The organism is Mesorhizobium sangaii (assembly GCF_014207355.1).
GTDB lineage: Bacteria > Pseudomonadota > Alphaproteobacteria > Rhizobiales > Rhizobiaceae > Mesorhizobium > Mesorhizobium sangaii.
On sequence record NZ_JACHEF010000005.1, the window covers coordinates 337,758 to 394,608 of the forward strand.

Sequence of the window (56,851 nt, forward strand, 5' to 3'; positions counted from 1 at the left end):
ATCATGGCGACGCAAGTCGTCAACCAGGACCCGGCGGTGGCCTTCCTGCTGGCGATGATGCCGGCGGTTCTGATCGGCCTCGTCAACGGCATCGGCGTCGGCGTCTTCCGCGTCCACCCGCTGATCATGACGCTCGGCACCAGCCTGATCGGCACCGGCTGCCTGCAGGTCTACCAGCGCACGGTGATCGCGTCGGGCGCCAGGATCCCCGACTTCCTCGCCTGGCTCGGCACCGGCCTGACATATGGCGTGCCCAACGCCCTGCTGCTGTTCGTGCCGCTGGCCGCGCTCATCGTCTTCACCTTGAGCCGCACCGGCTTCGGCCGCCTGCTCTACGCCGTCGGCGACAATGAGCGCGCGACCCGCCTCTCCGGTGTGCAATACTGGCAGGTCATCACCGCGCTCTACGTCATCTCGAGCGTGCTCGCCGGCATCACCGGCCTACTCTATATCGGCCTGATCAAGGCCCCTTCCTTGTCGCTCGCCGAACCGCTGGTGCTGCCTTCGGTGGCGGCAGCCGTGATCGGCGGCACCTCGATCTTCGGCGGCCGCGGCGGTTACACCGGCACCATCATCGGCGCCCTGATCCTCACCGTGCTGACGACGTTGCTGACCATCCTGCAAATGCCGGAAGGGGCCAGGCGGATCTTGTTCGGGCTGATCGTGCTGTTCGTGACGGCGGCGTATCTGCGGATTGTGGAGGAAAGGTAGGGGGCGGCCGCGAAAACGAACGTCCGCGCCGCGCCGCGTTTCGGCCACAGAGGCAAGAGGCAGCTTTGCGCCGACAACGGTCACTGTCACCGGCATTCTCGAACAGCTATTCTCCGTCCCGAAAGAAGACCTCCCTTCTAGCTTTGGGCGGGCATCGCAAGCCGATGGTCTCAGTATACAGCAGGATGTGAGGCAGTATGTGCGCCGACAGGTCAGCGAGCTTCGATGAATCGAAAGAATCTTGGAAGCTTATTTTCGCTCTAGCAGCTATAGCCGACTTTGTCTCACTCCCTTGGCAAGTAGATTTCGCCCCACGGGCGATTGGCTTAGCCGGCTTTGGTCGCCGCTACAAAGAAATACAGGAGTGACGCCAATCGGAACTCGTGAATTTGTTGCTGGTCCAAGAGGTGAAAAAGGGACGATGGGATCGGCTTAAGCTAGGAAGATTCCAGCTTGCAGCCTGGCTAATTTGCTGACATATTTATCTGTTTCCGAGTTTTGCACTGTGGCAATTGGGGCAAAAAGATGGCCAAGGAATCTGCGAATGCCGCTTCTTCAGCAGTTAAGGCGGAGGGAAATCTGATAGGTAATACAGAGGGAAACGGGTTGAACTTCATGGCGGCGGCCCAAGCTCGCGAGGGCGGAGGCTCCGGCGACGCGGTCGGTGTCGACAAGATACGCGATCTGCTGTTCGGCAACCAGATGCAGGACTATGACCGCCGTTTTTCCAAGCTTGAAGAACGGTTCTTGCAGCGCTTCAAGGATGTCGAATCCGAGGCCAAGCGCAATCTCGAAATGTACGAGTCAAATGCAAAGAAGCAGGTCGAATCGCTTGCGGCGCAATTGCGGAACGAAAAAGACGCGCGAGCCGAGGCCGACAAGGAGATTGACCGGAATCTTCGCGAGCAAAATCAGGCACTTGAAAAGCAGGTGCGCGCATTGTCGGATCAATTGAGCGAACTTGAGCGCGACGTTGCGGATCGGATGAATCGAAATGATCATTCGCTGCGTGAGGAAATCAAGCAAAAGAATGAAACCGTTCAGATGATCATGGAGAAAATGTTCTCCGATCTCAGCAACGTCAAGACCGACCGAAATCTTTTGGCTGGCCTGTTTGTCGAGGTTGCAAAATGTCTGAATCAGGACCCCGTCGGTAACAAGAACAACTCGGAACGCAGCTGGAAAGTGAGTTGATCGGAATTTGACGTCGACCGTCGACCCAGTCAGCCTTCCTCAAAGTACAGCTTCGAACGATACCGAGATTGATCGCGAGGCTCTGGCTAGGCTGTTGGTCGAAATTGCCCGGAACGTTGATCCGGACAATCATGCGCATTTCGACGTTCCAGCCGCCGATCATCGCATGGACACACTTCGCGAGCTGCTGGTCGGCCGCGAAATTTCTGAGCTTTCACGCGTTACGCACCTGCTCGACGAACCTGAGCAGCTTGCGGCCGCAGTGGGGGACGTTCTCCCCAGCGCAGCCGCATCGGCGTCTCATGCGCAACTCGGCGAGGCCTTTGCGCCAGTTGTCGAGCGGGCCGTGCGACGGTCCATCCAGAAGAACCCGCGCACGCTGACAGATATATTGTACCCGGTGTTTCTGCCGGCTATTCGCAAGTCGATCGGCGAGAAGATCGACCAGACCTTTCAGTCGCTGAATGAATCCTTAAGACATATATTTACCTGGCATGGACTTAAGTGGAGACTTGAAGCCTGGAGAACAGGAACGAGCTTCTCAGAAGTTGTCCTTAAGCATTCCCTCGCCTATCAAGTGGAGCATGTCTTTCTCATTAACCGAAATTCCGGGCTTTTGATTACACATGTGGCTGCCGACAACGCAACGAGCGAAGACCCCCAACTAATTTCTTCGATGCTCAGCGCAATTCAAGATTTTGTAAAGGATTCATTTAACGAGAAAGAACAGAGCGGCCTGGACACTATTCGTTTTGGGGAGCTTCGTCTCTGGTCGGAAGTTGGACCGTTTGCGACCTTGGTTGCGGTGATCCGCGGAAATCCGCCAGAGGAATTACATGAAATAATTCGCGATGTACTGCTTCGCATCCACGATCAGAGCTCAGAAGCTCTAGAGCAGTTTGACGGCGACAGTTCGCAGTTGACCGGCGTAGAGGCGCAGCTACGGACCTGTGTTGAACTGAAGCACGAGGATTCAAACGAGGGATTTCCGTGGCTGGTGGTGGCTGCAGTCCTGCTGGTTTTGGTACCGGCAGGCGGTTGGTTCTTTCTTTCCTGGCAAGCCGGGCAGCGCTGGCAGGCCTATGTGTCGCGACTGGAGACCCAGCCGGGCATCATCGTTGCCGAACATCAGATGCGCGGCGGCCAATTCTATATCGCCGGCCTGAGGGACCCGCTTGCCACCGACCCGCAGTCGCTGTTGTCCGGAACGCAGGTCGATCCCGCTCGCGTTCATTCGCAGTGGCAATTCTATCAGAGCCTCGAGCCGGAGTTCGTGTTGAAGCGGCTGACCGCGTCGCTGGCGCCGCCGGATACAGTACGACTTTCGATCGTCAACGGTCGCATCGTTGCCGAGGGTGAGGCTCCCGACACCTGGATAGATCGGGCGCGAGCCGCTGCCCAACAACTTTCGGCAGGCGGACCGGAATTCGATATCTCCAAGGTTCGTGATGTGAGCCCCGAAGCACGTGCGGCGGAGCACTGGCAGGCCTATGTGTCGCGACTGGGGACCCAGCCGGGCATCATCGTTGCAGAACAAAAGATACGAGATGGTCAATTCTATGTTGCCGGCCTGAGAGATCCGCTTGCCGCCGACCCGCAAGCTCTGCTGTCTGGAACTGAGGTCGATCCCGCTCGCGTTCATTCGCAGTGGCAATTCTATCAGAGCCTCGAGCCGGAGTTCGTGGTGAAGCGGCTGACGGCGTCGCTGGCTCCGCCGGATACAGTACGGCTTTCGATCGTCAATGATCGCATCGTTGCCGAGGGTGAAGCTTCCGACACCTGGATCAGCCGGGCGCAGGCCGCCGCCCAGCAGCTTTCGGCAGGCGGGCCGGTCTTCGATATCTCCAGGGTCCGCGATGTAAGCCCCGAAGCACGCGAGGCGGAGCGCTGGCAGGCCTATGTGTCGCGGCTGGAGACCCAGCCGGGCATCATCGTTTCAGAACAAAAGATCCGTGGCGGCCAATTCTATATTGCCGGCCTGAGAGACCCGCTTGGCGCCGACCCGCAGTCGCTGTTGTCCGGAGCGCAGATCGATCCCGCCCGGGTTCATTCGCAATGGCAATTCTATCAGAGCCTTGAGCCGGAGTTCGTGGTGAAGCGGCTGACGGCGTCGCTGTATCCCCCGGATACAGTACGATTTTCGATCGTCAATAATCGCATCGTTGCCGAGGGTGAGGCTCCCGACACTTGGATAGATAAGGCGCGCGCAGCGGCCCGACAGCTTTCGGCAGGTGGACCGGAATTCGACATCTCCAAGGTTCGTGATGTGAGCCCCGAAGCACGCGCGGCAGAGCACTGGCAGTATTATGTGTCGCGACTTGAGGCCCAACCGGGAATCATCGTCGCCCAACAAACGGAGAGGGGCGGACATTTCTACATTTCCGGCCTGAGAGACCCGCTTGCCGCCGACCCGCAAGCTCTGCTGTCCGGAACGGAGGTTGATCCTGCCCGCGTTCATTCACAGTGGCAATTCTATCAGAGCCTTGATCCGAAGTTCGTGGTGAAGCGGCTGACGGCGTCGCTGACCCCGCCGAAATCGGTTCAGGTTTCGATCGTCCAAGGTCGCATCGTTGTCGTGGGTGAAGCTCCTGCCGCCTGGATCACCCGGGCGCAGGCCGCCTCCGAGCAACTTTCGGCGGACGGAGTGGTTCTGGATGTCTCGCAGCTGCGTGAGCTGAACCTTGCAGAACTTAATTATTTGAGAGAAGCCATCCAGACGACCGATATCTTCTTCTCTTCCGGCAAAGTCGTGCCCGGACCAGAGCAGGTGCCGGTTCTCGACAGGTTGGCGGATCAAATAAAGGAATTCGCCCAGAATGCCCGCAAATCAGGCGTAACAGCGCGGTTCATGTTAACCGGGCATTCGGACGCCACTGGCCGTGAGACGGCGAACGCGTCGATCAGCGCCGCCCGCGCCGAGACAGTTCGCGCGCTTCTCAACAAGCGCGGCGTCCCTCCGGAACTGCTGCTGGTTCGGGGCGCGGGCACGTTTGAGCCGTTGGTGCCTGAAAATATTCAAACTGGGAGCTCCACCAATCGCCGGGTTTCGGTTACGGTAAACCTGGACTAGGGCGGGGCCCACGATGTTGCAAAAAAAGATCTGCATGTTGGGCGGGTTCGCTGTCGGAAAGACGAGCCTGGTGCGCAGGTTCGTGCAAAGCATCTTTTCGGAAACTTACTTGACCACGGTGGGAGTGAAAATCGACAAGAAGAGTGTCGTACTCCCGGATAAAACCGTGGATCTGATTTTGTGGGATTTGGCCGGCGAAGACGATATCGGCTCATTCCGCGTCAGCTATGTGCGAGGTGCGACCGGGCTCGTGCTTGTCGTCGATGGAACCCGCGCCGCCACTCTTGCCGTGGCGCTCACGCTGCGCGAGCGGGTCGAGGCCGAATTCGGGCCTATGCCGTTCGTGTTGCTGTTCAACAAATCCGATCTGGCCGATCGGTGGGCAATACCGGATAGTGACATTGACGGACTGAGGCAACTTGGATGGCAAATCTATCTGACAAGCGCGCTTTCGGGTGAATGTGTCGATGATGCGTTTCGTCAGCTTGCTTCGATGGTCACTGAATAGACCATGCATGGATTGCCAAGAGAAGTCAGAAGCTGGATTTTCAACTTCTTCTATCGTGAGCACTCTGTCGCATATCTGAAAATTGACGCAGAGCTTTGCATAGCTGCGAAGGGCGGCAATCTTAAACATTACGGGCTCTCATCACTTCGCACTGGTAAGCCTGTTGCCGATCAGCTTGAATTCATGGAAGGCTTGCTGCCTTGTCCGGAGCTTCCCTTTCACATGGCCATGGTCGAACTGCCCGGCGGGCGTGTCGCGGACCTTCATCTTTTTGCTGACAATGACTGCGTGTGGCTGCTCTTTCTTGACGCCACGGCCGAACGCGACAACAGGCAGCGACTTCAACAGAAGGCTTATGAAATGACGCTCCTGCAAGAGAGAGAGCGTCAACTCAACGAGAAATTACGATCGACGAACGAGGCGCTGAGGGAGAGCCAGGAGGGATTGTCGCGCGAATACCAGCGCGCCGAAACCCTGCTCCTCAACATTCTTCCGGCGTCGATCGCAGAGCGGCTAAAGGCGCACGAACAGATTGCGGACAACCACGCAGAGGTGAGTGTGCTTTTTGCCGACATCGTCGGTTTTACGGAAAGAGCGCGCAGCGTCGGAGCCGTGACGACGCTCGCTATCTTGAATTACTTCTTCAAGGTGGCGGATCAGCTCTCGGAACGATATGGCTGCGAAAAGATCAAGACGATCGGCGATTGTGTGATGGTGGTCGCCGGCCTGCCCGCCGCGCGATCCGATCATGCGGAAGCCCTCGCGCACTATGCACTTGAACTGCGCGAGGCGGGTATGCGCGAACGCTTCGCAGGAGTGCCGCTAAGACTGAGAATTGGCATTCACTCCGGACCGATCGTCGCCGGCGTCATAGGCAAAAAGCGGTTTGCCTATGACCTGTGGGGCGACACCGTCAATCTCGCCTCACGGATTCAAACGTCCGCCGAGCCCGATGAAATCCGTATTTCGGATGCAACTCACACACTGCTCGGACCAGATTTCGCTTGCGACCCACTCGAGGAAACGGAATTGCGTGGCACAGGTCGCGTGCGCATGTGGCGGCTGCGGGCCTGATTTGCCGCTTGTCCTGGGCGATCTCGTATTGTCCAAGCGCCAAGCCCACCCAGAAGACCACGCTTGGCGAACCACAAGAATGACAGTCACGGGCGTCTTTCCTGCAAGCTTAAGTCGGGTTGCCGTCAACTAGAACGGGGCCGCTCCCATATCTGAGAGCGATAAGGTAGACTGCAGCATCGGAAGACGGCGATGCACCATTCGTTTGGACAATTCGAACTTGATGAAGCTGCCCGCAGACTGTCCCTGGAGGGCGTCGGGCAGAAAATCCAGCCACTTGTCTTTGACTTGCTCGTGTATCTGGTTCGCAACGCAGGCAGAGTTGTCCCCAAAGAGGAGTTGATGGACGCGCTTTGGCCGGATGTCATTGTGACAGAAGCTTCGCTTCAGCGGGTGGTTAGCCTTACACGCAAGGCGCTTGCAGCAGGCGGATTGCAGGACGCGATACACAGCTACGTCCGCCACGGCTATCGCTTCGCTATCGATGAGCCAGGATTGGGATACGTGCGGCCTGCCACGTTCGGTGGGGACGACAACCTTGCGCAGGCCCGCAGACTAGCGGCGGCACGCGATTGGAGCGCGGCTGCAAAGCTCTTCGCAGGTCTTGCGGATCTTGAAGCGCTCTCTCCGGCGGATATCGATCTTTGGGCCTTGGTGGTTGAATGCGGAGGGCGACCGACCGAGGCGATCCCTGTGCTGACCCGCGCCGTTGCTGCTCATATCGAAGCTGGAGATTCGGCGCGCGCTGCCAGATCCGCTGTGACACTTGCCAAGATCCAGGCCGAACGGGGAGCGGCTGCCGTTGCTGAGGGATGGCTGGAACGTGCTGCTTCGCTTCTTTCTCAGGCTAAAGACGCGAGTACGGAATCGTATCTGCTGTGGATGAAGTCGCGTCTCGCATCCTCAGGCGGCCGCCCTGAGGAAGCGCTTCGATTGGCTTCAGCCGCCCACTCGATAGCTGAACATTGCGACGACCCTGGCCTGCGAGCCCTGACCCTGACCTACAAGGGATTTTACAATCTGGCGCTTGGCAAGATCGAGGAGGGCAACGAGCAGCAAAACCATGCGGCGGCGATCGCATTGTCCAGTCAGGTGGACCCGATCACCGGTAGCTTGGTCTATTGCAATATCCTCTGGAGCTGCAGGACTTTCGCCGATTGGTCTCGTGCTCGCCAGTGGAGCGAAGGTTTTGAAAGCTGGTGTACCGCAAGCTTTGCCCAAACATCAGGAGCCTGTGACCTTCATCGTGCCGAAGTGGTTGCGGCGCAACAGATTTTGCCTGAGGCCCTGGCTTGCATAAATGAGGCGCTTCCTAAACTTTCTGCAGAGGAATCTTGGTCGCTTGGCGAGGGCTTTCGGGTCCGTGGCGATATCTTCGCCATGATCGGCGATCTCGCGTCGGCGCGAGCTGACTACGATCAGGCCTATGCACTCGGCTGGGACGCCGAACCGGGCAATGCCTTGCTATTGTTCGAAACCGGCGACTTGGAAGGTGCGCTCGCTGCAATTGACCGTGCCTTACAAGGGACGTCATGGTTCCATCTTCAGCGGCGTGGAAACCTGTTGGTCAATGCAGCCTGCATTGCAGCACGCGGCGGACGCTCGAACCAGGCATCAATCTATCTCGCCGAAATCGATGCACAGCCACAACGCTGGCGACAACCGGCGACACAGGCGCTGATAGCCGAAACAAAGGCTGCACTGTGCAAGCCAGACGACCCGAACAAAAATCGCCTTCTGCTGTTGGCCCGGCAACTCTGGACTAGCGCCGGCGTCGATTATCATGCGGCGAGGATTCGCCTGCAGTTGGCAAGAGCTCTGCTCGGCTCGGGCGACGTCAGCGGCGCGAAAGTAGAGATCACAGCGGCAGAAAGATCGGCTCGTAACCTGGGATCGCAGCGCCTAGACCAAGAAGCCGCACTGCTTCGCCACAGCCTTTTGCCCCGTAACCAATCGCTCATCGATGGTCCCAAGCAAGAGCTCTTCACCTGAACGCCGCTCGCTTGCCTGCTGCAATGAGCTGCGGTCTTGCCGGCCGAGCCAGGGCGAAGATCAGCCAAGGATAAGCTTGAGATAAGGACGGTCAGTCCCCTCAGGAGGTAGTTTTTCCCTGTCATGCAGACACGCATGGCAATCAGCAGCGCCGATGAGTTGGCGCGATAGCGAAAGGGAAAATCATGAACCTCTATGTCATCCGTCGCCCTAGCGCATGGGCATCTCTGCAGGAACTCGAAGCCGCCGGCGCGAAATCAGCAAAGGTCGCCAAGGAACAGATGCCGGGCCAGGTCCGCTGGATCCGCAGTTACGTGGTGCATGAACCCGATGGGCGCATCGGCACCTTCTGCATCTACGAAGCGAAAGACGGCGAGGCCATCCGGGACCACGCCAAGCGCGTCGGTATGCCGGGGGAGGAATTCTACCCGGTGGCCGACACCGTCATCCTTCAAAATGATCCGATTTCGACAGCGGCCGCCTGACGGAGTCCAGTTGCTGCCTCACGTCATCAGCGTGGGGCAGCATCACGCAACCAATAGGCAATGAACAAACGGCGCTTGGAGGCGGCCTACCCGCATATCAGCGCCGCGAATCCCACCGAATGGAGAAAACGATGTTTCACTACCTCAAGCATGTTTCGATTGGGCTGAAGGTCCGCAGAACCGAGAGGGCTTTGCGCGCTCTGCCCGACCATATCCTGAAAGACATAGGCCTTCGACGCGATGCAATCTCGTATGCCGTTCGAGAGCATCTGAAGCACGATCGCATTTGAACGCCCGCAACAGATGGAATTGGAAAATGGAAATTCTTATAAACATGGCGAACATCGTGTATGTGGTCGCTTACTTCACGTTGGATATTTTGCGGCTGCGTATGCTGACGACTGCAGCAGCAATCTGTCTCGCCGTGTATTTCTACAGCCAGCCGGCGCCGCTCATGAACGTGGTCGGCTGGAATGTCCTCTTTGTGCTTCTGAACCTCATCCAGATCGGCCGCATCTTGGCGTCTCGCTACGCTAAGGTGCGGTCATACTCCCGCCAGGAAAATGCCAGCGGGCGTATGCGAAATGGAGGCTTTTGAACGACATCGGCGCTCGAAACCGAGACATCAAGTATGAAGCACATCGTTCCGGACAGGTGTGATCAGCGTCTGCCGGCGACTATTAGCACTGGCGCAAATTCGCGACAGGCCGGAAACCTGACGCTGCCCCCCTCACACGGCCAGGCTCCCCTGCTCCGCCTCCTCGGCATTGGGGTCGCCCGGGGCCGTTGCCCAGGCGAGTTCGACCAGCGTCACCGTGCGGCGGCCTACCCCGTCGAGCTGGCAGACGATGAGGCCCTGCTCCTCGATATAGGTGAGGAGACGCCGGGCTCGGCGCAACGAGTGGGAGCCATAGGCGCGGGCGATCGCGGCGTCGCTCGGGCAAGGCCAGCCCTCCTTCGCCGCCCTGGCGATCATCATGAACACGCCCTGCATGTCATCGGGCAGCAGCGAGGCGCGCACCGAGACGTCCTGCCAGGCATCATCCCCTGCTGCCATGTCGGAGCCGAGGCCGGCGCGGGCGCGCGTCAGCATGCGGCGGAACTCCGGCAGATCGGGCACGACCGAGGCCAGGCCCTCGATGCGGCAGCGCACCACGAACTCCTGATAAAGCACGCCGATGACACGGAAGCCCGCGTCGGGCTGCGCCAGAATGGCGCGCAGCACACGATCCACACGCTCGCGGCGCTCAGCCAGATCCTCGGCGCTGACTTGCGGCTCCACCGGCTCGGGGCGGATTTCGAGTGCCGCCGACTTCGCCGCCATCAGTTGATCGAGCAAGTCCGGCGACGACCGGCGCTGCGGCCGCACGGTCTCGGGCGGCGGCGCTGCCAGAATGATGGCGCGTGCGTCCTCAAGCGCTGATTCCGGCAGCGGCATCAGGCGCGGCGTGCCGTTGCGCGGACTGGTGTCGGTCGGGCCGATGCGCAGGCCGAGCGGCCGGCGTGACAGCGCCGGGCCAAGCGCCATGAACTGGCCGCGTTCCAGGTCGCGAAACGCCTCCGCCTGGCGTCGCTCCATGCCCAAAAGGTCGGCGGCGCGTGCCATGTCGATATCGAGGAAGGTGCGGCCCATGAGGAAATTGGACGCCTCGGCGGCGACATTCTTGGCGAGCTTGGCCAGCCGCTGGGTGGCGATGATGCCGGCAAGCCCGCGTTTGCGGCCACGGCACATCAAATTGGTCATCGCGCCAAGCGAGAGTTTGCGAGCCTCGTCCGAAACCTCGCCGGCCACCGCCGGTGCGAACAGCTGCGCTTCGTCCACCACCACCAGCATCGGATACCAGTGGTCGCGGGCGACCTCGAACAGCCCGCCGAGGAAGGCGGCGGCCCGCCGCATCTGGTTTTCGGCGTCGAGCCCCTCGAGATTGAGCACGGTGGAGACGCGATGGATGCGGGCCCGCTCGCCGGCGCTCTGCAAGCCGCGCTCGGTATGCTCCTCGGCATCGATCACCAGATGGCCGAAACGGTCGCCCAGCGACACGAAGTCGCCTTCTGGGTCTATGACGGTCTGCTGCACCCAGGGGGCGCTCTGCTCCAGCAGCCGCCGCAAGAGATGCGATTTGCCGGAACCCGAATTGCCCTGCACCAAAAGGCGCGTCGCCAGCAGCTCCTCGAGATCGAGCGTCGCCGCGGCGCCTGCGGTCGTGTGTCCCATCTCGATCGCAACGGTCATCTCGACTCAGGCGCTCCTTTCGCAGACGGGCTTATCAACCCGATCACAGCCCGTCGAGCGCGCATGGCCGCCCGCGCCGTGTTGCGCACAGGCCAAGGACCGTCTCCGGATCATCGACAACAAGGGAACCCTGTGGATAGTAACCACCTGTTCACCATGTGCCGGCGTTCCGATTGAAGACGCGCCGCATCCGCTTAGCCTGACCTTGCATTGCGTCCCCAACGTGGTGCGTCCCAACCGCCCCCTGGCGACCGACGTTTTCAAGTTCCCTCTCGCAGTATATGTCGGTCGCCAACCCCGCCTGATCCCGCCAAGTTCCGACATCGTCGAGACTCGCCCGCTGGCGCAAACTTTGGGTTGACCGCCCCGGAGCGCGAGGCGACACTTCCCGGACGCTAGAAGTGCGAGGAGGAAAGCGATGGACGAGCCCGAACGGTGGCGCCACATGTCGACGGCGCCGAGGGATGGCAGCCGCATCCTGGTCACGGTTCGCCCGTCCGAACAGGGGCCGGCGGAAGTCGACCTCGCCTATTGGTCGCGCGCCGATCAGTTCGCCAGCGAAGGCTGGCGTGCGTCGGACTCCTCGCCGGGGCGCGTTGTCGAATACGCCGAACCGGAACTGAAATGCTGGATGCCGCTGCCGACAGCCAATCTCAGCCGCGCTTCCATGCCGGCCCCCTGGGAGGGCGACGACGCCCAGCAGCTCGACGGCTCGGGGATATAAGACGCGGAACCCTAGCCCAATCCCCCATCAAGCGAAGTCTTGCAGGTTGGCTTCCCGGAGCTTGGCGCCTGCCAGCAGGGCTTCGAGCACCTGCTTCTTGAGATTGAGGCACTGCGAGCGGGCTAGTTTGACGATGCCGGAAACGTCGCTTGCCTCGCAGGCATGAACAAGGTCCTTCTGCTGACCGATGATCAGCTGCGTGAAGTCGCGCGACCTGAATCCGAGGTGGAGAGCCCTCTCCGACTGGTCGAGTATCTGCCCCAGCAGCTGCGCCAGGCGTGAATTTCCGGATAGCTCCGCCAAGGCAAGACGGAAGGCGCGGTCCGCCGCCAGGAATGCAACGTGGCTGCGCAGCGTCTCAGGTTTCAGCACTTTCCTCGCCGCTTGCCTGACATCTTCGAGCCCCCGCTCGGTGAGGCCCGACGCAGCCACCCTGAACACTTCCGGCTCGATCAGGCCGCGGACATCGAAGATCTCGGTGACATCGCGCAGCGTCAGTGGCGTTATGACATAGCCACGGCGCGGCTCGCTCCTGACCAGCCCTTCCTGCATCAGCCGGGTCAGCGCCGCGCGGATCGTCGCCTTTCTGATCAAATATCGATCGCCAATCTGCTTTTCCGTCAGGGTTTCACCGGGGCGCAGCACGCAGGCGATGATGTCGCTCTTCACCTGCTCATACGCCTGCTCGCTGCGCAGCAGGTCGGCGGTCGACGGCGCCGCGGCCGTGCCGGTGGACAGTGCCCGTTTCGGCGATGCGGCAGTCAAATCACGAGGAGTCATGCTTGTTCCGTTCTGCCGATCCGGTTGACGCGGCCATCGACTTTGAGTAGCCTTGAGCATCTCAGATAGGTCATTTGATCATCTCAAAAGGGATAACTGGCAATGGCTGTTCCGGTTGGCTCGCCTCTCTACGCCGCTGTCGATGATATCGTCAACGCCGCCGGCAGTCCCGATCCACTCGCACGAATAAGGGCGGTGTTGGGCGACCATACGAACCGTCTTCACGCATTGGGGGTGCTCGCTCATGAAGAAGAAGACGACGAGGTGCTTCTGCATGCAAGTCGGAATTTGACGATCTATCACATCACGCTGTCGCCCGGCCTGCAGTACCCGCCGCACAACCATTTGATGGACGCGTTGATCGGCGTCTACAGGGGTGGCGAGACGAACTTCATCTATCCCGATGCCGCCAGCAAGCTCGATGCTCCGCAACGGCAGGACGCCACCGTGCTGCACCTGCCCCCGCATACCGTGCACTCGGTCGCCAACCCCGGCAGCGCACGGTCGGGCGCGCTTCATGTCTATCTTGGCGATCTCCCGGCGACCCATCGACAACTCTGGGATCTGGAAAGCAATCAAGCCGAGCCCTTTGACAACGATCGCTATCTGGCCGGCGCCCAGCCCATCGAGCGGTCTTGAGGTAGGCGCGCCCTGTCCCTTGCGGGAGAGGGAGAGCTTCCCCCTTAGAACAGGAACGACGCCGTGGCGGGATTTGGGCCGGTGCGGCCGTTTGGCGAATCTATGCCCCGGATCGTCTGCAGGTCCTGCGCATCCAGTTCGAAATCGAAGACGTCGAAATTGGCGGCGATGCGATCCCTGCGGATCGACTTTGGAATGACGATCAGCCCTTCCTGAAGGTGCCAGCGGATGATCGTCTGCGCCGCGGACTTGTCATGCTTCCTGGCAATGCCCGCGATGGTCGGGTCGCCCAGCAGCCGGCCGCTGCCCAGCGGGCTCCAGCTTTCAATGCGAATGTCGTGGCTGGCATGAAAATCCCTGACGCCGCGCTGCTGGAACTGGGGATGCAGCTCGATCTGGTTGACCACTGGCGTCACGCCGGTCTCGCCGATGATCCGCTGCAGATGGTCCTGGTTGAAATTCGAAACGCCGATCGACTTGATGCGGCCGGCCTGCCTGAGTTCGACCAGCGTCTTCCACGCTTCGACATATTTGTCCTGGCCGGGCACCGGCCAGTGGATCAGGAACAGGTCGAGCTGTTCGATGCCGAGCTTCTCCATCGTCTCGTCGAAGGCGCGCAGCGCCGCATCGCGCCGGTGCGCGCCGTTGCGCAGCTTGGAGGTGATGAACAGCTCGCTTCTCGGCACGCCGGCGCCGCGGATCGCCTCTCCGACCCCCTCCTCGTTCTGGTAGCCCTCGGCGGTGTCGATCAGACGATAGCCGGCCTCGATCCCCCAACCCACCACCTGGGCGGTGATATCCTGGTCGACTTGCCACACGCCAAGGCCGAGTTGGGGAATGGCGGAGCCGTCGTTCAACGGGATCTGTTCAGGCATGGCTGGTCCTTTGCAAGATATGATCCGGGCGGTCCGCCCGGCGCATGCCCTATCTAGGTTCGACAGGGAGCAACGACCCGTCGACAGCGGTCAAATTCGCCGGACGCGAGCTCATCTCGGTCGGCGCACCGCCCTCACCACCCCGGCCGATACGCTGCCGCAGAACAGGCGTTCGCCGCCATCGGATTCCAGCCCCGAGACGCCCATGCCGGCCGGCATGTCGAGCTTCTCCAAAACCTTGCCGGTTTGCGGGTCGACGCGGCGCAGGTCGCTCTGCTCGCCTTCCCAGGTGGCGTGCCACAGTTCGCCGTCGACCCAGGTCACCCCGGTGACGAAGCGGTTGGATTCGATGGTGCGCAGGACTGCCCCGGTCTCGGGGTCGATCTGGTGGATCTTGCGCTCCCGGTACTGGCCCACCCAGAGCGTTCCTTCGGCCCAGGTGAGCCCGGAGTCGCGCCCGCCGCCGGGAGCCGGAATGGAGGCCAGAACCTTGCCGGTGTCGGGGTCGATCTTCTGGATGCGATCCCCGGCAAGCTGGAAGAAATGCCGGCCGTCATAGGCGGTGCCAGCGTGCGCGGCGACATCGATCGAGCGCAGCGCCTGCCCGCTCTCCGGATCGAAGGCGTTCAGTTTCTCACCGGAGGCAAACCAGACGTTGCGCCCGTCAAAACTTACCCCGTGCACGGTGTCGACGCCCGGAAAGGGTCCGTATTCGCGCAGGATTTCGGCCGCTGAATGTTTCATGTCGTTATCCTCACTGAGATGATCGGGCATTTTCGGGGATCATGCTCTAACCGTTTGGCAGCGGGGCCGGGAGTAACAAGGTCGTCGTGAATCCGGCCACCGGTGGCGTCATCCAGCGGCGCGCCCGGCCGTGCCCGAACGACTGCACCTTGCCGGCCTCGCCGAGTTGCTCCAGCGCCCGCTGCACGCTGCGCTGGCCGGTACCAAGCGCCAGCGCCAGTGCCGAACTCGCCCAGGATTCACCATCGGCAAGCAAGGCCAGCACCGCCGCGTGCCGCTCCTCGATCGGCCGTGCCAGCACCACCACCTCGGACGCATGGCGCGGCGCCAGCGCAAAGCCTTGGCTGGTGGCATTGATGTCGGCAAGCCTGCGCAGTTCGGCGCGCAGCCGGCCGATTTCGACCCGCAATCGCGCCCGATGCGATTCATCGGCGTGCCTGCCGCCAAAAGCCTGAGCGATGAGCGTCGCCCGCGACACGTCCGCCGGCCATGCTTCGGCCAGCGTGCGCGCCAGCGCAAACAGCACCGGGCGCGTTGCCAGCGAGACCATGGTTTCCTGTTGGCGCACGAGATAGCGCAAGGCATCGACGACCAACGCCGGCGATGCCTGCAGAGCCTCGACCTCCTCGAGCAGCAAGGGGCGCTGCTGGCCACGCGCGATCAGCCGCGCCGCCGGCGCGTCCAGCGCCAGGAAGGCGTTGTCGACCTCGGCTATCAGCCCCGGGATGCCGGCCCGGCGAGCGGCGTGGCGCGCCCACTCCAACGCGGTGCGCGCAGCCCTTGTCTTCAGGCGCCGCATCGCGATGCCGGCGACGGCCAGTTCGTGCGCGGCTCTCGAGGCTGGCGGAAGCGGCGCCGGATCGAGCCCGGCCAGCACGTCTTCAGCCTCATCGAGGCGACCAATCAACAGCAGGCGCCGCACCTTGAGGTGGCCGGCATGCGCGGCGTTCAGCCGATCGCCATGCCTTTCCAGCGTCGCTCGCGCCGCGTCCAGCGCCTTGGCGGGCCAGCCGAGGTCCCGCGAGACCAGTGCGATCTCCGCCTCGGCGACGACGCATCTGGCGCGCGCCACCGCCTCTTTCGGGCCGAAGGCGCGTGCGGCCCGCTGCAGCAGCGCCTTGGCGCGGTCGAGGTCGCCGAGCTGCGCCATCGCAATGCCGCGCAACGCCAGCGCCGGCGCGTCCTCGCGCAAGGCGACACGGTCCAGCGCGCCGAGCGGATTGCCCGCGGCCAGCGCCAATGCCGCTGCCGTGATCAGCGAGTCCATTCAAATCCCGTCACACTTGTAACTCCCACCGCTGCACTCCACACCCTAACTTAAGTCATGACCGCCCCCCAGCAAGCCGTATCGGCAACAGGCAGCATACCAGGGAAAACGGCAATGACTTGGATGATGACCTAGCCATCAGGACTGGCTGAAGGCGCCGCGGCCACCGTTGACGCCAATATCGGCATTCACTAGCCTGAGCATCTCAGGCAAAGATATTAAGCTTCTCACAAGGGACAAACAGAAATGCCTGACTCCGACGATCTGCCACTCCACGCGACGAACGACACGGTCGAGCGCGCAGGACGCCACCCCTGCTGCGGCGGGCCTGTCCATTCAAATCCCGTCACACTTGTAACTCCCACCGCGGCACTTCATCGCCCTACCCTGCCTCACGATCCGCAAGCAACGACACGCCGCCACGGCGCGACAGACTGACAAAGGAGACGAGCCATGACCAAGCACACAGCAATGAAGACCCCACCAATCGTTTCACAGCAGGCGTGGGAAGCCGCGCGCGAAGAGCTGCTGGTGAAGGAGAAGGCGACGCTGCGCGCCAAGGACGCGCTGGCCGCCGAGCGCCGGCGTATGCCGTGGATGGAAGTGGACAAGGCCTATGTGTTCGAGGGGCCGAATGGCAAGGCGAGCCTGCTCGATTTGTTCGAAGGCCGCCGCCAGTTGATCGTCTACCGCGCCTTCTTCGAGCCGGGGGTCCATGGCTGGCCGGATCATGCTTGCCGCGGCTGTTCGCTGGGTGCCGACCAGGTCGGCCATCTCGCCCACCTCAACGCCCGCAACACCACGCTTGCCTACGCCTCGCGCGCACCGCAGGCCGACATTGCGCGGCTGAAGAAGCGGATGGGCTGGGAGATGCCCTGGTACACCATCACCGACAGCTTCGACAAAGACTTCGGCGTCGACGAATGGCACGGCCACAACGTCTTCATCCATGACGGCGACCGTGTGTTCCGCACCTATTTCATCAACAGCCGCGGCGACGAGGCGATGGGCACCGTGTGGAGCTACCTCGACGCAACGCCGCTCGGCCGCCAGGAGATCTGGGAAGACTCGCCCGAAGGCTATCCGCAGACCCCGCTCTACAGCTGGTGGAACTGGCACGACAATTACGACGCCGCGCCCGACCAGAAATGGGCCGAAGTGTCGGCTGCCGGCGAAGCGGCATTCAGGGACAAGCAATAGGGCATTGGCGAGAGCGCTCGGCGGCGCTTGTCCAGCTTGGGTTCCTCGCCTCCACAAAGTGCGGGAGAGGTGGCTCGGCGAAGCCGAGACGGAGAGGGGGACTGCGCCCTACGAAAGCCCCCTCTCCGGCCGCTTCGCGGCCACCTCTCCCCCGCCTTTGGCAGGGGCGAGGAACCCAAGACCTGGTGGGCACAGCCATCAAGGGAAAAGGACCATGAGCGATATCCATACCCGCGCCAACGGCGCAATCACTGAAAATACCAATGCGGCCACCCTCGGCATCGCCGACTGGCTGTGCCTTGCCGCCGCACCGACCTTCGCCCTGATGGCGCTCTTCGCCTGCATTCAGAATGGCGACGTGGCCATGCTGTGCATGGCAGCGAACGCCTCGCCGCTGACCAGCATGGCGGTGATGTATCTCCTGATGAGTGCCTTCCATCTGGCGCCCTGGCTGAGGGTGATGTCCGGCCGGCCGGTCCGCCAATGAGGCTGGTCAGGCTGAGAGCGCCGGGTGGCTTGGACAACCTCGAACTGGTCGAGGAAGACCGTCCCAAGCCAACGTCGGGTGACGTGCTGGTCAGGATCCGGGCCTGCTCGCTGAACCTGCGAGACGATTTCGTCGTGCAAGGCAAGATGCCGTTCGCCGACGGCCGCGTTCCGCTGTCCGATGGCGCGGGCGAGGTGATCGAAGTCGGCGACGATGTCGATGCGTTCAAGGCTGGAGACAGCGTCGTCAGCACCTTCTACCCCTGGTGGCTGGGCGGTGACATGACGCCTGCCACCAGGCGCGACATCCCGGGAGAAAGTTTCGACGGCTTTGCCAGCGAGTATGTGTGCATGCCGGCGCGCGCCTTCACCAAGGCACCATTGGGCTACACGCATGTCGAGGCGGCAACGCTCACCTGCACCGGCGTCACCGCCTGGCGCGGCCTGGTTGTGTGCGGCAAGGTGAAACCCGGCGACACCGTGCTTGTGCTCGGCACGGGCAGCGTATCGCTGTTCGCATTGCGATTTGCCAAAGCCGCCGGCGCCAGGGTCATCGCCACGTCTTCCGACGAGCAGAAGCTGGAAAGGCTCACACGCCTCGGAGCCGACGCCGTCATCAACTACAAGGCCGTGCCGGACTGGGGCCAGAAAGCCAGGGATTTGACGGACGGACGCGGCGTCGATCACGTGATCGAGGTCGGCGGCCCCGCCACGCTCACGCAGTCGATAGCGGCCTGCCGGACGGGCGGCCACATCGCCCTGATCGGCGTCCTCACCGGCTTTGCGGCTGATGTCTCGATCCCGGCCTTGTTTTCGAACCAGATCCGCATCAGCGGGATTTCGATTGGCAGCAGGGCGGACCAGGAGGATATGATCCGCGCGATAGAGGTCAACCATCTGAAGCCCGTCATCGACCGCCGTTTTCCCCTTGAGGACATCGCTCCCGCCTTCACGCACTACGAATCCCAACAGCATTTCGGCAAGGTCTGCCTCGAACTTTGAGCGGCCAGAAGGCGGCAACCCCGCAACCCAACCGCGCCGATCATCCATCAGCAACAGCTAATTGACAGCCCGGAAGAAACGGCGCTGACTGGCTGAACAGGTGGATCGCACATCAGGCGGGCGATATCGGCCGCCGGCTTCACCTTGGGGAGGATGCCATGCCAACCGTCATTGGCCATCACAACATCACGAAGGACAGCAAGCACTGGCTCAGTTCACCCAAGCGCAAGGAAGTTTTCGGCGCCCTTGGGATCACCAACATCCGCACGTTCGTCGATCCGCAGAATCCGAAACGCGTGGCGGTGATGATGGACGTTCCGGACATGGACGCGCTTGCTGCGATGATGCAGAGCCAGAAAGCCGCTGACGCGATGGCCTACGATGGTGTGGTGCCGGAATCGCTGGTGATCTTGGTCGAAGCCAAGGGCTAACTCCCTGACCTAGTGCAGGTGCCTGAGCCTGTCGGGATTACGCACCACATAGATTGCCGCGATCTTTCCGTCCTCGATGTCGAGTGCGGTCGTCTGCAGTTCGCCATCGGCTTCCAGCGTGATGAAGCCGGGCAGTCCAGGCGCCTCGCGCCACGCCGACAGCAGGTAGATGCGCTGCTCGGTTTCGCCGTCCTCGCGCGCAAACACCGTGTGCATGTTGAGGCAGTTGGCGCAGCCGTTGATCTGGGATGCACGGATCTTCACAAGCTCGGCCAGGCTGGGCTCGAGGCTGGAGGAAATGGCGAAGGATGCGCGCTGCCATTCCTTCATCAGCGAGGGGGCAGCGGCGAAGAGATCAAGTTTTGCGGTCATGATTGGCTTCCTTCTGTTGGTGCCGACATCATGACGAGTTGGGATATCCGCCAATGTGACATTCACGCCAGGTTTTTATGTGTCGCCTGCCGTCGCGAGCGGTCGCGCCGGCACCTGGTGTCGGGCATCGGTGACGCTTGCCTAGGTCGCGATATCGTTGACCGGCAGCAATGGCTTGGGGAGGTCAACCTCCCCAAGCCCGGTGCGCAGCTCGATCTCGATGTCGCGACAGATTTGCGAGATCGGAACATCGTTGGCGTTGCCCTCGAAAGGGTTGGCACTGCTCTCGCCGACCTGGTCGAGAGACATATATGCCCACCCCAGAAGCGTGCTGAACGGGATCGTGAGCCAGATCGCGATCGGGCCGAGTGCGCCGCCCAATTTGCCCATCTCGGCAAAGACTGGAACGACGCCAAATGGCAGCAAGGTGCAAAAGATCATGACGAACAAGGAACTGACTATGGCGTATTGCCGGGGATATGGATTGTTCTTGATGCGGTCGCACCGGGCCTGCTGATCATGGAAGTCGCGGATCAGCTTGACGAGTTCGACATAGATCTGGGGAGGGATTTTGGCCTCCTTGAACAACGCATTGACCTGGACCGATTGCATTTCGAGCAGGACTATCGCCGGACGAGGCGACTTCAGGACGTCGTCGGCTTGTTCGCCCAACAGCGGACGCAGTTCGTCGGCGATCAAGCCCGCATCCTCCTGGATATTGTAACGCCGCCGGAATTCGACATTGGCCGCCCGCCCCATGGATTCCCACGGCATCGGCCGCCGCAGGGCGAACCGCAGGGCCGTCAACCAGGCGAGATGGCGGTAGATGAGTTGCCTAGCTGTCGGCACGTCGTTGAAGTCCCTGCAGAAATTGGACCACAACCGGCTGCTGGCTGTAATTTGCGCGAAGGCTTGCAGCGCTTCACTGCTGCGGGTGAATACCTGTGAATTCTTGAACCCGGCAACGAGTGACACGGTGGTGCCGAGCACGAGTACGACCGACCATGGCACCGAAAACCCGGCGATGCCCGGCAGACGGTAGGCCGCCACGGCCAATGCGCTCACCACCACCATGTAGATGACACTGCCCCGCGACCAGAGAGCGAAATCTACCACCTTGTAGGAACGGCCTACATACATCGGATGCCTCGGAAAGCGTGAACGACAAGCGAATCAAGCCATGACGCCTAGCATACCGTTTGCGCACCATGAATGGCCGTCTTGGTATGAAGCCGAAGGTTGCGGGCCGATTTCCTGGTCGTCCTAACCTTCGTCTGGTGTCGCCGAACCTCAACCTGCCAACGAAACAAACCAGCGCGAGCGGGCCTGTAGCCCGCAAGCTCTACAACGGTACTTTGAACAAGCTCGTCGTCCGGATACGCCTCATTGAGCAGCACTTCCAGGCTGTTGGCGGCGGCCAGGCTGGTGTCTTCTCCGCTGACGAACCTTGTCGGCACCAAGATGAGGCTGTCCACGCGGTCAACTCTTCCTCGCCCCGAACCGCAATCCGTCCATCAGCAGCGAGACCAGCCGGCGTGAGCGGTCGCGCCATTGCGGGGTGTCGGGGGCCGAGTAGATGCCCGAAAGCGCATGCAGCACGTCGGAAGCGTCGACGTCGCCGCGGATGGTGCCTTCGGCCACCGCCGCCTCGACCAGTTGGCGCAAGGCCTGCGAGACCCGGCCCGACGTGTCGGAAAACAGCGTCGAATTGGTGGTCAGCAGGATGCGCAGGCTGGTCGCCAGGCCGCGCTTGGTGGCGATATAGTCGACGAAGCGCTGCATCCACTGTTCCAGCGCGACATCGGACGGGTATTTTCCGGCGAGTTCGCCGGCAGCCGCGCACAGCGCCTCCGCCTCGCGCCGGTAGACCACTTCGACCAGATGCTCGCGGGTCGGGAAATGCCGGTAAAGCGTGCCGATGCCGACGCCGGCGCGGCGCGCGATCTCCTCCAGTGATGCGTCGATGCCGCGCTCGGCAAAGACGGCGGCCGCTACCTCGACCAGCCTATCACGGTTGCGCTGCGCATCGGCGCGCAGCGGCTTGGCCTCTTCAGCCTTCTCTTCAGCGATGGCGGACGGCTCGGCGGCCAATTTTTTTCTCCACGGTGTGGCGGGGGCTTGAACCCGGCCGGGTCAGCCCCCACGTAATAAACGGAGGCGCCTCCGTTTTAGTGGAGCACCTTTATCATATAATAAGGGGAAACGGTATGTCACGTGCTGAAAGTTGCTTCCCCCGACCGCTGGGAGGTCGGTGAAGACCGATGAGTGCAATCTCCCCATACGGGGGGATTAGCCAAGCTGACCGCAAGGTGACCTTGCTCTTCCCCGGCAAGGCACCAAATCATCCCCATCCGCGTCAAGCAGACTGGAGCCAGACGCCCATGACCAGCCTTCCCCTCACTCTCACCATCAACGGACACCGACACGAACTGGAGGTCGATCCACGCGTCACACTGCTTGATCTGCTGCGCGAGCGGCTTGAACTCACCGGCACCAAGAAGGGCTGCGACCGCGGCCAGTGCGGTGCTTGCACGGTGCTGGTCGACGGCAAGCGCATCAACTCCTGCCTGGCGCTGGCTGTCAGCCATGACGGCGCCAAGGTCTTGACCATCGAAGGTGTCTCCCATGGTGAAGACCTGCATCCGGTGCAGGCCGCCTTCATTGCCCATGACGGCTTCCAATGCGGTTTCTGCACGCCGGGTCAGATCATGAGCACGCTCGGTCTGATCGCCGAGGCACAGGCAGGCGACGATCCCGAGCGCATCCGCGAGGGCATGAGCGGCAATCTCTGCCGTTGCGCTGCCTATGGCGGCATCGTCGAGGCCGTCCTGGAAGCCCAGGAGCAGCTTGCCAAAGCCGACCGGAGGACCGCGGCATGAAGAACTTCGATTATATCAGGCCCACCACCATTCCCGACGCTCTTGCGGCAGCGGCCGAGCCGGGTTCGGCCTACCTCGCCGGCGGCACCAACCTGCTCGACCTGATGAAGGGCGGCGTCACCAGCCCCGACCGTGTCGTCGACATCTCGCGCCTGCCGGAACTCAACCGCATTGAGCGGCTGGCCGATGGCGGACTGCGCATCGGTGCGCTGGTGCGCAATGCCGACCTCGCTCACGATCCCGAGTTCGCGAGATCCTATCCGGCGGTGGCGGAGGCCTTGCTGTCGGGCGCCTCGGCTCAGCTTCGCAATGCCGCCACCGTCGGCGGCAATCTGCTGCAGCGCACGCGCTGCAGCTATTTCTACGACACCGCCAGCGCCTGCAACAAGCGCGAGCCGGGCGCTGGCTGCGACGCGCTGGGTGGCGAGAACCGGCTGCACGCCGTGCTCGGCTGGAGCGACGCCTGCATCGCCACGCATCCGTCGGACTTCTGCGTGCCGCTGGTGGCGCTCGACGCCGTGGTCGAGATCGAGGGCAAAAAGGGCCGGCGCCATGTGACGCTGGAGGAATTCCACCGGCTGCCCGGCCAAACGCCGCAGCGGGAGAATGGGCTGGAGCCCGGCGACCTGATCGTTGGGGTGCGCCTACCGGCGGAGGCCGCCTCCTTCTCCGCCAATGCCCGCTATCTCAAGGTACGCGAACGCACCTCCTATGCCTTCGCTGTTGTCTCGGCCGCCGCTGCCCTTGTCGTCGAAGGCGGCAAGATCCGCCAGGCGCGGTTGGCGCTGGGCGGGGTAGCGGCCAAGCCATGGCGAGCGCGTTCGGCGGAAGCGGTGCTGCTTGGCGCCGATGCCGACGAGACGAGCTTCGTCCGCGCGGCGGACGCGGCATTGGCCGATGCCAGTCCCTCCGGCGACAATGCGTTCAAGATCGAACTCACACGCCGCATCGTGGTCAGGGCGCTGATGTCTGCCCTGGCGGGAACGCCTGGACGGCTGCCAGCCCTTCCTGCCTCCCCATTTTCCTCCATTCCCGGAGTGCGCCATGACGCTTGAACTCAGCCTCAATCAACAACCCGCCCATCTCCGGCAGGGCTCCAGCATCGGCCAGCCGCTGACCCGCCGCGATGGTTTTCTCAAGGTCACCGGTGCCGCCCGTTACGCCGCCGACAATCATCCGCCCGGCATGCTCTACGCAGTACTGGCCGTCAGCAGCATCGCGCGCGGCCGCGTTGCTTTACTGGATGTCGAGGCGGCCAAGGCGCACGCGGGCGTGGTCGAGGTGATGACGCCCGAGAACAGGCCGCCGCTCGCCACCGATCCGGACGCCAAGAACAATCCCTTCATGTTCCGGCTCGACCTGTTGCAGAACGACCATATCCGCTACCCGAACCAGACCATCGCCGTGGTGATCGCCGAAACGCTGGAGGCGGCGACCGAGGGGGCGGCACTGCTATCGCCGCGCTATGAAGCGCAGCCGGCGCGCGTTGGCCTCGACGGCGCCGAAAGCTTTGTGCCGGGCGGTGTCGGCATCGGCAGTCCCGCGGTGCACCACAAGGGCGATGTCGAGGCCGGTCTCAAGTCGGCGGCGACGCGGATCGAGGCGACCTACGAGACGCCGGCCCAATACCACAACGCCATGGAGCCGCATGCGATTGTCGCCGCCTGGGATGGCGACAGTCTGTCGATCGACACGCCGAGCCAGGGCCTTGCCATGGCACAGGGCCGCATAGCTGGCCTGTTCGGCATCGCGCCGGAAAATATCCACATCCGCAGCCCTTTCCTGGGTGGCGGCTTCGGTTCCAAGGGCATGATCTCCGGGCCGCAGGTGCTAGGCATTCTGGCGGCGCGTCTCGTCGGTCGTCCGGTCAAGCTGGTGCTACGGCGCGAGCAGATGTACGGGCCCGTCGGCCATCGCGCCCCAACGCGCCAGACTTTGCGCATGGGCATGGACAGCGAAGGGCGGCTGACCGCGATCGGCCATCACGCCAGGACCGCATCGAGCACGTTCGACGATTTCTTCGAACCGGCCGCCGATGCCTCGCACACGCTCTATGCCAGCCCGGCCATCGCCACCTCGCACGAGGCGGTGCGGCTGGACACCGGCACGCCGCTGTTCATGCGCGCCCCGGGTGAAGCCACCGGCTCGATCGCGCTGGAGAGCGCCATCGATGAGGCGGCCGCTGCCTGCGGCATGGACCCGCTGGAGTTTCGGCAGCGCAATTATGCCGAGGTCGAGCCGATGACTGGCAAGCCGTTTTCGTCCAAGGCGCTGCGCGAATGCTACACGCAGGCATCGGAGCGGTTCGGCTGGCAGCGCCGTCCGCTCCAGCCACGCCAGATGCCGGACAAGGACGGCTTTCTGACCGGCTGGGGCATCGGCACGGCGACCTTTCCGGCGATCATGTTCCAGGCTGAGGCGCGTGCGGTGCTGAGGGCCGACGGTAGCGGCCTGATGGAGACGGGCGCGCAGGACATGGGGCAAGGCGCCTGGACTGCCTTCGCCCAGATCGCCGCCGACGGGCTGGGGCTCGACATCGACCAGGTCGATTTCAGGGCCGGCAGCTCCGACCTGCCCAACGCAGGCATTGCCGGCGGCTCCGGCCATACGGCGACAGCCGGCATGGCGATCCACAATGCCGGAGCCGCCGTCATCACCAGGCTCGCCGATCTCGCCACCCGCCATGAAGCCTCGCCGCTGTTCGGCGCCGGCAACGAGGGCGTGCTGGCGCGTGGCGGCCGTCTCTACCGGCGCGACGACGAAAGCCGCAGCGAAAGCTATGGCGAGATCCTGGCCCGCGCCGGGCTCGCCGAGATCGATGGCCGTGGTACGGGAACCCCGGACTCGGCCTCACGGGAGGCCTATGCCATGCACGCGCATGGCGCTGTGTTCGCCGAAGTGAAGGTCGATCCCGATTTCGGCCAGATCCGCGTCACCCGCCTGGTCGGTGCCTTTGCCGCCGGGCGGGTCATCAATCCGCGGCTGGTGCGCAGCCAGTATTATGGCGGCATGATCTGGGGCGTCTCCTTCGCCCTGCATGAGGAAGCCGTCACCGACCGACGCTCGGGCCGTATCCAGAATGCCAACCTCGCCGAATACCATATACCGGTGAATGCCGACGTGCCGTCGGTCGCGGCGCTGCTGGTCCACGAGGACGACCCTTACGTCAACGCGCTCGGCATCAAGGGCGTTGGCGAAATCGGCATCACCGGCACGGCTGGCGCGGTCGCCAATGCGGTCTGGCATGCAACAGGCGTGCGCCCCCGGCGCTTTCCGATCCGGATCGAGGACCTGTTGGGATGACGAGTGATCCGTAAAGCGGACAGAAAGCCAGTTGCCTGGCTTTCCAAACGACGAATGCCCGGAGCGAAAGCAAAGGGACGGACAGGTGGGAGATCCGGTAGGTCTGCCGGCTGTCCTTGCCTGCCCAACATCAGCTCAATCGACTCCGCGTCAAGCAACTGGAGCCAGACGCCCATGACCAAAACGACAATTCCCGTCCATCTCGACATCAACGGCGATCGCCACACCCTGCAGCTCGAGCCGCGCGTCACGCTGCTTGACGCCTTGCGCGACCGGCTCGGCCTGACCGGCACCAAGAAGGGCTGCGACCACGGCCAGTGCGGCGCCTGCACCGTGCATGTCGACGGCGAGCGCGTGCTGGCCTGCCTGACGCTGGCCGCGCAGGCCGAGGGCCGCACCGTCACCACCATCGAGGGGCTTGCACGGGAGGGCGAACTGCATCCCGTGCAGGCTGCCTTCCTCGAGCAGGATGCCTTCCAGTGCGGCTATTGCACGCCCGGCCAGATCATGTCGGCGGTCGCCTGCATCCGCGAGGGCCATGCCGGCTCCGACGAAGAAATCCGCGAATACATGGCCGGCAATCTCTGCCGCTGCGGCGCCTATCCGCACATTGTCGCCGCGGTCCGCCAGGCCGCCCTGGAGGTCCAGTCATGAGAGATTTTTCCTATCTGCGTGCCGGCTCGGTCGAGGCGGCGCGCCAGGCCGCCGCCCTGCCCGGCACCATGATTCTCGCCGGCGGCACCACGCTGATCGATCTCGCCAAATGCGGCGTCGCCGAGCCCGACAGCCTGGTCGACATCACCCATCTCAAGGGGCTGGACAAGATCGAAGTCAGCGCGCGTGGCGCCACCATCGGCGCACTGGCCAAAATGGGCCATGTCGCCGACCACGCCGACATCAAGCGCCACTTCCCCGCCGTCTCCGAAGCCTTGTGGCAAGCGGCGTCGGCGCAAATCCGCAACATGGCGACCATCGGCGGCAATCTGATGCAGCGCACGCGCTGCCCCTACTTCCGCGATCCGGCGAATTTCCCGGCCTGCAACAAGCGTGAACCCGGCAGCGGCTGTTCGGCCATCGGCGGCGTCACCCGCGGACACGCCGTGCTCGGCACCAGCGACGCCTGCATCGCCATGTATCCGGGCGACCTCGCAACTGCCCTGATCGCCTTCGACGCGATCGTCCATCTCGGCGAGCGGCAGGTTTCGGTCGACGACTTCTTTCTCTTGCCCGGCGCTACGCCCGACAAGGAACACGCGATCGAACCGGGCGAGATGATCACCGCGATCGAGATTCCCGACTCCGCGGCGGCTCGGCGTTCGACCTATCTGAAGATCCGCGACCGGCAATCCTATGAATTCGCCGCGGCAAGTGCTGCTGTCGGCATCGAGTTCGAGGCTGACGGGCGCACCATCCGGGATTTGCGGGTGGCGCTGGGCGGCGTCGCGACTAAACCGTGGCGGGCGCGGGCAGTGGAAGAGGCGCTGAAAGGCAAGGTGCTGGAACCGGACGCCGTCCGCGCCGCCAGCCTGCTCGCCGTCGAAGGCGCCGTCGACAACGGCGCCAATCACTACAAGATCGAACTGGCGCCGCGCGTCGTCGCCCGCGCCATCCTAAAAATGGGAGAAACGGCATGACCGTTCACAACATGAGACATGGTGATGCGTCCGATGGCGGCGCCGACGCTATTGGCGGCCGGCTGTCGCGCGTCGACGGCCCGGCCAAGATCACCGGCTCCGCGAAATACGCCGTCGAACAACAGCTCGAAGGGCTCGCCTACGCCGTGCTGGTCGAAAGCACGGTTGCATCGGGCAAGGTGCGCCGGATCGACACCGCCGAGGCCGAGGCAGCGCCCGGCGTGCTCAAGGTGTTGACACCAGACACCATCATCAGCCTCAGGACTGCTTCGGACTGGTTCGGCACGCCGCCGCCCGACAAGCCCTATTGCCCGCTGGCGCGCGACATCACTTTCTCAGGCCAGCATGTCGCGGCGGTCGTGGCGGAAACCTTCGAGCAGGCGGTTGCGGCCGCTGCACTGGTCAAGGTCAGCTATGACGAGACCCCCTCCATTGTCGACCTCAGCGACTCCAAGGCCGGTGACGGCATCCCGATAGACGCCATGACCAAGGAATGGGGCGACGCCCAGGCGGCTTTCGCCTCGGCCCCGGTCCGCATCTGCGCCGCCTACAACACGCCCCGCGAATACCAGGCGCCTATGGAGCCGCATGGCCTGATCGCGCACTGGGAAGGCGACAAGCTCACCGTATGGGAGCCGAGCCAGTGGCTGGACGGCATGGCGCGCACCTATGCCGAGTGGTTCGACGTGCCGTTCGAGAATGTGCGCCTGGTCTCGCCCTATATTGGCGGCGGCTTCGGCTCCAAGGCGCTGGCGCTCAGCCATGGCGCGGTGGCGGCAAGTGCCGCCAGGATGCTCGGCCGGCCGGTGAGGCTGGTGATGACGCGGCCGCAGACCTTCACCGGCTACGGCGGGCGCGCGGCGACACGGCAGACGGTGACGATCGGCGCCGATGGTGAAGGAATAATTCAGTCGATCGTGCATCGCGGCATCAACGAGACGTCCATGGACGGCATGTGGGTCGAGCCGCTCGGATCGGTCACCTCGATCATGTACGCGACGCCGAATTTCTCCTCGAAGCAGAATGTCGTGCGGGTGAATTCGGTGGTGCCGGGCGCCATGCGCGCGCCGGGCGAAAACCCCTCGGCCTTCGGCATCGAGAGCACCATCGACGAACTCGCTTATGAGGTCGGCATCGATCCGCTGGAGATCCGCCTGAGAAACTATGCCGAGCAGGATCCGCACGCCAAAAAAGCCTGGTCGACCAGGCAGTTGCGCGAGGCCTTTGCTGTAGGCGCAGAGCGCTTCGGCTGGGCAAGGCGGACACCAGAGCCGCGCTCGATGCGCGACGGCAACCAGCTGATCGGCTGGGGTGTCGCCGCGGGCACATATCCGGTGCGGCGGGCCTATGGCGAGGCGATCGTGCGCATTCTCGCCGACGGCTCGGTCGAGGTCGAAAGCTCCTCGATCGACATGGGCCAAGGCACTTACACGATCCTGGCGCAGACCGCCGCCGAGACGGTCGGAGTGCCGGCCGACAATGTCGTGGTGAAGCTCGGCGACTCGCGCTTCCCCCGCGCCGGCGTCGCCGGCGGGTCGCGGCTGGCCGGCGTGATGACCGGCGCCGTCTATAAGGCGGCGACCTCGGCGCTCGATCAGCTCGTCGGGCTGGCGATCAGCGATCCGCGCTCGCCGTTCCACGCGCTGCAAGCCAACACACTGGTGGTCGCCAATGGCCGCATCTCATCGCCGCGCGGTGACGGTCCCGATCTCTCCATAGCCAAACTGCTGACCAGCGTCGGCCGCGACCACATCGAGGCAACCGGCGACACCATGCCGGCCAATTCGACGGCGCAGGATCGCTACAAGAACTACACCACCATCGCCATGGCGTTGCCGCATACGGAGGGCGACTATTCCCGCCACAGCTGGTGCGCGCATTTCATCGAGGTGCGCGTAGACGAGGATTTCGGCACGGTGCGCGTGTCGCGCGTGGTGTCGGCGCTGGATTCGGGCCGGCTCTACAACCCCAAGCTCGCCGAAAGCCAATGGAAGGGCGGCATCATCATGGGCATCGGCCAGGCGCTGCTCGAGGAAGGCATCGTCGACCGCCGCCATGGCCGCATCGTCAACAACAACCTCGCCGACTATCTGGTGCCGACCAATGCCGACATTCCCGACATCGAGGTGATCTCGGTCGGCATTCCCGACCTGCATTCCTCGGTGCTCGGCGGCAAGGGTGTCGGTGAGCTCGCCATTGTCGGCGTGGCACCCGCGATCGCCAACGCAGTCTTCCACGCCACTGGAAAACGGGTGCGCGACCTGCCGATCACGCTGGAGAAGCTGATCTAGGGGGGAGCGAGTAATCTCCCCCCTTGCGGGGGAGATGTCGCCGAAGGCGACAGAGGGGGTCGTCTCGCGTAAAGCGCTAACCTCCGATCGTCGCAAGAAGGCCGCACCCAGTCGAACCGACCCTCTCTGCCCTGCCGACCATCTCCCCCTCAAGGGGGGAGATCACGCTCTCATCGGTTTCCTCACCACTCCAACCCGAACACCAGCTTGCCAAAGTGCAGGCCGCCGGCGGCCATGTGGGCGTAGGCTTCGGCTGCCTCGTTTGGCGAAAACACCTTGTCGACGACCGGCTCGATCCCAGCTGCACCGATGGCGCGGGCGGCATCGCGAAGGTCGAACACCGACCCGGTGTTGTTGCCGACCACCCTCAGCGCCTTGATGATGATCGGCAGCAGATTGACCGTGGCCTCGGCGCCGGTGACGAAGCCGATGGTGAAGAGTGTGCCGCCCGGCGCGGTGGCGTTGATGGCGCGGGCGAAGGTGGCGGTGCCGCCGGTCTCGACGACGAGATCGGCGCCGAGGCCGCCGGTCAGTTCCAGCACCTTGCCGTCCCAGTCGGGCGTCGCGCGGTAGTTGATGAGATGATCGGCGCCGAGTGCCTTGGCCCGCTCCAGCTTCTCGTCCGACGACGAGGTGATGATGACGGTGGCACCGGCGGCTTTCGCAAGCTGCAGGGTGAAGATCGAGACCCCGCCGGTGCCGAGCAGCACCACGACCGAGCCCGGCCCGACATCGGCGGCGCGGATGGCGTTCCAGGCGGTGGTGCCGGCGATCGGCAGCGTCGAGGCCGCCTCAAAGGAGAGATGCGCCGGCACCGACACGACCGAATTGGCCGGCAGCGCAACATATTCGGCCAGCGACCCCGGCAGCGTGATGCCGCGCATCTGCGTCATCTCGTAAGGCCGCGGCCGGCCCCCGATCCAGCGCGGCTTGGCGTGGGCGACGACGCGATCGCCGACGGCCAGTCTCGTAACCCCCTCGCCCAGCGCGACGATCTCGCCGGCGCCGTCGGCGACTGGGATGAGTGGAAAGCTCGGTCCGGGATAATTGCCGCTCGCCACCGCGACATCGACGAAATTGAGGCTCGCCGCACGCTGGCGGATCAGCACCTCGCCACGCTGCGGTTCGGGGGTGGCAATGGTGGCGGCGCGGAAGGCGTCCAGCCTGGGCTGGCTCAGTTCGATGGCTTTCATGGTTCACTCCGGTGGGTCGATTGATGGGTTGAGTGAACCTAGCTGCTGCGTTATCTCTGGATAATCCTTAGCTTTCACATTTGAGTACTGCGAATTATGCAACAATCCCACAAACCCGTGGCCCTTGCCGAAATGGCGGCCTTCGCGGCGATCGCCGAGGCGCGCTCCTTCACCAGGGCGGCGGCACGTGTCGGGCGCGACGCGACCATCCTGTCGCGGCGCCTGCAATCGCTGGAGGAGCGGCTGGGTGTCAGGCTGCTCCATCGCACGACACGCAGCGTGTCGCTGACCGAAGCGGGTGCCGAATTCCTAGTGCGCGTGCGCGCCATCCTCGCCTCCGTCGACGAGGCCGAGGCCGCCGCGTCGGCACATGCCGGCGGCCGCCCGCGAGGCCTGCTCAGGCTGGCGCTCCCCGGCACGTTCGGGCGCATGTGGATCGGGCCGCTGCTGCCTCAATTCCTTGCCGAATTTCCCGATGTCCGCATCGAGGCCGAATTCTCCAACCGCTTCGCCGATCTGGTCGCCGAGAATTTCGACGTCGCGGTGCGGCTCGGCACGCTGGAGGATTCGCGCCTGGTGGCGCGCAAGGTGGCGACGCGGCGCCGGCTGCTCTGCGCCGCTCCCTCCTATCTTGCCCGAAGGGGCAGGCCGGAGACACCGCAGGCGCTGCTCGAACATTCCTGCCTCGGCTTCAGCGGCTTCCAGACTTTTCCGGCCTGGGAGATGACCGACCGCGAGGGCCGGCACGTGCGCGTCGAGGTTTCCGGGCCGTTGGTCTCCGACGATGCCGAGGTCCTGGTCGAGGCCGCCGTGCAAGGCGTCGGCCTGATGATGAGCACCGACTGGCTGGTCGGCCGCGAGCTCGCCGACGGTCGGCTGGTGCCGATCCTGGAGGACTGGACGCTGGCCGACGAAGGCGCGGTCTATGTCGTCACGCCCTCAGCCAAGGGACAAGCCGCCAAGACCCGCGCCTTCGCCGACTGGATCGGCCAGCGCTTCGCGCCGGAGCCGCCCTGGCGGAGTTGAGGCCGCCGGTCTCCCCCCTTGAGGGGGAGATGGCCGGCAGGCCAGAGGGGGTCGTCTCGCGTCGAGCGCTGGCCTCCTCTGTCGACGATAAGGGGTCGCGTCAGGACGCACCCACCCCCTCTGTCGCCTTCGGCGACATCTCCCCTCAAGGGGGGGAGATCACACGCTCCTCCCCTACTTCCCCTGCTGCTTCATGAACTGGCTGAGCAGATCCACCGGCAGCGGGAACACAACCGTGGACGAGCGCTCGCCGGCGATGTCGTGCAGGGCCTCGAAATAGCGCAGTTGCATGGCTTGCGGCTCGGCGGCCAGCATCTTGCCCGCCTCGACCAGCTTGGCCGCCGCCTGCTGCTCGCCATCGGCGTTGATCACCTTGGCGCGGCGCAGCCGCTCGGCCTCGGCCTGCTTGGCGATGGCGCGGATCATGCTCTCGTTCAGGTCGACATGCTTGATCTCGACATTGGAGACCTTGATGCCCCAGGCATCGGTGCGCTGGTCGAGGATCTCCTGGATATCGCTGTTGAGCTTGTCGCGCTCGGCCAGCATTTCGTCGAGCTCATGCTTGCCGAGCACCGAGCGCAGCGTGGTCTGCGCCAGTTGATTGGTGGCGGCCATGAAGTCCTCGACCTGGATGATCGCCCGTTCGGCGTCGACGATGCGGAAATAGAGCACCGCGTTGACTTTCACCGAGACGTTGTCGCGCGAAATCACGTCCTGCGGCGGCACATCCTGCACCACCACCCGCAGATCGACCTTGACCATCTGCTGGATGAAGGGGACGAGGATGATGAGACCGGGACCCTTGACCCCGGTGAAGCGGCCGAGCGTGAAGACCACACCGCGCTGATATTCCCTGAGGATGCGAATGGCCGCGGACAGGAACATGACCACCACCAGCGCAAGCAACAGATAGGCCACGTAACCGATGCTCATTTTTTTGCTCCATTCCTCTCGGCGTCGCGCCGCCGCACCGTCAGCACGAGATCGCTGATGTCGGTCACCTCGACGCTGTCGCCGGGTGCGATGGGTTCGTCGGCCTTCGCCCGCCAGCGCTCGCCCTGGGCCAGTACATGGCCCTCGCTGCCCTGCCAGTCGAGAATCTGGGCCGACAGTCCGCGCATCGCCTCACCGCCGACACGCGGCAGGCTCTTACGCGCCGCCCAGACATAGGTGCCCGTCAGCAGCGCCAGCCCAAGCGTCAGCGCGGCGGCGGGACCGATGACGGCCCATGACACGGCGAAGCCCGGACCTTGGGTCTTGAGCAGCACGGTGGCGCCAAGCAGAAAGGCGGCCACGCCGCCGAGTCCAAGCACCACGGTGGGATTGAAGGCCTCGACGACGAGGAAGGCGACGCCAAGCAGCATCAGGGCGAGGCCGGCATAATTGATCGGCAGGAGATTGAGTGCGTAGAGCCCAAGCACGAGGCAGATGGTCCCGATGACGCCGGGCGCCACCGCGCCGGGGCTGGTGAACTCGAAGATGATGGCGTAGACGCCGACCAGCATCAGGATGATGGCAACGTTCGGATCGGTGATGACGGAGAGAAGCTGGATGAACCAGCCGGGTTCCAGCGTCTCGACCGGCAGCCCTTTGGTCGCCAGAACCACTTTCCTGCCGGCTACATCGACGGTCCGCCCATCGGCCAGCCGCAACAACTCGGTGGTGTCGTGGGCGACGAAGTCGATCACATGTTCCTGCAGCGCCGCGTTGGCCGAAAGGCTCGCCGCTTCGCGCACGGCTTTCTCGCCCCAGTCGCCATTGCGCCCGCGCAGTTCCGCCAGCGAGCGGATCAAGGCAACCGCGTCATTGGTCACCTTGGCCATCATCGCGTCGCCTGCCGGCCGCCCGGTGGCGTCCTTCTGATCGCTCTTATTGTTCTGGTCGCCCTTGTCCTTGTCGCCGCCGGGAAGCGACGGCAGCCCGCCCATCTCGACCGGCGTCGCGGCGCCCAGATTGGTGCCGGGCGCCATCGCCGCGACATGGGTGGCATAGAGGATATAGGTGCCGGCGCTGGCGGCATGGCCACCGGCCGGCGCGACATAGCCGATGACTGGCACCGGTGAAGCGAGGATATCGGCGATCATCTCGCGCATCGACGTGACCAGCCCGCCGGGCGTATCGAGCTGAAGGACGAGGACTTCGGCGCCCCGCTTGGCGGCTACGTCAAGCGCTTCCTCGAGTTGCCTGGTGCTTGCCGGCCCGATGGCGCCGTCAATGGCGACGCTCAGCGCAACCTTCTCGCTCCCGGCCGAAGAGAAGGGAGAGAAGACAGCTGCGGCGACGAAGGCCGCGGCAAGAAGGGCCACCCGCGCGAAGGTCACGCTCAAAGCTCCGTAAAATCAATATGGGTTGTATTTTGGCGAAGTCCAAGAGGAGCGACGCCGGCGATTGCGAACGCGGCTGAGCGCAATCTCTTGTCGAGGAGCTATTCCGGAGATGGCACCGGCGGCCGCGACGTCAGCGCGGTGCCGAAGGCGGCGGCAATGACGGCGGCGATGCCGGCCAGTTGCGTAGGGGTCAGGCTTTCGTGCAGGAATAGGAAACCGGCCAGCGCGCCCAGCCCGGGCTCGAGGCAGGTCAGCGTGCCGTAGATGCGAGCCGGCATCCGGGTCAGCGCCACCATCTCCAGCCAGAACGGCAGCGCGCTTGAAAACAGGCCGACGAGCAGCGCGCTGGTCAGGATCGATGGCGTGAGCAGCGCGGTTCCCGCCTGTGCCACGCCGAAGGGCAGCACCAGCACGGCTGCGATCGCCATGCCATAGTGGTGCGCGAGCCGAGTTCAGCACCCGCCTTCTGGGCGAGCACGATGTAGAGCGCCCAGAAGCCGCCGGCCGCCAGCGCCAGCATCACCCCGGTCGGATCAAGCGGCTGCAGCGAATGGACGAACGGCGACAACAGCACGATGCCGGCCACCGCCAGCGCGATCCAGGCAAAGTCGCTGGCACGCCGCGAGGTCAACGTCGCCACCAGCAATGGACCGGAAAATTCCAACGCCACCGCGATGCCGAGCGGAATGGTGGCGAGTGCAGCGTAAAACAGAAGGTTGAGCGCGCACAGCGTCACGCCATAGGCGATCAGCCACGGTATGGTGGCGCGCGACGGCCGCATCTGCCACGGCCGCAGCACGGCGATCAACATCAGCGCGCCGACGACGAGCCGCAGCGTCGTCGTGCCCTGCGCCCCGATCAGGGGGAACAGACCCTTGGCGAAGGTGGCGCCGATCTGGATCGACACCATGGCGCCCATCAGCGCGGCGATCGGCAAGGGCGCCGCTTCGCGGCGGGCAACCGGCGTCGATGTCACTTCGGTCGTCCTCCCTTGGCGCCCGGATCAGGCAGCATGGATGGGGAATACGGGCAACCGGCCTGTCCTGTCGTGAGGCAGGGCGGACTGTCGGCTGGGGCAAGGCCAAGCGGTTCGAAGGTCAGCCGGGCTCTTCCGCCATCCATGCCACCGGTTCAGCGTCACCCTGCTAGGCGGCGGCCGCAACCGAGCGCTTGAACAGGATGGTGACCCTCGTGCCCTTGCTTGCGCTCGACTTCACGTCGAACTCCGCCTTGGCGTTCTCGGTCAGCGAGTGGGCAATCAGCGCGCCGAGCTTGCCGCGCTTGGGCCAAGTCTCGCCTTCCGGCAGACCGATGCCGTCATCGGCGATGACGACGCTACAGCCATCGCCATCAACGATGCTGTGCAGCGTGATCGTGCCGCCGTCGCGTCCCTGGAAGGCATGCTTGAGCGCATTGGTCAAAAGCTCATTCACCACCAGCCCGGTCGGCATGGCCACGTTGATCGATACCGGATAGGTGTCGACCTTCATGTCGAGGCGGATGCCCTCGACCGCATGCGAGTTCATCACCGCCGACGCGATTTGGCTGAGATAGACGCCGAGATCGACCTCATCATTGTGATCGTCGTGATCGTCGCCAGACAGCGTCTGGTAGAGGATCGCCAGCGCGTCGACGCGCCCCGCCAGCCTCTCGAAACGCTTCTGGTCCGGCTCGGCCGCGTTGCGGGTTTCGAGGCGGATCAGCGCGGTGATCATCTGCAGATTGTTCTTCACCCGGTGCTGGAGTTCACGCAGCAGCGTGTCCTTCTCGCGGATGTGCTCGTCGATCGAGCGCGCATCCTCTGTTTCGCCATGGGCCGAAACATCCACCAGTGCCACCAGCCGGAAGCAGACCTTGCCATCGTCATCCTGGATGAGGTTGGAGTAGACGTCGACGATCGCAGGGGCTTCTTTCCGCTCCAGCCGGAACGTGCCGACGAAATCGGTCTCCTCGACGATGGCCTCAAAGAGTGCCCGGCCCTTCTGCTGGTGCAGGCCGGTGCCGGAAAGCGCGGCCCAGCGCTCCCGGGCGAGCCTCGCCGCCTTGAGGCCGGACAATTTCTCGAATTCCGGATTGGCATACACAACGCGCTCCTTCGAGCCCAGATCCGAGACGGCAATGGCAATCGGTACCTGGTCGAGGAACTTCTTGAATTGTTCGCTTTCCAGCGCACTGGCAAGGTCCGGCGTTTCGAGCAACTGCCCGACCGCTTCGCCCTTCTGTGTATCGGATGTCATCTGCAGCACCTGTGCTGTGCGTGGGGGGCATCAATACCAGCGATGCGATCACCCCGCCACCGCCAAAGCTCGAGGCGGCATTTTCACGCGCCGCGTCGCCACGCACATTGAGTGGCGTTCTCGGAATTGGCGTAGCCGCTCCCGGCGGTGCGGGTGAGTTCGGCGGTCTGCCCCCGCGATGCGGCCGAGCGCCGGGCGAGCGCGATGCGGGCCTGATAGCCGCGCGCCTGGTGACCACGTAAAGGCCCGCAGCCATGCTGCATCGCGCAAAACTCAATGCTTCTAATTCATACGCTGCGGAGCTGGAGCAAATTTATATAGTGAAAATATAGACTTCCGAGTTTCGCGGACGATTTAAGAAAAACTCTAGACTTTCCTATTTCCAAGCTGAGATTCTCTCCAATCAACCCAAACGGGCGGATTCGGACAGCTTAACGACGGGGTTGAACTTCTGGAGAAAATCGCCAAAAAGGCCAGGCACCGGCCGGTTTTTATCAATATTTCGCGCTCGCTCACACAAGTATTTCGGCTTGGTAAATTTTTTGTGTTGCGCTGCACAATGCGGTAACCGAACCATCCTCTGGGGGACTCATTTAACGACTGGACATAGGCCGTGAAGGATTCCCTGGCTTGACCGACTTTAGCTGCCCGTCCGTCGATTTCGAGCCCGGCCTGAGCGGACTCGCAAAGCGTGGGTTTGATGCTGCCGGCCCCGTGGCGGGTCTCGTTCGCCTTGGCCTGCCGTTCGAAAAAACCGCCTTGCGGCTTTATCGCGGACATCACGCCGGCGGACGCCGCTGATGGGAAACACCCGCGACATCCAACTGGATGCCTTGAGGGCCATCGCCGTGACGATGGTTCTGTACTCCCATTTCTTCGCGGCCGGAGGATCATCCTTCTGGGGCCATATCGGCGTGCGGTTGTTTTTCGTGCTGAGCGGCTTCCTGATCACGCGCCTGCTGCTGGAAGCGCGTTCGGCCGCAGAATTTGAAACCGGCGCCGCGTTGCGAGCCTTCTACATCAGGCGGGCGCTGCGGATATTTCCTCCCTATTTCGCCGTCCTGGGTTTCGTTTGGCTGTTTGACCTGGAACAGGCCAGGGCATCGCTGATCTGGCACGCGCTTTATCTGTCGAATTTCTGGTATGCGCTGCGTAATGACTGGACGCCCTGGGTGCTGTGCCATTTCTGGAGCCTGAGCATCGAGGAGCAGTTCTATGTCGCCTGGCCACTGATCGTCCTGCTGGTTCCGCGCCGGCGCTTCGAGCCGATCTGCATCGGCATCATCCTGCTGTCGCTGGCCTATCGCTTCTACTGGCCGGTCACCGCCACTCCGGCGCTGGCACGCGACCTGCTGCCGCCGGCATCCATGGATGCGCTGGCGTCGGGTGCGCTGCTTGCCTGCTGGCGGTCCAGGAGCGCCAGCCTGCCGCAATGGATGCGGCTGGGCTGGCCTGCCTTCGCGGCCGCATTCCTGATGATCGAATGGTTTGTCCCGGCGCCTCCCGATCCGACACTGGAATGGGCCCGCTGGCTGCTGCTGCAAGTCCTGCCGCTGGTGCCGTTGATGGCCATCGTCGCCGCCTGTTCGAGCGGCCTTGGAGGCACAATCGGCAAGCTTGCCGAACTGCCGCCGCTGCTCGCTCTCGGTCGCATCAGCTACGGTGTTTATCTCTATCATCCGATATTGTTGTCGCTCGCCGTCAAGTCGCAGCCCTGGATTCCGCTCAACGTCTCGGAGCAAGGGCCAGGGCGGTTGCTGGTTGCGAGCGCCGCCACGATTGTCGTGGCCTCGATTTCCTGGGTGGTTTTCGAAAGGCCGCTCAACCGCCTGAAGCGCCACTTTCCCTATGTGGCGCGCACCAATGCCGCGCCGACACGCGCCGACCGCGCCGACCGCGCCGACCGCGCCGGCTGGGTCGCGAGGGCGCCCGGCCGATCGCCCGATGGCCCGGCACCATCGCTCGACCTCCAGCGAACGGATGCGAGACCATGACCGCTGCGCCTCTCGTCTCGGTCCTGCTGCCGATCTACAATGCCGGGCCCTATCTCGCCGCCGCGCTGGGAAGCATCCTGCGGCAGGACTACTGCCGCGTGGAGGTCATCGCCATCGATGACGGGTCGACCGACAATTCGCTCCAAATCCTCGAGCGATACCGGCAAGCCGATAGCCGCATCTCGATCATCTCGCGCGAAAACCGCGGCCTCGTGGCGACGCTCAACGAAGGGCTGCAGAAAGCCCAGGGCGAGTTGGTCGCGCGGATGGACGCGGACGACGTCGCCTACCCCTGGCGCTTGTCGCGCCAGGTGGCGCTGTTCGAGGGGCGGCCCGAACTCGGCTTCTGCGGCGCCGGCGTCGACATGTTGATCCGCGGCCGCATCGCCAGGGGCAAGCCCGATCCGGTGTTCCAGTTCGGCCGCATTCCCATTTTGGCGATGTTCTTCACCATCTTCATGCACCCGACGGTCGTCTACAACAGGAAGGTCGTCGAAGACGGCGATCTCCACTACGACAAGACCTACAGGCACGCCGAGGATTTCGACCTTTTCAGGCGGCTGGCCGGCCGCTACCCGGCAGCCATGATGCCCGAAAACCTGGTCGTCTACCGCATCCATCAGGCAAGCGTGACCAGCCGGCACAGCAAGGAGATGCGCAGGACGCATTTGCGGATCGTGGCGGAGAATCTCGAGCGCGAGGGCCTCGCGGAAACCACGCGGGACCTGCGCGACATCGGCGATGCGGTCAGCCTCGACACGGTTACCCATGCGGCCAACTTCATCGTCGCGCTGGAGGAGGAGATTTGCTCGCTGCCGGCCGAGACGCGGCCAAGCTTCGAGGCCGGCGCGCTGAACCTGTTCTATTTCCTCTACCAGCTCGTCGCCGACGAAAAGCAGCCCTCGCTGACGCATGAATTGCTGACGCGGACCGCGAAATGGAACGTCATCCGGCGCCGCGAGAAATATGCGCTGCGGCCGGGCTCCTGGGCGCCCTGGCTCAGCCTTGCCTCGCTGTCGGCCGGCAGGCAGGCGGACGCCCTGGCATACTTCTTCAAATCCGCGCCCGCCGAGACGGTCCTGGCGCCTTATCAGTTGAGTTAGAGGATGACCGTCAAAGCCCACCAACCGCTGCAGCGCGATCGATCGACGGAGCTTGGCACCGTCCCGGCCAATCCCCGCCCGGAACGATCGGCACCGGAAGTCAGCTTCATCATCTGCACGCGCAACCGCGTCGCCGTGCTCGAAGCCTGCATCACGTCGGTGCAGGCCGCGTGCCGCGCCCATGCCGACTTCGGCGCCGAACTGGTGGTCGTCGACAACGGTTCGAGCGACCGCACGGCGGAACGCCTGGCCAGCATCGCCGCCATGTCGGACATTCCATTCACGCCCGTTTACGAAGCCCGACCTGGATTGGCGACTGCCCGCAACGCCGGGTTGAAGCGCGCGCGGGGCCGTGTGCTGGTCTTTGTCGATGATGACTGCGCGGTCCATTGCGACTACCTGCGCGATCTGGAGCGACACTATGCATCCGGGGAACACTGGCTGATCCGGGGCGGCCGTGTCGAACTTGGCGATCCCAGGGATTTGCCGTTCACGATCAAGCGCTCGCGGGTACGCGAGCGGCTGACGCCGGATGTCCATCCCGGCGGTTTCGTGCTGGGCTGCAACATGACGATGCACCGCGATGTCGCGGCCCGTATCGGCAATTTCGACGAGCGCTTCGGCGCCGGCGGGCCGTTGCGGTCGGCGGAGGATACCGACTATCTCGTGCGCGCGGTGCTGCTCGGCATCGCGGTCGAGTATGTGCCGGACATGACGATATTCCATCATCACGGCAGGCGGGATCGCAAATCCATCGAAAAGCTCCACCGCGACTACAGCCTGGGCAATGGCGGGCTGTGCCTGAAACATGTTCGTCATGCGCCCTGGCTGCTTCGCCATTTCTACTGGGCCACCAGAGCCGCGTTGCGGGAATTGTCGGGCGGGCCGGCGTTCGATCGTGAACTCAACCTGTCGCACTGGCCGATCGTCGGCATGAATTTGCTCGGCGCCGCCAGATTCGCGGTTCTCATGCTGGCGAGACGGGCGCAGGGTGCGCCGGTGCGACAAGATCAACAGGCAAATGCCGAAGCGAGTTGAACCGCAATAATGCCATTGCTACCGCCCAGCCTGCCGATGCTGTTCCGGACGTTCGGAAAGAAGCAACTGCGCCTGCTTCCGGCCGTGGTGGTCCTCGGCCTGGTCGGCGCCGTCCTCGAAGGTTTCGGCATCGGCCTGATCATCCCGTTGCTGGGCATTATCATGGGACACGGCGATGCAGCGGGAATGGGCGGCTTCTCGGCTGTCCTCCAGCACGTCGGGTCGGGCCTGAGCGAGCGCGACCGGCTTATGGTCATTTCGATCGCCATCCTCGGTTCGATCGTCCTGAAGAACATTTTCGCCTTCGCCAACACGCTGCTGACGACCTTCATCTATGGCAAGGCAAGCCATTCGATCCGCAGCGCCTTGTCGGAGCGGCTGTTGCGGGTCGGCTACCCATTCTTCCTGCGGCAGAGTCCGGGGCGGCTGCTCAACATCATCTCCAACGAATCCTGGCGGGCGTCGGATGCGATCCAGATCGTGCTGTCGGCCATCGTCAGCGCATCGGCCGCCATCATCCTGCTGGCTTTCCTGCTGCTGCTTTCGTGGCGCATGACGCTGTTGGTCACGCTGGGACTGGCCGCCGTCCAGATCGCGCACGCCATTCTGTCGGCCAATCTGAAAGGGCCTAGCCGCAGCGTCGCCTCGCGCAACTCGCACCTCGCCTCGCAGATGCTCCATCTGGTGCATGCCGGACGCCTGATCCGCATCTTCGGACAGGAGAGCCGGGAGAAGGCGATATTCGATACGGCGTCCGATGCGGTCCGCCGCGCTTCCTTCGTCCTGCTTGTCCGCCAGGGAGCGTTGCCGCCGCTGACAGAGGTTCTCCACGCCGCGCTGTTTCTGGCGGTGGTGATCGGCGCCTGGCTGGCGCAGGTGAATTTCCCGCTGATCATCGCGTTTGTCATCCTGCTCTATAGGCTGCAGCCGCATATGCGGGCCCTGCAGGGGTCGTGGAGCCAGTTGCAAGGCCTGAGCGGATCGCTCGAAGAGGTGATATGGATGCTGGATCCATCCGGCAAGCCTCCACCGCCGCAAGGCGACGGGCCGTTCCATGGCTTGCGCCAGGGCATCAAGTTCGATGACGTGACCTTCACCTATTCCGGCACGGACCGGCGTGAAGTGGTGCTGCATTCGGCGACTTTCGAAATCCGCGGCGGCCGCTCGACAGCACTGATCGGCCGCTCGGGCGCAGGCAAGACGACGATCGTCAATCTCCTGTGCCGCTTCGTGGAACCGGACACCGGCAGGATACTCGTCGATGGATCACCGCTTGACGGGATCGACGCCAGCCAGTGGCGCCAGCACATCGCACTGGCCAGCCAGGAGCTGGAGCTGGTCGATGGCACCATTTTTGAAAACATCACCTACGGGCAGGACGCGGCCACGGCCGCCGAAGCCGAGCGTGCCGCGAGACTGGCCGAGGCGCATGAATTCATCGAACGGCTCCCGCTCGGTTACGACACGCTCGTCGGCTACAGGGGTGTCAACCTCTCGGCTGGACAGCGGCAGCGGATCGCACTGGCCAGGGCCCTGGTGCGCGATCCCGATCTCCTGATCCTGGACGAGGCCACCAATGCCGTGGATGGGCTATCGGAGGCAGCCATCGTCGAGACGCTGAAGTCGAGAGCCGGCCGCCGCACGACCATCGTCATCAGCCACCATCACAGCACCATCTCGTTCTGCGACGACGTGGTGATCTTGAGCGGCGGCAGGGTGAAAAAGCAGGCGCCTTTTGGCGCCCTGGCATCGCTCACCATGGACGAGCTCTACCAGCACGAGCAACTCGCCGCCCCAGGCCGAGCGGGAGCGAAGCGACGTCGCGGCGAGCCCGCGAAGTAGGCTACGGCGTCGCGCGCAGGTTCCTGCGGGCGCGCCGCCTGCCCGTTGCACGTGCTTTCTCCGCCACCACGCCGGTGATCTCGACCACGGTGCCCTCGCGCGGTCTGCCGATGGTGGCCTTGTGGAGCCGCTCGTAGGGCAGCAACTCCTTGATCCGGGCATTGAGCGACACGATTTCGGCCCTGAGGTCCTCGCATTCCTGCCTCTGGACATCGAGCTGTATCTGTTCAGACGCCTGTTGCAGCATAAGCTGTGAGAGATTGGCGTTCACTTTCGAAAGGCTCGCCTTGTCGCTTTCGTTCTCATCGGTGAGTGCGGTCAATTTTTCGTCGGCGATCTTCTTTTCGGCCAGCGTGTCGTTCAATTCAGTCTTGAGCCTGGCGATCTCGCTGGCGGCCTCGCTGTTCTCGTTCGAGGCCCACTCCAGCCGCGATTGCAGGTCCTGGATCTCCGAGCGCAATCCGCGCATTTCCGTCTGGCTGCGAGCCAGCTCGGCCTCCCTGTCGCCTTCCACCATGCCGGCCGCTTCGGACATGTCCGACAGCTTCGCCTGTGCGGCCTCAAGTGCCTTCTGGAGCCGCACCTCCTCCTTCTCGCTCTTGGCCAGCGCGGCCAGCAGTTCGGCAAGCCGCGCGGCTTCGCTGGCATGGATCGCCGAGAGCTCGTCGAGCCGGTGGCGCGCCTGGGATTCCCGCTTCAGCGCCTTGTCGAGTTCCATCGACAGGCTGACATGCTTATCCCGCAGCATCTTGCTCTCGCGCAGGCGCCTGTTGGCCTCGACGGTCCTGGCGGTCAGCCGCTTGGCGATGTCGCCGAAGTCCGCGTCGCGTTTTGCGCTCGCATTGGCCGCCTCCACGAGTTCCAGCCTTGTCGCGGCAAGCGTCGCGCGAAGTGCGTCCCTGTCCTGGACCAGGCTTGTCTCGCGCTGTTGCAGCACTTCGCAGGTGCTTTCACGCTCGCGCAGCTTTCGCCCCGCGTCGTGCAGCTTTTCCGACAGTGTTCTTTGTTCGGCGAGGAGGCCGGCATTGGCCAGCTCCAGCTCGTTGGCGCGAAGAATGTCGCCGTGCAGGATGTTGAGGTATTCGCGCGTCAAATGGTGTGAGGTCGCGATCTCCGACAGCTTGCCGGTGATCTCCTCCATATAGTCCCTGGCGTCATGGAACAGCCCTTCGAAGGCGCCCAACGCTGCCAGTCGGGTCTGGGCGTGGGAGGTCAGCCGCGGCCCGGTTTCGGAACTGTCCGTGTTGCCCGCACCGTCTGCATTCTCCGCACCATCCGCGTTTGCCGCATTGGCCTCGGCTGGCGGGTCGTCGGGTGCCGCCGTGGAATCCGGGACCTCGTCGCTCTTTGGCGGCGCCTCGTCCTCGGCGTTGAGACTAGCGTCCAGCGCATCCGCCAGATCGATCTGCAATTCCTGTAGCGCGTTATCTACGTCTTCAGCACGCTTGATCAAGCCCTTGAAGTTCATGCCCGAACTCCCCTACCCATACCCAACCCAGTACTTAACGAATTGCTAACATATCCTTACATCCGCAATTTGCGCAGGGGAAGCCCCCGTTGGCGGGAGGTAGGTTCGGACATTTGGGGGTGTGTGCCGCGAGCAACCAATGCCGCGGCCGTGGAGAACTCTACCTCAAAAAGGGGTCTCAGCTGCTTTTCGGGGCTGGTACCAACTGGATCGGGGGTCGCTCTCCGGGCGCATTACCCAGCGCGACGGCGACCCGGTCGCGCCCCTTGCCCTTGGCATCGTAGAGCGCGTGATCCGCGGCATTCGTCAACTCGGCCCAGCCCACGCCATGCTCGGGGTAGGCGGCGACCCCGAACGAGGCAGTAACGGTGCCCAGCGTTCGGCCGCGATGCGTCAGATGAAGCTTCCTGATCGCCTGGCGCAGCGCTTCCGCCCGCTCGGCACCTTCTTCGACCGAGCTTCCCGGCATGACAAGGGCAAACTCCTCGCCGCCGTAGCGCGACACGACATCGCTATCCCTGGCATGCTCGATCAATGTGGCGGCGACCTGCTTCAGGACAAGGTCGCCGGCTTCGTGGCCGAACGTATCGTTGAACTGTTTGAAATGATCGACATCGAGCATGATGATCACCAGCGGCTGGCCTGAGCGCTCCATCCGGCGCAGTTCGCGGCTGCCCGTCTCCTCGAGATATCGCCGGTTGAAGAGACCGGTGTTCGGATCGCGGATCGACTGCTGCCGCAGCGTCTCGCGCAGGCGCAGATTTGCCAGCGCCAGCGCCAGCGTGTCGACAACGCCGCGCAGGATCTGCTGTCTTTCAGCCAGCCATTGCGGCTTCTCGGCCGCGTTCGGCTCGCACAGATGAAGGATGCCCAGCGTTTCGCCTTGCGCCGCCAGAGGCATGCAGACATAGCCCTTCTTACCGTTCTCGGTGATGTGCGCGCAGCGCGGCGTGAGCATGCCGGGCCCAGTGACATGTTCCTGGCCACGCCTGAGCGCCCAGCAGTCTTCCGGCGCGAATTGCGTGGCACTCGAGCGGATGTCGCCCCAATGCGCCATCTCCTCCACCAGATTGCGCGACGCGCTGGTCAGGTGGACGGTTCCGCTCAAGCCACCGAGGAACTCGGCCATGGCGGCGCCGACCACCGAGAACGCTTCCGGGAAGGTGACGCAGGCCTGGAGCAGTTCGCCAAGCTTGACCAGACGGGTCGTGGTTTCGGACTTCTCGTGCAGTTCGCGGTTGAGCAGCGCCAGTTGGTCGGCACGCTCGTTCACAACCACTTCGGCTCGACGCAACTCGCTGATGTCGCTCAGCGTCAGCACGAGGCCGCCGTCGGACCGGCTGAGCGGACTGCAACTGGCGATGACTGGCACATACGTGCCATCCGATTTGGTCAGGCGCACTTCGCTCTGGTGCTGGCGGCCCGTGGTCAAGGCCTGCTCGACGGGAGACCTTCCCCCGGCGAACTCGGCTCCCCTCGGATCCCGCATCGTCATGACCGAGGCCCAGTCCTGCCCGACGATCCTGTCGGCGCGCCGCCCGATCATCGCCGCCGCCGCGGGATTGACGCTGGCAATCTTGCCGTCGCTGTCCAGCACGGCGATGCCTTCGGCCGCCGTCTGGACGATGTCCTCGATGTGGGCCCGCGCGGAGGCAAGCTCGTCCGCCATGGTGTTGAAGCCCCGCGCCAACTGCCCGAACTCATCCTTGCGGCTATGGCTGATGCGCGTCATGACCTCGCCTTTTGCCAGCGATTCCATGCCTCTCATCATGTCCGAAAGGCCGGCGCCGAAACGGCTGAGCAGCCCCCAGGCGAATGCCGCCGCAACCAGCACGGCGGCTGCCGCACCGAGGCCGACCAGCCAAAGCATGCTGTTGGTGCGCTGTTCGGCGGCGCGCAGCAAGGGATCGTATTCCAGAAGCACGGCGCCGACGATCGTATCCTTGGGATGTTCGATCGCAACGGCCAGTATTTCATTGGCTTCATGCGCATCGCTGAACTTGCGCGGGATCCCATCCACCAAAGTCTGGCCGACTTCGTTGCCGAGATCGTGATCGAACTTCTCGCCGACCTTGTGGTCTTCGTCGGCGGCATGGGCCAGCAGGATCTTGTTGCGGTCGACGACCAGGAAATCCCTGAGCGAGCGATGGTGCTGCAGCTCCAGGAATTCGCGCAACGCCTCGGGCCGCTCGAACAGCGAAGGTGAGCCGTCGGATGATTTGAAGACGATCGTGTCGGCCAATTCCCGGGCGACATTGGTCGCTTCGGTCAAACCCAGCGACTTGGTCGCGGCCATCTGTGTAACGATCGCGAGGCCGCCAACCAGCCCGATCAAGGCCGCGGCGCTCGTCATGCTAAGGATGATCAGGCTCTTGATGCGCACGTCATGGCTCCGCCGAAAACGACGGCATCTTGCATGTCAAATCGAGCCAGCATCGCATTCCAGGCTTTTATTACCAAATGCTTATCATCGTCCTAACGATGCCAGGCGCGGCCGTTCCAGACGCCGAGGGAGCGGCTAGGCTCCCCACCTCCCCCTTGTGGGGAGGTCGGACCGCAGGTCCGGGTGGGGGTGCTTGGCGCAGCCGCCCGCCCCGATGCGCTTTGCGGATCGACCCTCCCCACAATTTGCGGATCGACCCTCCCCACAAGGGGGGGGTAAAATCAGCCCGCCATCGCCAGCGGCACGGCGCTCTTGTTGGGGATCTGGATGTCGATTTCCAGCGTCGACATGGTCTCGCCGCGGTCCATCGAGACCTGCAGGTAGTCCTGGTCGATCTGCACATGCTTGGCGATGACGGCCATGATCTCCTCGCGCAGGATGGAGACGAGGTCGGGCTGGCTGCGGTTGCGGCGCTCATAGGCGAGCAGCACTTGCAGCCGCTCGCGCGCCACCGGCGCACTGGAGCGCCGCTTGAAGATGTCGAGCAGGTTCATGCCGCCCTCCTTCCCAAAAGACGATCGAGAAAACCCTTGCGTTCGAACGGCACGACGACCGGCAAGTTCTCGCCCTCGAGCCGCCTGGCGGCGTCGATATAGGCCTTGGCGGCCGCGTTGAGCGGCTCCGACAGCGTCACCGGCGAACCGAGGTTGGAGGCCCTCAGCACATCCTGGCTCTCGGGGATGATGCCGAGCAGTGGCGTCGACAGGATTTCCAGCACGTCGTCGATGGAGAGCATTTCGCCGCGCGAGGCGCGCGCCGCGTCATAGCGCGTGACCAGCACATGCTTGGCGATCTGCTCGCCCTGCTCCGCCCTCAAGGTACGGGCATCGAGCAGGCCGATGATGCGATCGGAATCGCGCACCGAGCTCACTTCCGGATTGGTGACGATGACCGCCTCGTCGGCAAAGCGCATGGCGAGCTGTGCGCCGCGCTCGATGCCGGCCGGGCTGTCGCAGAACACATAGTCGAACACCGAGCGCAGCTTGTCGATGACTTCGCCGACGCCGTCCTCGGTCAGCGCATCCTTGTCGCGCGTCTGCGAGGCCGGCAGCAGGAACAGCGTCTCCACCCGCTTGTCGCGGATCAGCGCCTGCGAAAGCTTGGCCGAGCCCTGGATGACGTTGACGAGGTCGAACACCACGCGCCGCTCGGCGCCCATGATCAGGTCGAGGTTGCGCAGGCCGACGTCGAAATCGACCAGGGCCACCTTCTTGCCGGTCTTGGCGACCGCCGCCCCGAGCGCTGCCGTCGAGGTCGTCTTGCCGACGCCCCCCTTGCCCGAGGTGACCACCACTACCTTGCCCATGAAAATGCCTCCGTTGTTGTTATGTCGTTGGTCGAGCGGCCCTGCCGGCCGCAACAAATGTCAGCTGAGCGGCGCGACGCGCAGCCCGTCCCCGTCGAGAAATGCCTGCACCGGCTTGCCGCGCGAAACGCCTTCCATCTCCTCGGCGGTGACATACCAGCCGTCCACCGCCAGAAGCTCGGCCTCGTTGCGGCGGCAGAAGATGCGCGCCCCCTTGTTGCCGAGCGCACCCGCCGAAGCGCGCCCGCGCAGCGTGCCGTAGACATGGATCGAACCCGCCGCGATGATCTCCGAGCCGGACGCGACCGAGCCGAGCACGATGACATCGCCATGCGGATGCACGATCGCCTGGCCGGAACGGATCGGCGACTTGATCATCAGCGTGCCCGAAGCCTCCTGCCCAACCTGCGGCTCGCTCTCGCCTGCTTTGCTTGCGCCAACCTTGTCGGCCTGCGCGCGCCCCACATCCGTGCGTCCGGCACCCGCGCGTTCCGCGTCCGCACGAATCTCTGGCGCCATGCCCTCGGCCTTCTCGTCCGCCCTCGCCTTGCGGCCGGGCAGCAAACCATCGGTCGTCGCCTCCTTGGCGCCGACCAGCACCGGCGGCAATTCGGCGCCGAGCGCGGCCCCTTCGAGCTCGATGGCATAGATGCGGATGCCGCGCGTGGCGAGTTCCGCCACAAGCGCCGCGATCTCGTCCGCCCCGGGCTTCAGCGTGTTCAGATCGAGCAGCACCGGGCGGCCGCTGAAATAACCGGGCGAGTTGCCGATCCAGTGGTCCAGCCCCTCCAGCCAGGCCGCCAAAGGCGCCTCCGGTGTCAGCGTGAAGGCGACGAACGAGCGGGCGCGAAAGCGAATGGATTTGGCCTCGAGGGGAGCGGCAAAAGTCACTGGCGGCGAATCCTTACTGATAGGTAAACGCTAGCGAGTGAATGGTTAACGAATGGTTAATGGTTAATGTGAGGGGGTGGGGAAGCGTCGTCGGGGAAGGTGGTTTGTGTGGTTTCCTGACAGGCCCTGACGGGAGTTCGAAAACCTGCTGAACGTCAGAAGGAACCTTTAGCCGCGCTGAATTGAATGGCTGGTGTTCGGCGAGAAGCCGACGACCTCGCAGAATGAAAGACCGTGAAGCTTCATAAAACATTCGCCACGCAGATGTCTAACCGAAGATCACGGGGCGAAATCCCAACTCAAACCCTAGTTGAAAGTGGTCTTCCTTGTCGTATCGAAGTCGTAACAAATGATAACCACCGAAAGGAGTTCAGGCATGGCGAAACCCGATGTTTTCATAATTGAAAGCCTTGATCCCGACGACGAGGGAAATGGCCGCTTTGAGGGCAGTATCCTCTCAAATTTTCTGCGGCTGCACGGAAAGAGGCTGAAATACCGCTACGTCCGCACGCGTGAAGAGTTTAAGGAGGCGTTGAAAGCCTACAGGCGCTCGAATTACCGCTATCTTCACATCTCGGCCCACGGAGAAGCTGAGGGCCTAACTCTAACCAACCAAGAAGATATCGACTTTGACGAGCTAGCAATTATGCTCAAGCCCTGCCTGAAGAACCGCCGCCTGTTCCTTTCCGTTTGTTCGATGGTACATGACGATTTCGCAGAAGAGATCATCTTGAAGACGGGGTGTTACTCCGTGGTCGGCCCTACTACCGACATCTACTTTCGCGATGCAGTCGTGTTTTGGATTGCTGCCTACCATTTGATTTTCAAGGTCGATAGGTATCGGATCGTCAGCCGAACCCTTAAGACTGAGTTAGGTAGGGTTCGCGACCTCTTTAATCTCGATATTGCATACTACTCGAAATCGAAAACTCGTCCTCAAGGTTTCACCAAGGACCTGCTCGCTCACTAGCCGTCTCCCGTCGATTCTTTTATCAACTTGTCTACACAGCGCTGTTGCTGATCGAGAACTGAAGGCTCGCTTTGGATCTTTCTCGCGGGCGCGAGCGTGAAGCGACTAACGTCCCGGCCCCTGCGCTGGCACCTATCAATGATTGCGCGCTAAGCTTTCAGTTCGGAGGGAACATGCGAATCATAAAGGCGCGAATAAAGGGATTTCAGTCATTTCACGACTCTGGTGATCTAGAATTCGCCGACAGCATGAATATCGTCATTGGTCAAAACAACGCCGGCAAGAGTGCGCTCCTGCGCGCTCTTCTACCAGCGCTTCCCGACGATCGGCATCGCACCCCAGAAAAATGGGAACGATTTAGACTCTCACAGCCCCAAGTGAATTTTACCATTGCCGCCAATGGAAGCGAAATTCAAGATTGGATATTGCAATCCGGATCGCCTCAAAATTTTCCGGTGAAGATTTTGAAAGGTGGACGACCCTTTCCCGATTTCAGGGATATTTTTGGAGCGAAGGATGTCTTTCTATCAGTTTGGAGGCACCCCGGCGAAAACAATTTTTTCTCAAACTACCCTTCTCACAACTTATTTGAACACAAGATCGGCGATCAACAAGCATGCATTACAGTAATTCCTAGAAATGGCGAGTTGAACCTAGATTCATCACCGACGAGCTCAGCCAGCGACACTCTACCAAGTCTGCTTTTTCAGGCATGGCAGCGTGACATGTTCTATTTCGCGCCCGAGCGCATGACTATCGGTGAAGCTGGCGCTGGCTACGGGGCTCGCCTCCAACCTGACGCAGGCAATTTGCCAAATGTACTCCACACACTGAGTAGCGAGCGCGGAGATGTTTTTCGGCAACTGGTCGATCATCTCCGCGAAGTATTTCCAACCGTCGGCAACCTCAGCGTCAGAACCAAACCCGACAACCACCAATTTGAAGTGCGCGTTTGGCCGACTGAGGCAATGGAACGCGTAGAACTAAGTTTTCCATTGAACTCCAGTGGCACTGGGGTATCTCAAGTCATCGCCCTGCTGGCAGCAATCATGACGATCGACAAGGCGGTGATCATCATAGATGAGATCAACAGTTTTTTGCATCCAGCGGCAGTTAAGGCGCTGCTTCGTATTCTGCAGACACGATACGCTCATCATCAATACATTATCTCTACACATGCGCCGGAGGTTATTGGTTTTAGCAACCCGAGTACGATCCACCTCGTGAAGCGGGAGGGGTATGAATCGTCGGTTGAGCGACTGAACCTTGATGAGGTCGGAAAATTCCGAGAGGTCGCAGAGCACTTGGGTGTCTCAATGGCCGATGTGTTCGCCGCTGAACGAGTTGTATGGGTTGAGGGCCCAACGGAAGAGCTCTGTTTTCCTTATCTGTATCAACAGCTCGTTGGACCGCTGCCTCGTGGGACAATTATCACGTCGGTCGCCGCAACCGGTGATTTTAACAGCAACAGGCGCGATCCCGCGATCGTCTACGAGGTCTACCGCCGCCTTAGCTCGGCGGCTGCAACGTTGGTCGTTTCAGTTGTTTTCAGCTTCGATACGGAGAAGCTGACCGACGAAGAAAAGGCCAAAATGACGCGAGATTCTAGCGGTTTACTCCGCTTCCTACCTAGGCGCCATTTGGAGTGCTATTTGATCGACCCGGCAGCAATCGCTGCGTTCATCATCAGCAAGGATTCTACAACTGTTGAACGCGTTACCCCGGAGGCTGTTGAAGCCGCGTTGAAATGGAAGGCTGGAGAGCGTCCGCTTCTGGTCCCGGAATGGAAGAATGATATTAGAGATACCGGGTGGCTCGCCCGCGTCGACGCCGCCAATCTCGTCACAAGCGTTTGCGGGGCCCTTTCCGAGCACCGGGCACCTTTCGCCAAGAAGAATGACTCGCTCTTTCTCCTAAAGCACATTCTCGAAAATGCGCCCGAGCGACTGGCGCCGCTGCGCGAATATGTTCACAGCTTGGTCTCTGCAGCAGCAGCAGTTTGAACAATACTTGAATAGCGGGCACTCTTCGAACGGAAATCCGTGGCTTGTGAGCATTCATTCGATTCCCAGCAAGGAGGACCTTTGTGTTCCCTAAACCGCCTTTCTCGTTTAAGCTTAACTCGCACTCTTACACGGCTGGAGAAAGATTTGTCTGCCAACTCGCTGTGCCATCAGATGTTCCAATATCCCGCGTCAAAAATATAAGTTTAGATTTCTTTCGCCTGGATAGACTTCGCAACCAATTTGCATTCGGCTTCGGTTCCGCTCCGCGGGAAACAGGCGGATTGTTAGAGTTGGAGCAGAATTTCCCTGCCGACATGATACCTGGATTCTATAGTGTTGGGCGAGCAATACTGTCGCTTGTGCCCCTGGACGATAATGGCGCCGATCAGAACGTTGTCATAGAATTTCCACAGGTAACCATAGAGGTGCGAGAGAGCATCCAACTGCCGGTTACCGCCGAACTCGTCGAGAAAGAGGTCGCAGCCATCGGCATGCGTCGAGCCCTGCTAGCAAAGAAACCTCACTTGGTTGCCCCGGTGACAAAACGAGAAGAAGGATCGCGCTTCTTAGTTCGGGTGTTCGCCGTTGGCTGCCTCGTCCATGCGCCTCAGCAACTGGAAGGATTTTCAATTCTTCCACTTGGTCTGGGACTGTCCCATCGTAATATGTGGGAGATTGTAAATGGTTTCCTCGAGAGCGATGGTCAGCAACCGTTGGCCTTTGTAGAACAAACGGAACAATCTTTTATGGATTCGACTCCGATTTTTGTTGTGACCTACGAAGAAGTCGTTGCCACTGATATTGACGCTGCTAGCGAATATTGCGTAAAGCACTCGCAGAATATTTTCAGAATTCTCGGGATAGACCGAGGGCAAAAACCTCGTGCCTTCGCTTACGTGATAGGCCAGTACGACACTTCAAATTGGTGGCATTGGTTCGCTTTCCCCGGCTATCAGGGAAATTGGCTAAGCGAATTCAATCCGGTAGAAACCTCAAATCAAATAGAGAGATTGTTACCTCGACTTGAAGCAAATCCGTTCTCAAGACTCATTATTAGTACCTACGGCGATGCTACGGGAGAACAGGAATATGGTTTTGCGCTACTTCGTTTCTGGACCGTGATGGAGTTAGTCGCAGAACACACTGTAGCTGGCGGCACGCCATTAGCAAACCCTGACGGCTCTACCATCTTAAATGGCAAAGGTAATCCAGAAACAACCTCAAGCAAGCACGGGCGTGTTTACGTGTATATTCTTTCTAATGGATTATATTCTTTCACAGGTCACTATATAGAAGATGGTATACAAAAGACCGTATTTATTGGCGATGTCACAAGCCTGAATGCAAGCACGGCAAACGAGGTGATTTCTTTGTGGGATATGGTTCGTGCTGTTTATGCAATAAGAAACTCTATCGCCCACGAAGGCCAGTTCGATCCAGCGAAAGCGCAGACGGGTGACAAATACCAACAGCTGGCCGCTCGCCTTACGACGCGTCTTCAAGGTCCTGATCCGCTACAGTTTATTAAATGGCAGGCGCGGTATGCAATTGGGCGTGAGGCCTAAGGAATCGGCTATGCCGGTGTAGCGACCGACTCGCTTCATGGCTTTTGCCCCTATTGATTAGCCTTGGAGCCTCGATCATCTCCTCCCTCAGCGCCGCCTGCCCTACCGTGACTTGAAGCTCGCCGCACCAAGGCCTCCACTGGGTTCCGGCATTTCTTCCTACCAGGGCCGTCCCCCTCACTGCCGCTTAAAATACTGCACCCACCCGCTTGTGCTTCTCCGCAGCCTCCCGCGTCTCAAACGTCCTAGGTTCCTGCGCTTGCCGGTCTTTTCGTCCCTCTTGCACGAATAGAGGCGGTATTTCCGTGCTTGAGTTTCCGGATCATCTGTCTCTCCCTGATCGATCAGGATTTCCGCTTGCCCTTGATGTCCCGCGCGTGCTCGATTGCCCCGCGGCCCAGCCTGTCGATCAGCTCCTGCGCCTGTTCGCCCGATATTCCTGTACGGCAGCGGCATCCCGCGCGAGATCGCCGTGGCCCAGGGTTTTACGCCGAGGCGGTCCGTCATTGCCGGCCCCTCCAGCCCCTCACCCCGCGTCAATGGCAGCAAACGTCGCCACTGATCGACATTCGCATCGCGGCCGCTGCCTTGCTTGGTGTCGGGGCAGGTTTGTCGTGCTAGGATCGCCGGTCGGCACCCTGCTGCCCCAGCGCAACGCGGCTGCAAGTGCCGGTTCGAACGTATGCCGCCAGGCTGGCGGCGCGAGATTTTCTTGCCGCGGATTTTTGCAGGAGCAAGGGGACATCGATGAGCGCAAGGGACCGATTTTTCCGTAGCCTGGTGGCTGGCGTGTTTGCCGGTGTCTTCTGGATGGATGCCGCGCTGGCGCAGGGCGCTGGGTGTGCGTTCGCGCCGGTGGCCGGTACGTCCCGACAGATTGTGAGATGTCAGGAAGGCCTGACCATCATTGTCGAAGGTGGCGCTCGTTTCACGCTGGTGGACCGCGACCGAAACGGCAAGGTCGATGCGGTCAGGCTGCGGCGCAAGGCGCTGCTGCTCGATGCTCCGGCCGGCTCGATCCCGGCTGGCTTCGCGGTTGTCACCCCGCAGGCGATCGCCGCGGCGCGCGGTACCAAATGGGCAGTCGACGTCGGCCGGGGCAAGACGTCTGTCTTCGTCCTCAGGGGTCGCGTCGCCGTGAACCGGCCGGCGTCCAGAGCCGGCGTGGTCCTGGCGCCGGGCGACGGCGTCGACGTCGAGGCCGGAACAGGGCCGCTGACCGTCAAGCGCTGGCCCGCCAAGCGCGTTTCCGCCTTGCTGGCCCGTTTCGGCCAGTGAGCCGCAGTGAGCCGGCGAGCGCTCCCGACGCTGATCGCGCTCATCCTGGCGGGTCTCTGGGGCGCCGGCCTGGGCTTCGCGCACTGGCGCGGCAATCTGTGGTTTCTCGATCGCGTCGAAGCGACGATGACCGATCTTCGAACGCTTGTTCGAGGAACCGCAAAGCCGCCGGAGCTGATCACCATCGTCGCGATAGACGATGAGGCGGTGCGGCACGAGGGTGCATATCCCCTCAGCCGCGCCACGCTTGCCCGGCTTGTCGATACGATCGCGCGCCTTGGACCGAAAGCCATCGCGCTCGACCTGCTGCTGGTCGATCCCGGGGAAAAAGACAACGATGAGGCGCTCGCGCGTTCGCTGAGCGGGAGTGCGAGCGTCATCGCTGCCGCGGCGGTCTATCCCGGAGGTGAACAATGGGCGGTGGCCGAGGGCGACGGACCCATCGCCGGCGTGCCGAATGCCGAGCGGTTTCTGTGGCCGCTCAAAGCATTCTCGGATGCCGCAGCCGTCGGCGTCGTCAACGTGACCACCGACAAGACGGGAACGCCCCGCTTCGTGCCGTTGCTGTTTCGGGCCGGAGATCGGCTGGAAACGTCTTTCCCCTTGCGTGTTGCCGCCATGGCAGCAGGAGGGGATCCAGAAATCGCAGCCGATCATCTATCGCTGGGCGGACGCTCAATCCGGACCGACATTGGTCACATCCTGCCTCTGACGTTTTATGGCCCCCGCGGCACGATCCGCACGATCAGCGCGGCTACCGTGCTGGAGGGCCAACTCGATCCCCGCACGATACTGGATCGAATCGTGGTGATCGGAGCCACTGCAACCGGCACCGGCGATGTCTACCCGACACCGTTCGATCCCATCCTCCCGGGCGTCGAAGTCATGTCGACGGCGATTGCCCATCTGATGGCCGGCGACGCAGTCGTGCGGGACCAGTATGTCCGGCTTGCCGATGCCGGCTTTGCGGTGGTGCTGCCAATGGTCCTTGTCGGGCTGTTGGCATGGCGGCGAAACGCCGGCGGCCTCGCCGCGATCGCCGGCGTGGTCCTGATCTGGCTGGTGGTCAACATGACCGCTTTCCTGCACCACATCTGGCTGAGCGCCGCGCTGCCGATGACCGCCGCCATTCCGCCGGCCATCCTGTTCGGCGCCGCGCAGCTTTGGCTGGGCAGGAGCCGGGCCCAATTTTTCGCAACGCAGAGCCAATTGCTTCAACGCGTTGAGGCCCCCGGCATGGGCGAGTGGCTGGCCAGGCATGGCGACTTCCTCTCGGAACCCATCCGGACAGACGCCGCCATCCTGTTCATCGACCTGTCCGGCTTCACCGGACTGAGTGAAACATTGGGACCGGTCGCCACGCGCGAACTCCTGAACAGTTTTCATGCGTTGGTCGGCGAAGAAGTGACGAACTGCGGTGGCGTCGTCACCAGTTTCATGGGCGACGGAGCCATGATCCTGTTCGGCCTGCCGGAACCGGCGGCGAATGACGCCTTCAATGCCGCCCGCTGTTGCGTGGGGCTCTCCAGCCGCACCAACGATTGGCTGGCGTCGTTGCCTGCATCGACCGCATCTCGACTCGGCTTCAAGATTGGAGCCCACCACGGCACGATCGTCGCTTCTCGACTCGGCGGCGAAGGCCGTCAGCACATCGCGGCCATAGGCGACACAGTCAACGTTGCCAGCCGCCTGATGGAGATCGCAGCCGACCAGGATGCCGAAGTCGCCGTGAGCGACAAAATGCTCGATGCCGCCGGCCGCGACTGCGCGTTGTTCAAGTCCGGCACCCTGAAAGGACCCATGGAAACACAGATCCGCGGGCGATCCGGCTCGCTCGCTATCTGGCTTTGGCGCAGTGCAGGGACGCAGCCGTAGAGCGCTGCCGCCAGGCCTGCGTGATCATGCGCGAACGCCTGCACGAAGGGGCGCCGTGGAACTCGACGGCGGAGGCTTCACCCTACGAATCCAAGTTGACGGGTTCCTTGGGGCGCCGGCGCGTTGGTTGACGAGCATCAAACGCAAAAACCCGCCTGTGCGGCGGGTCATTGGCGCAAATCAGCACCATGGGCAAATATGTAGCATAGCTGCCCCCACCATGTCAAGAATAAATTCCTATCGAAAAGCCACCGGAACAAAAGCCGTCGACACCGCCGGACTGGCCGTCGTCAGGCTTTGTTGACCTGAGTTTGGAGCCCTGAGGCGGAGGGTCGGAGAGCGCCCAGACACAATCCAGAAACAATATTCAACAGTTCGGAAAAACTGGCGAAAAG

General features: G+C 62.7%; 50 protein-coding genes and 1 pseudogene (1 of these 51 running past the window's edge). 31 read left to right on the plus strand and 20 right to left on the minus strand.

The window, feature by feature from the left end:
- The 9 genes from HNQ71_RS24440 to HNQ71_RS24480 all read left to right on the plus strand — a co-directional run.
- A protein-coding gene (locus tag HNQ71_RS24440) for an ABC transporter permease (protein WP_184875253.1) crosses the window boundary here: on the plus strand, positions 1–711 show its 3' portion. 270 nt of this gene lie to the left of the window's left edge; the window shows 711 of its 981 coding nt (coding positions 271–981); the start codon falls outside the window, past its left edge; its stop codon occupies positions 709–711.
- A 525-nt stretch (positions 712–1,236) separates the two neighbouring features.
- Positions 1,237–1,905, plus strand: coding sequence for a hypothetical protein (locus tag HNQ71_RS24445; protein ID WP_184875254.1), 669 nt, complete (start codon positions 1,237–1,239; stop codon positions 1,903–1,905).
- A gap of 94 nt (positions 1,906–1,999) precedes the next feature.
- Positions 2,000–4,975 (plus strand): OmpA family protein, encoded by a 2,976-nt coding sequence (locus HNQ71_RS24450; RefSeq protein ID WP_246461986.1) that lies wholly within the window; start codon positions 2,000–2,002, stop codon positions 4,973–4,975.
- A 13-nt stretch (positions 4,976–4,988) separates the two neighbouring features.
- Positions 4,989–5,483: a Rab family GTPase gene (locus HNQ71_RS24455; RefSeq protein WP_184875256.1), complete on the plus strand. Its 495-nt coding sequence runs from the start codon at positions 4,989–4,991 to the stop codon at positions 5,481–5,483.
- A 3-nt stretch (positions 5,484–5,486) separates the two neighbouring features.
- Positions 5,487–6,557: an adenylate/guanylate cyclase domain-containing protein gene (locus HNQ71_RS24460; protein ID WP_184875257.1), complete on the plus strand. Its 1,071-nt coding sequence runs from the start codon at positions 5,487–5,489 to the stop codon at positions 6,555–6,557.
- A 192-nt stretch (positions 6,558–6,749) separates the two neighbouring features.
- Positions 6,750–8,549: a winged helix-turn-helix domain-containing protein gene (locus tag HNQ71_RS24465; protein WP_184875258.1), complete on the plus strand. Its 1,800-nt coding sequence runs from the start codon at positions 6,750–6,752 to the stop codon at positions 8,547–8,549.
- A 185-nt stretch (positions 8,550–8,734) separates the two neighbouring features.
- The gene (locus tag HNQ71_RS24470) at positions 8,735–9,034 is read left to right on the plus strand and encodes a DUF4242 domain-containing protein (RefSeq protein WP_184875259.1); all 300 of its coding nucleotides are present in this window, start codon (positions 8,735–8,737) and stop codon (positions 9,032–9,034) included.
- 131 nt (positions 9,035–9,165) lie between these two features.
- Positions 9,166–9,324, plus strand: coding sequence for a DUF1127 domain-containing protein (locus HNQ71_RS35875; protein WP_425492268.1), 159 nt, complete (start codon positions 9,166–9,168; stop codon positions 9,322–9,324).
- A gap of 26 nt (positions 9,325–9,350) precedes the next feature.
- Positions 9,351–9,632, plus strand: a complete 282-nt coding sequence (locus tag HNQ71_RS24480; protein ID WP_184875261.1) for a hypothetical protein — start codon at positions 9,351–9,353, stop codon at positions 9,630–9,632.
- 132 nt (positions 9,633–9,764) lie between these two features.
- Here the strand turns inward: HNQ71_RS24480 and HNQ71_RS24485 are convergent, their stop codons facing one another.
- A complete protein-coding gene (locus tag HNQ71_RS24485; RefSeq protein WP_184875262.1) occupies positions 9,765–11,267 on the minus strand; it encodes a helicase HerA domain-containing protein in 1,503 nt (500 codons plus the stop codon).
- A gap of 418 nt (positions 11,268–11,685) precedes the next feature.
- Here HNQ71_RS24485 and HNQ71_RS24490 point away from each other — a divergent pair, with 418 nt between their 5' ends.
- On the plus strand, positions 11,686–11,991 hold the full coding sequence (locus HNQ71_RS24490) for a hypothetical protein (protein ID WP_095091288.1): 306 nt from the start codon (positions 11,686–11,688) through the stop codon (positions 11,989–11,991).
- 27 nt (positions 11,992–12,018) lie between these two features.
- On the opposite strand, the gene HNQ71_RS24495 is transcribed toward HNQ71_RS24490, so the two are convergent.
- A complete protein-coding gene (locus HNQ71_RS24495) occupies positions 12,019–12,771 on the minus strand; it encodes a GntR family transcriptional regulator (protein WP_184875263.1) in 753 nt (250 codons plus the stop codon).
- 102 nt (positions 12,772–12,873) lie between these two features.
- Between HNQ71_RS24495 and HNQ71_RS24500 the strand changes: the two genes are divergently transcribed.
- On the plus strand, positions 12,874–13,410 hold the full coding sequence (locus HNQ71_RS24500) for an autotransporter (protein ID WP_184875264.1): 537 nt from the start codon (positions 12,874–12,876) through the stop codon (positions 13,408–13,410).
- Between the two features lie 44 nt (positions 13,411–13,454).
- On the opposite strand, the gene HNQ71_RS24505 is transcribed toward HNQ71_RS24500, so the two are convergent.
- From HNQ71_RS24505 to HNQ71_RS24515, 3 genes are all read right to left on the minus strand, one after another.
- Positions 13,455–14,285, minus strand: coding sequence for an aldo/keto reductase (locus HNQ71_RS24505; protein WP_184875265.1), 831 nt, complete (start codon positions 14,283–14,285; stop codon positions 13,455–13,457).
- 111 nt (positions 14,286–14,396) lie between these two features.
- Positions 14,397–15,029, minus strand: coding sequence for a Vgb family protein (locus tag HNQ71_RS24510; RefSeq protein ID WP_184875266.1), 633 nt, complete (start codon positions 15,027–15,029; stop codon positions 14,397–14,399).
- A 46-nt stretch (positions 15,030–15,075) separates the two neighbouring features.
- The gene (locus HNQ71_RS24515) at positions 15,076–16,296 is read right to left on the minus strand and encodes a helix-turn-helix domain-containing protein (RefSeq protein ID WP_184875267.1); all 1,221 of its coding nucleotides are present in this window, start codon (positions 16,294–16,296) and stop codon (positions 15,076–15,078) included.
- Positions 16,297–16,749: 453 nt separating this feature from the next.
- On the opposite strand from HNQ71_RS24515, the gene HNQ71_RS24520 reads away from it, so the two are divergent.
- The 4 genes from HNQ71_RS24520 (at position 16,750) to HNQ71_RS24535 (ending at position 19,415) form a co-directional block, all read left to right on the plus strand.
- Complete coding sequence (locus HNQ71_RS24520) at positions 16,750–17,496, plus strand: DUF899 domain-containing protein (protein WP_184875268.1); 747 nt, start codon at positions 16,750–16,752, stop codon at positions 17,494–17,496.
- Positions 17,497–17,710: 214 nt separating this feature from the next.
- On the plus strand, positions 17,711–17,983 hold the full coding sequence (locus tag HNQ71_RS24525) for a hypothetical protein (protein WP_184875269.1): 273 nt from the start codon (positions 17,711–17,713) through the stop codon (positions 17,981–17,983).
- Positions 17,980–18,984 carry a zinc-dependent alcohol dehydrogenase family protein gene (locus HNQ71_RS24530; RefSeq protein WP_184875270.1) on the plus strand — a complete coding sequence of 335 codons (1,005 nt, stop codon included), beginning with the start codon at positions 17,980–17,982 and terminating at the stop codon, positions 18,982–18,984. Before HNQ71_RS24525 ends, HNQ71_RS24530 begins: the two co-directional genes overlap by 4 nt.
- 158 nt (positions 18,985–19,142) lie before the next feature.
- Entirely contained in the window at positions 19,143–19,415 is a 273-nt protein-coding gene (locus tag HNQ71_RS24535) for a hypothetical protein (RefSeq protein ID WP_184875271.1), read from the plus strand.
- A gap of 9 nt (positions 19,416–19,424) precedes the next feature.
- Here the strand turns inward: HNQ71_RS24535 and HNQ71_RS35020 are convergent, their stop codons facing one another.
- The 4 genes from HNQ71_RS35020 to HNQ71_RS24555 all read right to left on the minus strand — a co-directional run bounded on the left by HNQ71_RS35020 (position 19,425) and on the right by HNQ71_RS24555 (position 21,878).
- Positions 19,425–19,787 carry a carboxymuconolactone decarboxylase family protein gene (locus tag HNQ71_RS35020; RefSeq protein WP_343068232.1) on the minus strand — a complete coding sequence of 121 codons (363 nt, stop codon included), beginning with the start codon at positions 19,785–19,787 and terminating at the stop codon, positions 19,425–19,427.
- A gap of 141 nt (positions 19,788–19,928) precedes the next feature.
- Positions 19,929–20,861, minus strand: coding sequence for a bestrophin family protein (locus HNQ71_RS24545; RefSeq protein ID WP_246461988.1), 933 nt, complete (start codon positions 20,859–20,861; stop codon positions 19,929–19,931).
- A gap of 113 nt (positions 20,862–20,974) precedes the next feature.
- Positions 20,975–21,262, minus strand: coding sequence for a hypothetical protein (locus HNQ71_RS24550; RefSeq protein ID WP_184875273.1), 288 nt, complete (start codon positions 21,260–21,262; stop codon positions 20,975–20,977).
- Positions 21,263–21,266: 4 nt separating this feature from the next.
- On the minus strand, positions 21,267–21,878 hold the full coding sequence (locus tag HNQ71_RS24555) for a TetR/AcrR family transcriptional regulator (RefSeq protein ID WP_184875274.1): 612 nt from the start codon (positions 21,876–21,878) through the stop codon (positions 21,267–21,269).
- 290 nt (positions 21,879–22,168) lie between these two features.
- On the opposite strand from HNQ71_RS24555, the gene HNQ71_RS24560 reads away from it, so the two are divergent.
- From HNQ71_RS24560 to HNQ71_RS24585, 6 genes are all read left to right on the plus strand, one after another.
- On the plus strand, positions 22,169–22,666 hold the full coding sequence (locus HNQ71_RS24560) for a (2Fe-2S)-binding protein (protein WP_184875275.1): 498 nt from the start codon (positions 22,169–22,171) through the stop codon (positions 22,664–22,666).
- Positions 22,663–23,721 (plus strand): FAD binding domain-containing protein, encoded by a 1,059-nt coding sequence (locus tag HNQ71_RS24565; protein WP_184875276.1) that lies wholly within the window; start codon positions 22,663–22,665, stop codon positions 23,719–23,721. The genes HNQ71_RS24560 and HNQ71_RS24565 overlap by 4 nt, the downstream gene beginning before the upstream one ends.
- Positions 23,711–25,969 carry a xanthine dehydrogenase family protein molybdopterin-binding subunit gene (locus tag HNQ71_RS24570; RefSeq protein WP_184875277.1) on the plus strand — a complete coding sequence of 753 codons (2,259 nt, stop codon included), beginning with the start codon at positions 23,711–23,713 and terminating at the stop codon, positions 25,967–25,969. Before HNQ71_RS24565 ends, HNQ71_RS24570 begins: the two co-directional genes overlap by 11 nt.
- A 174-nt stretch (positions 25,970–26,143) precedes the next feature.
- Positions 26,144–26,623: a (2Fe-2S)-binding protein gene (locus HNQ71_RS24575; protein WP_184875278.1), complete on the plus strand. Its 480-nt coding sequence runs from the start codon at positions 26,144–26,146 to the stop codon at positions 26,621–26,623.
- Complete coding sequence (locus HNQ71_RS24580; RefSeq protein ID WP_184875279.1) at positions 26,620–27,603, plus strand: FAD binding domain-containing protein; 984 nt, start codon at positions 26,620–26,622, stop codon at positions 27,601–27,603. Before HNQ71_RS24575 ends, HNQ71_RS24580 begins: the two co-directional genes overlap by 4 nt.
- Positions 27,600–29,894 carry a xanthine dehydrogenase family protein molybdopterin-binding subunit gene (locus tag HNQ71_RS24585; RefSeq protein WP_184875280.1) on the plus strand — a complete coding sequence of 765 codons (2,295 nt, stop codon included), beginning with the start codon at positions 27,600–27,602 and terminating at the stop codon, positions 29,892–29,894. The genes HNQ71_RS24580 and HNQ71_RS24585 overlap by 4 nt, the downstream gene beginning before the upstream one ends.
- Positions 29,895–30,076: 182 nt before the next feature.
- Here HNQ71_RS24585 and HNQ71_RS24590 read toward each other — a convergent pair whose 3' ends face one another.
- Positions 30,077–31,087 (minus strand): zinc-dependent alcohol dehydrogenase family protein, encoded by a 1,011-nt coding sequence (locus HNQ71_RS24590; RefSeq protein ID WP_184875281.1) that lies wholly within the window; start codon positions 31,085–31,087, stop codon positions 30,077–30,079.
- A 96-nt stretch (positions 31,088–31,183) separates the two neighbouring features.
- On the opposite strand from HNQ71_RS24590, the gene HNQ71_RS24595 reads away from it, so the two are divergent.
- A complete protein-coding gene (locus HNQ71_RS24595) occupies positions 31,184–32,113 on the plus strand; it encodes a LysR family transcriptional regulator (RefSeq protein ID WP_184875282.1) in 930 nt (309 codons plus the stop codon).
- 174 nt (positions 32,114–32,287) lie between these two features.
- Here HNQ71_RS24595 and HNQ71_RS24600 read toward each other — a convergent pair whose 3' ends face one another.
- The 5 genes and pseudogenes from HNQ71_RS24600 to HNQ71_RS24620 all read right to left on the minus strand — a co-directional run bounded on the left by HNQ71_RS24600 (position 32,288) and on the right by HNQ71_RS24620 (position 37,457).
- Positions 32,288–33,046 carry a slipin family protein gene (locus tag HNQ71_RS24600; protein ID WP_095091267.1) on the minus strand — a complete coding sequence of 253 codons (759 nt, stop codon included), beginning with the start codon at positions 33,044–33,046 and terminating at the stop codon, positions 32,288–32,290.
- A complete protein-coding gene (locus tag HNQ71_RS24605) occupies positions 33,043–34,434 on the minus strand; it encodes an NfeD family protein (protein ID WP_184875283.1) in 1,392 nt (463 codons plus the stop codon). The genes HNQ71_RS24600 and HNQ71_RS24605 overlap by 4 nt, the downstream gene beginning before the upstream one ends.
- Before the next feature lie 104 nt (positions 34,435–34,538).
- Positions 34,539–35,416: pseudogene (locus HNQ71_RS24610) on the minus strand (EamA family transporter).
- Positions 35,417–35,585: 169 nt separating this feature from the next.
- A complete protein-coding gene (locus tag HNQ71_RS24615) occupies positions 35,586–36,677 on the minus strand; it encodes a sensor histidine kinase (protein WP_184875284.1) in 1,092 nt (363 codons plus the stop codon).
- A 366-nt stretch (positions 36,678–37,043) separates the two neighbouring features.
- Positions 37,044–37,457 (minus strand): hypothetical protein, encoded by a 414-nt coding sequence (locus HNQ71_RS24620; protein WP_184875285.1) that lies wholly within the window; start codon positions 37,455–37,457, stop codon positions 37,044–37,046.
- Positions 37,458–37,477: 20 nt separating this feature from the next.
- Between HNQ71_RS24620 and HNQ71_RS24625 the strand changes: the two genes are divergently transcribed.
- Genes HNQ71_RS24625 through HNQ71_RS24640 form a run of 4 tightly spaced genes read left to right on the plus strand, consistent with a single transcriptional unit; the run spans position 37,478 to position 42,654 of the window.
- The gene (locus HNQ71_RS24625; RefSeq protein WP_184875286.1) at positions 37,478–38,671 is read left to right on the plus strand and encodes an acyltransferase family protein; all 1,194 of its coding nucleotides are present in this window, start codon (positions 37,478–37,480) and stop codon (positions 38,669–38,671) included.
- Positions 38,668–39,774, plus strand: coding sequence for a glycosyltransferase family 2 protein (locus tag HNQ71_RS24630; RefSeq protein WP_184875287.1), 1,107 nt, complete (start codon positions 38,668–38,670; stop codon positions 39,772–39,774). The genes HNQ71_RS24625 and HNQ71_RS24630 overlap by 4 nt, the downstream gene beginning before the upstream one ends.
- A 3-nt stretch (positions 39,775–39,777) precedes the next feature.
- A complete protein-coding gene (locus HNQ71_RS24635; RefSeq protein WP_184875288.1) occupies positions 39,778–40,812 on the plus strand; it encodes a glycosyltransferase family 2 protein in 1,035 nt (344 codons plus the stop codon).
- Positions 40,813–40,821: 9 nt separating this feature from the next.
- Positions 40,822–42,654: an ABC transporter ATP-binding protein gene (locus tag HNQ71_RS24640; RefSeq protein WP_184875289.1), complete on the plus strand. Its 1,833-nt coding sequence runs from the start codon at positions 40,822–40,824 to the stop codon at positions 42,652–42,654.
- A 1-nt stretch (position 42,655) separates the two neighbouring features.
- On the opposite strand, the gene HNQ71_RS24645 is transcribed toward HNQ71_RS24640, so the two are convergent.
- From HNQ71_RS24645 to minC, 5 genes are all read right to left on the minus strand, one after another.
- Positions 42,656–44,122, minus strand: coding sequence for a coiled-coil domain-containing protein (locus HNQ71_RS24645; RefSeq protein WP_184875290.1), 1,467 nt, complete (start codon positions 44,120–44,122; stop codon positions 42,656–42,658).
- A 178-nt stretch (positions 44,123–44,300) separates the two neighbouring features.
- Complete coding sequence (locus tag HNQ71_RS24650) at positions 44,301–46,505, minus strand: diguanylate cyclase (protein WP_184875291.1); 2,205 nt, start codon at positions 46,503–46,505, stop codon at positions 44,301–44,303.
- A 281-nt stretch (positions 46,506–46,786) separates the two neighbouring features.
- Positions 46,787–47,059: a cell division topological specificity factor MinE gene (gene minE / locus HNQ71_RS24655; protein WP_024501686.1), complete on the minus strand. Its 273-nt coding sequence runs from the start codon at positions 47,057–47,059 to the stop codon at positions 46,787–46,789.
- Positions 47,056–47,871 (minus strand): septum site-determining protein MinD, encoded by an 816-nt coding sequence (gene minD, locus HNQ71_RS24660; RefSeq protein ID WP_184875292.1) that lies wholly within the window; start codon positions 47,869–47,871, stop codon positions 47,056–47,058. Before minD ends, minE begins: the two co-directional genes overlap by 4 nt.
- 60 nt (positions 47,872–47,931) lie before the next feature.
- Positions 47,932–48,762 (minus strand): septum site-determining protein MinC, encoded by an 831-nt coding sequence (gene minC, locus HNQ71_RS24665; protein ID WP_184875293.1) that lies wholly within the window; start codon positions 48,760–48,762, stop codon positions 47,932–47,934.
- A gap of 376 nt (positions 48,763–49,138) precedes the next feature.
- On the opposite strand from minC, the gene HNQ71_RS24670 reads away from it, so the two are divergent.
- The 5 genes from HNQ71_RS24670 to HNQ71_RS24690 all read left to right on the plus strand — a co-directional run bounded on the left by HNQ71_RS24670 (position 49,139) and on the right by HNQ71_RS24690 (position 56,456).
- The gene (locus HNQ71_RS24670) at positions 49,139–49,732 is read left to right on the plus strand and encodes a hypothetical protein (RefSeq protein ID WP_184875294.1); all 594 of its coding nucleotides are present in this window, start codon (positions 49,139–49,141) and stop codon (positions 49,730–49,732) included.
- Positions 49,733–49,905: 173 nt separating this feature from the next.
- On the plus strand, positions 49,906–51,735 hold the full coding sequence (locus HNQ71_RS24675; RefSeq protein ID WP_184875295.1) for an AAA family ATPase: 1,830 nt from the start codon (positions 49,906–49,908) through the stop codon (positions 51,733–51,735).
- Between the two features lie 83 nt (positions 51,736–51,818).
- Positions 51,819–53,303 (plus strand): hypothetical protein, encoded by a 1,485-nt coding sequence (locus HNQ71_RS24680; RefSeq protein ID WP_184875296.1) that lies wholly within the window; start codon positions 51,819–51,821, stop codon positions 53,301–53,303.
- A gap of 747 nt (positions 53,304–54,050) precedes the next feature.
- Positions 54,051–54,581, plus strand: a complete 531-nt coding sequence (locus tag HNQ71_RS24685) for a FecR domain-containing protein (RefSeq protein WP_184875297.1) — start codon at positions 54,051–54,053, stop codon at positions 54,579–54,581.
- Between the two features lie 6 nt (positions 54,582–54,587).
- A complete protein-coding gene (locus HNQ71_RS24690; RefSeq protein WP_184875298.1) occupies positions 54,588–56,456 on the plus strand; it encodes a CHASE2 domain-containing protein in 1,869 nt (622 codons plus the stop codon).
- Positions 56,457–56,851 lie beyond the last annotated feature (395 nt).

What these genes read in the sequence shown, in the direction of transcription:
- HNQ71_RS24620 (WP_184875285.1), bottom strand. Translation starts at nt 37,457, where the DNA reads ATGTCCGCGATAAAGCCGCAAGGCGGTTTTTTCGAACGGCAGGCCAAG.
- HNQ71_RS24460 (WP_184875257.1), top strand. Translation starts at nt 5,487, where the DNA reads ATGCATGGATTGCCAAGAGAAGTCAGAAGCTGGATTTTCAACTTCTTC.
- HNQ71_RS24445 (WP_184875254.1), top strand. Translation starts at nt 1,237, where the DNA reads ATGGCCAAGGAATCTGCGAATGCCGCTTCTTCAGCAGTTAAGGCGGAG.
- HNQ71_RS24495 (WP_184875263.1), bottom strand. Translation starts at nt 12,771, where the DNA reads ATGACTCCTCGTGATTTGACTGCCGCATCGCCGAAACGGGCACTGTCC.
- HNQ71_RS24535 (WP_184875271.1), top strand. Translation starts at nt 19,143, where the DNA reads ATGCCAACCGTCATTGGCCATCACAACATCACGAAGGACAGCAAGCAC.
- HNQ71_RS24675 (WP_184875295.1), top strand. Translation starts at nt 49,906, where the DNA reads ATGCGAATCATAAAGGCGCGAATAAAGGGATTTCAGTCATTTCACGAC.
- HNQ71_RS24625 (WP_184875286.1), top strand. Translation starts at nt 37,478, where the DNA reads ATGGGAAACACCCGCGACATCCAACTGGATGCCTTGAGGGCCATCGCC.
- HNQ71_RS24470 (WP_184875259.1), top strand. Translation starts at nt 8,735, where the DNA reads ATGAACCTCTATGTCATCCGTCGCCCTAGCGCATGGGCATCTCTGCAG.
- HNQ71_RS24560 (WP_184875275.1), top strand. Translation starts at nt 22,169, where the DNA reads ATGACCAGCCTTCCCCTCACTCTCACCATCAACGGACACCGACACGAA.
- HNQ71_RS24565 (WP_184875276.1), top strand. Translation starts at nt 22,663, where the DNA reads ATGAAGAACTTCGATTATATCAGGCCCACCACCATTCCCGACGCTCTT.
- HNQ71_RS24590 (WP_184875281.1), bottom strand. Translation starts at nt 31,087, where the DNA reads ATGAAAGCCATCGAACTGAGCCAGCCCAGGCTGGACGCCTTCCGCGCC.
- HNQ71_RS24545 (WP_246461988.1), bottom strand. Translation starts at nt 20,861, where the DNA reads ATGGTGGTGGTGAGCGCATTGGCCGTGGCGGCCTACCGTCTGCCGGGC.
- HNQ71_RS24645 (WP_184875290.1), bottom strand. Translation starts at nt 44,122, where the DNA reads ATGAACTTCAAGGGCTTGATCAAGCGTGCTGAAGACGTAGATAACGCG.
- HNQ71_RS24520 (WP_184875268.1), top strand. Translation starts at nt 16,750, where the DNA reads ATGACCAAGCACACAGCAATGAAGACCCCACCAATCGTTTCACAGCAG.
- HNQ71_RS24525 (WP_184875269.1), top strand. Translation starts at nt 17,711, where the DNA reads ATGAGCGATATCCATACCCGCGCCAACGGCGCAATCACTGAAAATACC.
- HNQ71_RS24630 (WP_184875287.1), top strand. Translation starts at nt 38,668, where the DNA reads ATGACCGCTGCGCCTCTCGTCTCGGTCCTGCTGCCGATCTACAATGCC.
- HNQ71_RS24635 (WP_184875288.1), top strand. Translation starts at nt 39,778, where the DNA reads ATGACCGTCAAAGCCCACCAACCGCTGCAGCGCGATCGATCGACGGAG.
- HNQ71_RS24530 (WP_184875270.1), top strand. Translation starts at nt 17,980, where the DNA reads ATGAGGCTGGTCAGGCTGAGAGCGCCGGGTGGCTTGGACAACCTCGAA.
- HNQ71_RS24595 (WP_184875282.1), top strand. Translation starts at nt 31,184, where the DNA reads ATGCAACAATCCCACAAACCCGTGGCCCTTGCCGAAATGGCGGCCTTC.
- HNQ71_RS24580 (WP_184875279.1), top strand. Translation starts at nt 26,620, where the DNA reads ATGAGAGATTTTTCCTATCTGCGTGCCGGCTCGGTCGAGGCGGCGCGC.
- HNQ71_RS24640 (WP_184875289.1), top strand. Translation starts at nt 40,822, where the DNA reads ATGCCATTGCTACCGCCCAGCCTGCCGATGCTGTTCCGGACGTTCGGA.
- minD (WP_184875292.1), bottom strand. Translation starts at nt 47,871, where the DNA reads ATGGGCAAGGTAGTGGTGGTCACCTCGGGCAAGGGGGGCGTCGGCAAG.
- HNQ71_RS24480 (WP_184875261.1), top strand. Translation starts at nt 9,351, where the DNA reads ATGGAAATTCTTATAAACATGGCGAACATCGTGTATGTGGTCGCTTAC.
- HNQ71_RS24465 (WP_184875258.1), top strand. Translation starts at nt 6,750, where the DNA reads ATGCACCATTCGTTTGGACAATTCGAACTTGATGAAGCTGCCCGCAGA.
- HNQ71_RS24615 (WP_184875284.1), bottom strand. Translation starts at nt 36,677, where the DNA reads ATGACATCCGATACACAGAAGGGCGAAGCGGTCGGGCAGTTGCTCGAA.
- HNQ71_RS24600 (WP_095091267.1), bottom strand. Translation starts at nt 33,046, where the DNA reads ATGAGCATCGGTTACGTGGCCTATCTGTTGCTTGCGCTGGTGGTGGTC.
- HNQ71_RS24575 (WP_184875278.1), top strand. Translation starts at nt 26,144, where the DNA reads ATGACCAAAACGACAATTCCCGTCCATCTCGACATCAACGGCGATCGC.
- minE (WP_024501686.1), bottom strand. Translation starts at nt 47,059, where the DNA reads ATGAACCTGCTCGACATCTTCAAGCGGCGCTCCAGTGCGCCGGTGGCG.
- HNQ71_RS24585 (WP_184875280.1), top strand. Translation starts at nt 27,600, where the DNA reads ATGACCGTTCACAACATGAGACATGGTGATGCGTCCGATGGCGGCGCC.
- HNQ71_RS24570 (WP_184875277.1), top strand. Translation starts at nt 23,711, where the DNA reads ATGACGCTTGAACTCAGCCTCAATCAACAACCCGCCCATCTCCGGCAG.
- HNQ71_RS24500 (WP_184875264.1), top strand. Translation starts at nt 12,874, where the DNA reads ATGGCTGTTCCGGTTGGCTCGCCTCTCTACGCCGCTGTCGATGATATC.
- HNQ71_RS35875 (WP_425492268.1), top strand. Translation starts at nt 9,166, where the DNA reads ATGTTTCACTACCTCAAGCATGTTTCGATTGGGCTGAAGGTCCGCAGA.
- HNQ71_RS24510 (WP_184875266.1), bottom strand. Translation starts at nt 15,029, where the DNA reads ATGAAACATTCAGCGGCCGAAATCCTGCGCGAATACGGACCCTTTCCG.
- HNQ71_RS24505 (WP_184875265.1), bottom strand. Translation starts at nt 14,285, where the DNA reads ATGCCTGAACAGATCCCGTTGAACGACGGCTCCGCCATTCCCCAACTC.
- HNQ71_RS24685 (WP_184875297.1), top strand. Translation starts at nt 54,051, where the DNA reads ATGAGCGCAAGGGACCGATTTTTCCGTAGCCTGGTGGCTGGCGTGTTT.
- HNQ71_RS35020 (WP_343068232.1), bottom strand. Translation starts at nt 19,787, where the DNA reads ATGACCGCAAAACTTGATCTCTTCGCCGCTGCCCCCTCGCTGATGAAG.
- HNQ71_RS24515 (WP_184875267.1), bottom strand. Translation starts at nt 16,296, where the DNA reads ATGGACTCGCTGATCACGGCAGCGGCATTGGCGCTGGCCGCGGGCAAT.
- HNQ71_RS24490 (WP_095091288.1), top strand. Translation starts at nt 11,686, where the DNA reads ATGGACGAGCCCGAACGGTGGCGCCACATGTCGACGGCGCCGAGGGAT.
- HNQ71_RS24670 (WP_184875294.1), top strand. Translation starts at nt 49,139, where the DNA reads ATGGCGAAACCCGATGTTTTCATAATTGAAAGCCTTGATCCCGACGAC.
- HNQ71_RS24485 (WP_184875262.1), bottom strand. Translation starts at nt 11,267, where the DNA reads ATGACCGTTGCGATCGAGATGGGACACACGACCGCAGGCGCCGCGGCG.
- HNQ71_RS24455 (WP_184875256.1), top strand. Translation starts at nt 4,989, where the DNA reads ATGTTGCAAAAAAAGATCTGCATGTTGGGCGGGTTCGCTGTCGGAAAG.